At 36.3% G+C, this 57671-nt stretch carries 52 protein-coding genes and 1 pseudogene (1 of these 53 running past the window's edge); 43 read left to right on the top strand and 10 right to left on the bottom strand.

Going from position 1 to position 57671, the window contains the following annotated elements; genetic code table 11:
* From FFX44_RS09535 to FFX44_RS09525, 3 genes are all read right to left on the bottom strand, one after another.
* On the bottom strand, positions 1 to 160 hold the start of the coding sequence (locus FFX44_RS09535; protein WP_289980383.1) for a polysaccharide deacetylase family protein. The gene continues 716 nt to the left of window position 1, outside the view; only the first 160 of its 876 coding nucleotides appear in the window; the start codon lies at positions 158 to 160; its stop codon lies beyond the left edge, outside the window.
* 321 nt (positions 161 to 481) lie between these two features.
* Positions 482 to 1870, bottom strand: a complete 1389-nt coding sequence (gene argH, locus FFX44_RS09530; RefSeq protein WP_289980382.1) for an argininosuccinate lyase — start codon at positions 1868 to 1870, stop codon at positions 482 to 484.
* A gap of 2 nt (positions 1871 to 1872) precedes the next feature.
* On the bottom strand, positions 1873 to 3108 hold the full coding sequence (locus FFX44_RS09525) for an argininosuccinate synthase (RefSeq protein WP_289980380.1): 1236 nt from the start codon (positions 3106 to 3108) through the stop codon (positions 1873 to 1875).
* Between the two features lie 602 nt (positions 3109 to 3710).
* Between FFX44_RS09525 and FFX44_RS09520 the strand changes: the two genes are divergently transcribed.
* The 6 genes from FFX44_RS09520 (at position 3711) to FFX44_RS09495 (ending at position 10848) form a co-directional block, all read left to right on the top strand.
* Positions 3711 to 4889, top strand: a complete 1179-nt coding sequence (locus FFX44_RS09520) for an aminotransferase class I/II-fold pyridoxal phosphate-dependent enzyme (RefSeq protein ID WP_289980379.1) — start codon at positions 3711 to 3713, stop codon at positions 4887 to 4889.
* 2 nt (positions 4890 to 4891) lie between these two features.
* Positions 4892 to 5878, top strand: coding sequence for a D-2-hydroxyacid dehydrogenase (locus FFX44_RS09515; protein WP_289980378.1), 987 nt, complete (start codon positions 4892 to 4894; stop codon positions 5876 to 5878).
* 23 nt (positions 5879 to 5901) lie between these two features.
* Positions 5902 to 6948: a PTS sugar transporter subunit IIC gene (locus tag FFX44_RS09510; protein WP_289980377.1), complete on the top strand. Its 1047-nt coding sequence runs from the start codon at positions 5902 to 5904 to the stop codon at positions 6946 to 6948.
* Positions 6949 to 7339: 391 nt separating this feature from the next.
* The gene (purR, locus tag FFX44_RS09505; protein WP_289980375.1) at positions 7340 to 8179 is read left to right on the top strand and encodes a pur operon repressor; all 840 of its coding nucleotides are present in this window, start codon (positions 7340 to 7342) and stop codon (positions 8177 to 8179) included.
* 198 nt (positions 8180 to 8377) lie between these two features.
* Positions 8378 to 9781, top strand: a complete 1404-nt coding sequence (gene glmU, locus FFX44_RS09500) for a bifunctional UDP-N-acetylglucosamine diphosphorylase/glucosamine-1-phosphate N-acetyltransferase GlmU (protein WP_289980372.1) — start codon at positions 8378 to 8380, stop codon at positions 9779 to 9781.
* A gap of 92 nt (positions 9782 to 9873) precedes the next feature.
* Positions 9874 to 10848 (top strand): ribose-phosphate diphosphokinase, encoded by a 975-nt coding sequence (locus FFX44_RS09495; RefSeq protein ID WP_289980371.1) that lies wholly within the window; start codon positions 9874 to 9876, stop codon positions 10846 to 10848.
* A gap of 337 nt (positions 10849 to 11185) precedes the next feature.
* Here FFX44_RS09495 and FFX44_RS09490 read toward each other — a convergent pair whose 3' ends face one another.
* Entirely contained in the window at positions 11186 to 12145 is a 960-nt protein-coding gene (locus tag FFX44_RS09490; RefSeq protein WP_289980368.1) for an aldo/keto reductase, read from the bottom strand.
* Positions 12146 to 12213: 68 nt separating this feature from the next.
* Positions 12214 to 12801, bottom strand: coding sequence for a GNAT family N-acetyltransferase (locus FFX44_RS09485; protein ID WP_289980366.1), 588 nt, complete (start codon positions 12799 to 12801; stop codon positions 12214 to 12216).
* A 163-nt stretch (positions 12802 to 12964) separates the two neighbouring features.
* On the opposite strand from FFX44_RS09485, the gene FFX44_RS09480 reads away from it, so the two are divergent.
* Together FFX44_RS09480 and FFX44_RS09475 are read left to right on the top strand one after the other, a co-directional pair.
* Positions 12965 to 13645, top strand: coding sequence for a hypothetical protein (locus FFX44_RS09480; RefSeq protein WP_289980363.1), 681 nt, complete (start codon positions 12965 to 12967; stop codon positions 13643 to 13645).
* A gap of 335 nt (positions 13646 to 13980) precedes the next feature.
* Positions 13981 to 14688, top strand: a complete 708-nt coding sequence (locus FFX44_RS09475) for a glucosamine-6-phosphate deaminase (protein WP_289980361.1) — start codon at positions 13981 to 13983, stop codon at positions 14686 to 14688.
* Between the two features lie 238 nt (positions 14689 to 14926).
* Here FFX44_RS09475 and FFX44_RS09470 read toward each other — a convergent pair whose 3' ends face one another.
* Entirely contained in the window at positions 14927 to 15895 is a 969-nt protein-coding gene (locus FFX44_RS09470; RefSeq protein ID WP_289980358.1) for a biotin--[acetyl-CoA-carboxylase] ligase, read from the bottom strand.
* A gap of 161 nt (positions 15896 to 16056) precedes the next feature.
* On the opposite strand from FFX44_RS09470, the gene FFX44_RS09465 reads away from it, so the two are divergent.
* The 6 genes from FFX44_RS09465 to FFX44_RS09440 all read left to right on the top strand — a co-directional run bounded on the left by FFX44_RS09465 (position 16057) and on the right by FFX44_RS09440 (position 20260).
* Positions 16057 to 17151 carry a YibE/F family protein gene (locus FFX44_RS09465; RefSeq protein WP_289980357.1) on the top strand — a complete coding sequence of 365 codons (1095 nt, stop codon included), beginning with the start codon at positions 16057 to 16059 and terminating at the stop codon, positions 17149 to 17151.
* Entirely contained in the window at positions 17148 to 17915 is a 768-nt protein-coding gene (locus FFX44_RS09460) for a YibE/F family protein (RefSeq protein WP_289980356.1), read from the top strand. Before FFX44_RS09465 ends, FFX44_RS09460 begins: the two co-directional genes overlap by 4 nt.
* A gap of 81 nt (positions 17916 to 17996) precedes the next feature.
* Entirely contained in the window at positions 17997 to 18971 is a 975-nt protein-coding gene (locus tag FFX44_RS09455) for a tetratricopeptide repeat protein (protein WP_289980355.1), read from the top strand.
* A gap of 15 nt (positions 18972 to 18986) precedes the next feature.
* The gene (locus FFX44_RS09450; RefSeq protein ID WP_289980354.1) at positions 18987 to 19352 is read left to right on the top strand and encodes a DUF3899 domain-containing protein; all 366 of its coding nucleotides are present in this window, start codon (positions 18987 to 18989) and stop codon (positions 19350 to 19352) included.
* 172 nt (positions 19353 to 19524) lie between these two features.
* Positions 19525 to 19923, top strand: a complete 399-nt coding sequence (locus FFX44_RS09445; protein ID WP_289980353.1) for a hypothetical protein — start codon at positions 19525 to 19527, stop codon at positions 19921 to 19923.
* 43 nt (positions 19924 to 19966) lie between these two features.
* Positions 19967 to 20260, top strand: a complete 294-nt coding sequence (locus FFX44_RS09440) for a hypothetical protein (protein ID WP_289980352.1) — start codon at positions 19967 to 19969, stop codon at positions 20258 to 20260.
* A gap of 299 nt (positions 20261 to 20559) precedes the next feature.
* On the opposite strand, the gene FFX44_RS09435 is transcribed toward FFX44_RS09440, so the two are convergent.
* The gene (locus FFX44_RS09435) at positions 20560 to 21924 is read right to left on the bottom strand and encodes an HD domain-containing protein (protein WP_289980410.1); all 1365 of its coding nucleotides are present in this window, start codon (positions 21922 to 21924) and stop codon (positions 20560 to 20562) included.
* A 149-nt stretch (positions 21925 to 22073) separates the two neighbouring features.
* Here FFX44_RS09435 and FFX44_RS09430 point away from each other — a divergent pair, with 149 nt between their 5' ends.
* From FFX44_RS09430 to FFX44_RS09400, 7 genes and pseudogenes are all read left to right on the top strand, one after another.
* The gene (locus tag FFX44_RS09430; RefSeq protein ID WP_289980351.1) at positions 22074 to 22502 is read left to right on the top strand and encodes a DUF1934 domain-containing protein; all 429 of its coding nucleotides are present in this window, start codon (positions 22074 to 22076) and stop codon (positions 22500 to 22502) included.
* A gap of 43 nt (positions 22503 to 22545) precedes the next feature.
* Positions 22546 to 23115 carry a DNA-directed RNA polymerase subunit delta gene (rpoE, locus tag FFX44_RS09425; protein ID WP_289980349.1) on the top strand — a complete coding sequence of 190 codons (570 nt, stop codon included), beginning with the start codon at positions 22546 to 22548 and terminating at the stop codon, positions 23113 to 23115.
* Between the two features lie 191 nt (positions 23116 to 23306).
* Positions 23307 to 24902, top strand: a complete 1596-nt coding sequence (locus FFX44_RS09420; protein ID WP_289980348.1) for a CTP synthase — start codon at positions 23307 to 23309, stop codon at positions 24900 to 24902.
* 362 nt (positions 24903 to 25264) lie between these two features.
* Positions 25265 to 26527, top strand: a complete 1263-nt coding sequence (locus FFX44_RS09415; RefSeq protein ID WP_289980347.1) for a UDP-N-acetylglucosamine 1-carboxyvinyltransferase — start codon at positions 25265 to 25267, stop codon at positions 26525 to 26527.
* Between the two features lie 57 nt (positions 26528 to 26584).
* A pseudogene (rho, locus tag FFX44_RS09410) lies at positions 26585 to 27847 on the top strand (transcription termination factor Rho); the annotation flags it as partial.
* Between the two features lie 223 nt (positions 27848 to 28070).
* Positions 28071 to 28328 (top strand): type B 50S ribosomal protein L31, encoded by a 258-nt coding sequence (locus FFX44_RS09405; RefSeq protein ID WP_289980345.1) that lies wholly within the window; start codon positions 28071 to 28073, stop codon positions 28326 to 28328.
* 556 nt (positions 28329 to 28884) lie between these two features.
* The gene (locus tag FFX44_RS09400) at positions 28885 to 30192 is read left to right on the top strand and encodes an NCS2 family permease (protein WP_289980344.1); all 1308 of its coding nucleotides are present in this window, start codon (positions 28885 to 28887) and stop codon (positions 30190 to 30192) included.
* 422 nt (positions 30193 to 30614) lie between these two features.
* Here FFX44_RS09400 and FFX44_RS09395 read toward each other — a convergent pair whose 3' ends face one another.
* Complete coding sequence (locus FFX44_RS09395) at positions 30615 to 30752, bottom strand: hypothetical protein (RefSeq protein ID WP_289980343.1); 138 nt, start codon at positions 30750 to 30752, stop codon at positions 30615 to 30617.
* Between the two features lie 191 nt (positions 30753 to 30943).
* Here FFX44_RS09395 and FFX44_RS09390 point away from each other — a divergent pair, with 191 nt between their 5' ends.
* The 10 genes from FFX44_RS09390 to FFX44_RS09345 all read left to right on the top strand — a co-directional run bounded on the left by FFX44_RS09390 (position 30944) and on the right by FFX44_RS09345 (position 40097).
* The gene (locus FFX44_RS09390) at positions 30944 to 31375 is read left to right on the top strand and encodes a GNAT family N-acetyltransferase (protein ID WP_289980342.1); all 432 of its coding nucleotides are present in this window, start codon (positions 30944 to 30946) and stop codon (positions 31373 to 31375) included.
* Between the two features lie 702 nt (positions 31376 to 32077).
* Positions 32078 to 32635 (top strand): LemA family protein, encoded by a 558-nt coding sequence (locus tag FFX44_RS09385; RefSeq protein ID WP_289980341.1) that lies wholly within the window; start codon positions 32078 to 32080, stop codon positions 32633 to 32635.
* Positions 32636 to 32659: 24 nt separating this feature from the next.
* Complete coding sequence (gene htpX / locus FFX44_RS09380; protein WP_289980339.1) at positions 32660 to 33544, top strand: zinc metalloprotease HtpX; 885 nt, start codon at positions 32660 to 32662, stop codon at positions 33542 to 33544.
* 31 nt (positions 33545 to 33575) lie between these two features.
* A complete protein-coding gene (locus FFX44_RS09375; protein WP_289980337.1) occupies positions 33576 to 34358 on the top strand; it encodes a hypothetical protein in 783 nt (260 codons plus the stop codon).
* A 259-nt stretch (positions 34359 to 34617) separates the two neighbouring features.
* Positions 34618 to 36000 (top strand): UDP-N-acetylmuramoyl-tripeptide--D-alanyl-D-alanine ligase, encoded by a 1383-nt coding sequence (gene murF / locus FFX44_RS09370; protein ID WP_289980336.1) that lies wholly within the window; start codon positions 34618 to 34620, stop codon positions 35998 to 36000.
* A gap of 21 nt (positions 36001 to 36021) precedes the next feature.
* A complete protein-coding gene (locus tag FFX44_RS09365) occupies positions 36022 to 37539 on the top strand; it encodes a DEAD/DEAH box helicase (RefSeq protein ID WP_289980335.1) in 1518 nt (505 codons plus the stop codon).
* Positions 37540 to 37877: 338 nt separating this feature from the next.
* Entirely contained in the window at positions 37878 to 38240 is a 363-nt protein-coding gene (acpS, locus tag FFX44_RS09360) for a holo-ACP synthase (protein WP_289980333.1), read from the top strand.
* Positions 38241 to 38260: 20 nt separating this feature from the next.
* Positions 38261 to 39382, top strand: coding sequence for an alanine racemase (gene alr, locus FFX44_RS09355; RefSeq protein WP_289980331.1), 1122 nt, complete (start codon positions 38261 to 38263; stop codon positions 39380 to 39382).
* Positions 39383 to 39462: 80 nt separating this feature from the next.
* Entirely contained in the window at positions 39463 to 39732 is a 270-nt protein-coding gene (locus FFX44_RS09350; RefSeq protein ID WP_289980330.1) for a hypothetical protein, read from the top strand.
* Positions 39729 to 40097, top strand: coding sequence for a type II toxin-antitoxin system PemK/MazF family toxin (locus FFX44_RS09345; RefSeq protein ID WP_289980328.1), 369 nt, complete (start codon positions 39729 to 39731; stop codon positions 40095 to 40097). Before FFX44_RS09350 ends, FFX44_RS09345 begins: the two co-directional genes overlap by 4 nt.
* Before the next feature lie 171 nt (positions 40098 to 40268).
* On the opposite strand, the gene cbpA is transcribed toward FFX44_RS09345, so the two are convergent.
* Entirely contained in the window at positions 40269 to 40904 is a 636-nt protein-coding gene (gene cbpA, locus FFX44_RS09340; RefSeq protein WP_289980327.1) for a cyclic di-AMP binding protein CbpA, read from the bottom strand.
* Between the two features lie 239 nt (positions 40905 to 41143).
* Entirely contained in the window at positions 41144 to 42106 is a 963-nt protein-coding gene (locus FFX44_RS09335) for an L-lactate dehydrogenase (protein ID WP_289980326.1), read from the bottom strand.
* 259 nt (positions 42107 to 42365) lie between these two features.
* Between FFX44_RS09335 and pth the strand changes: the two genes are divergently transcribed.
* The 12 genes from pth (at position 42366) to FFX44_RS09275 (ending at position 57410) form a co-directional block, all read left to right on the top strand.
* Positions 42366 to 42929, top strand: coding sequence for an aminoacyl-tRNA hydrolase (pth, locus tag FFX44_RS09330; RefSeq protein ID WP_289980324.1), 564 nt, complete (start codon positions 42366 to 42368; stop codon positions 42927 to 42929).
* A 24-nt stretch (positions 42930 to 42953) separates the two neighbouring features.
* Entirely contained in the window at positions 42954 to 46502 is a 3549-nt protein-coding gene (gene mfd, locus FFX44_RS09325) for a transcription-repair coupling factor (RefSeq protein ID WP_289980323.1), read from the top strand.
* Entirely contained in the window at positions 46483 to 48057 is a 1575-nt protein-coding gene (locus tag FFX44_RS09320) for a polysaccharide biosynthesis protein (RefSeq protein WP_289980321.1), read from the top strand. Before mfd ends, FFX44_RS09320 begins: the two co-directional genes overlap by 20 nt.
* Complete coding sequence (locus tag FFX44_RS09315) at positions 48057 to 48326, top strand: RNA-binding S4 domain-containing protein (RefSeq protein WP_289980320.1); 270 nt, start codon at positions 48057 to 48059, stop codon at positions 48324 to 48326. The genes FFX44_RS09320 and FFX44_RS09315 overlap by 1 nt, the downstream gene beginning before the upstream one ends.
* A gap of 73 nt (positions 48327 to 48399) precedes the next feature.
* Complete coding sequence (locus FFX44_RS09310; RefSeq protein WP_289980318.1) at positions 48400 to 48789, top strand: septum formation initiator family protein; 390 nt, start codon at positions 48400 to 48402, stop codon at positions 48787 to 48789.
* 82 nt (positions 48790 to 48871) lie between these two features.
* The gene (locus FFX44_RS09305) at positions 48872 to 49366 is read left to right on the top strand and encodes a S1 domain-containing RNA-binding protein (protein WP_289980316.1); all 495 of its coding nucleotides are present in this window, start codon (positions 48872 to 48874) and stop codon (positions 49364 to 49366) included.
* A gap of 58 nt (positions 49367 to 49424) precedes the next feature.
* Positions 49425 to 50777, top strand: coding sequence for a tRNA lysidine(34) synthetase TilS (tilS, locus tag FFX44_RS09300; RefSeq protein ID WP_289980313.1), 1353 nt, complete (start codon positions 49425 to 49427; stop codon positions 50775 to 50777).
* A gap of 14 nt (positions 50778 to 50791) precedes the next feature.
* Positions 50792 to 51334 (top strand): hypoxanthine phosphoribosyltransferase, encoded by a 543-nt coding sequence (hpt, locus tag FFX44_RS09295; RefSeq protein WP_289980311.1) that lies wholly within the window; start codon positions 50792 to 50794, stop codon positions 51332 to 51334.
* A gap of 84 nt (positions 51335 to 51418) precedes the next feature.
* The gene (ftsH, locus tag FFX44_RS09290; protein ID WP_289980308.1) at positions 51419 to 53476 is read left to right on the top strand and encodes an ATP-dependent zinc metalloprotease FtsH; all 2058 of its coding nucleotides are present in this window, start codon (positions 51419 to 51421) and stop codon (positions 53474 to 53476) included.
* Positions 53477 to 53581: 105 nt separating this feature from the next.
* Positions 53582 to 54460: an Hsp33 family molecular chaperone HslO gene (hslO, locus tag FFX44_RS09285; RefSeq protein ID WP_289980306.1), complete on the top strand. Its 879-nt coding sequence runs from the start codon at positions 53582 to 53584 to the stop codon at positions 54458 to 54460.
* 65 nt (positions 54461 to 54525) lie between these two features.
* A complete protein-coding gene (lysS, locus tag FFX44_RS09280; RefSeq protein ID WP_289980409.1) occupies positions 54526 to 56025 on the top strand; it encodes a lysine--tRNA ligase in 1500 nt (499 codons plus the stop codon).
* Between the two features lie 131 nt (positions 56026 to 56156).
* Positions 56157 to 57410, top strand: coding sequence for an MFS transporter (locus FFX44_RS09275; protein WP_289980304.1), 1254 nt, complete (start codon positions 56157 to 56159; stop codon positions 57408 to 57410).
* Positions 57411 to 57671 lie beyond the last annotated feature (261 nt).

Here is a 57671-nt window from a genome sequence, read left to right as displayed (position 1 = left end):
ATTTAGCTTTTTTCCTAGTAGTAACTAGTTGCTTAGCTGATGCAGTATGTTTAGTTACTACGTTTTTTTGACATGAATCTTTTTTCTGAACGATTGGTGCTACGAACACTGCAATTAACAGGATGACAAGTGGTAATATGAACCAAATCTTTTTTTTCATTTTAGATACTCCCCCAAATCAATACACTCTAATTATACATAGTTGTTTAACAAATTAAAATATTTAGTAAAAATATGTGCAAAAGCAAATAAGGTGTGTGCCATAAGTCGGGAAAATTTGAGTACTAATTCGAGGTTAGACGGAGAGTTTTGACTTATAAAACATATTTGTACGAAATAAATAGAGGAACTGAGTCAAAAGTTAAATTTTGATTCAGTTTCTCTATTTTGCTTTTATTATAACATAGTCAAAATTTTTACTTAAATGTAGGAAGAGAAAACGGGATAAGCTGATAAAATTCCAGTCTACTGTCGACAGTATCTAAAGAGTGATATTCAGCTTTTCAGCAGCAAGTGCAACCTGTTCTTTTACTTGTGCAAAACCTGTTCCGCCAAATGAATTTCTCCGAGAAACCGCCTGTTTTGAAGTTAACTTATCGTAGAGATCTTTTTCAATTAATGGCGAAATCTGTTTGAGTTTTGCAAACGGAATCTCCTGTAAAGTTCTATTAGATTGAATTCCTGCTAAGACTAATTCGCCAACAATTCCATGTGCTTGGCGGAAAGGCATCCCTTTGCTAGCAAGATAGTCTGCAAGTTCCGTTGCATTTGAAAAATCTCTTTCTGTTGCGTGCAGCATTTTATCTTGCTTGATTTTAAGCGTTTCAATCATTCCAGTGAATATTTTAATACTTGGAATAAGTGTCTTGACAGTATCAAAAACACCTTCTTTATCTTCTTGCATATCTTTGTTGTAAGCAAGAGGAATGCCCTTCATTGTTGTTAGAAGAGATTGAAGATGGCCAAAGACACGCCCACTTTTTCCACGAATAAGTTCTGCCATATCGGGATTCTTCTTCTGTGGCATGATTGAGCTACCAGTAGAGTAACTATCGTCTAGTTCTAGATAGCCAAATTCATAACTGCACCAGAGAATGATTTCTTCGCAAAAGCGTGACAGATGAACCATTAGGATTGAAGCGTTACTTAGGAATTCTAAAACAAAGTCTCGGTCGGAAACGGCATCAAGTGAATTCGAATAAGGTACACTAAAATCCAAAAGTTCAGTAGTATAAGCACGATCGATTGGGAAGGTAGTCCCTGCTAAAGCGGCTGCACCAAGCGGATTAATATCAGTATGCTTGATATTAAATTCAAAACGTTCGATATCACGCTGCAACATCTCATAATAAGCAAGCAAATAATGAGCATAAGAGATGGGTTGTGCATGTTGAAGGTGCGTATATCCAGGCATAATTGTTTCAACATTTGCAGCAGCTTTTTTTACCAAAACGACTTGCAAGTCATGGAGCACGGCGATAATCTCTGGCAGCCGGTTTTTTAAGTAGAGATGCAAGTCAGTGGCAACTTGGTCGTTACGACTTCTGGCGGTATGCAACTTACCAGCAACTGGACCAATCTTTGCTGTCAAAATAGTCTCAATATTCATATGAATATCTTCCAAAGAGGTCTTGAATTCAAGCTGATTATTTTGCAAATCTGCTTGAAGATCCTGCAGACCAGCTATTATTTTAGCAGCATCTTCTGCAGGGATGATCCCGGTTTTCTTGAGCATCTGCGCATGCGCGATAGAGCCTGCAAGATCTTCATGTGCCATTTCTTGATCAAAGCTGATTGAAGCTCCAAATTCATCTATCCAAGCAGCACTTTGATTTGAAAAACGTCCACCCCAAAGTTTACCGTTTGCCATAATTACTTAACCTCGCTAGGAATTGCTGATATTTCAGTTTCTTCATTTTTTTGCTGTACTTGTGCATATACTTGAGAGGGTAGTCCCCATAATTTGATGAAACCAGCAGCAGCAGCTTGATCAAATTCATCAGCAGAAGTATATGTTGCAAGATTTTTATCATAAAGGGAATTTGGTGATTTACGCCCCATGCAAATTGCATTTCCTTTGAATAATTTAACTCGAACCGTGCCTGAAACATTTTTTTGTGATTCTTTTAGGAAAGCAGTTAGAGCAGGCATAATCGGCGAGAACCATAACCCATTATAGATAATTTCACTCAATTTTTGTTCAATAACTGGTTTAAAATGGGCAAGATCACGCTCTGAAGTCAAGTCTTCTAGGTCCTTATGAGCTTTCAGCAAGACTGTCGCAGCTGGGCATTCATAAACTTCACGAGACTTGATACCTACCAGACGATTTTCAATATGATCGATTCTTCCAATTCCGTGTGCTCCAGCAATCTTATCTAGATTCATGATTAATTCTGAAAGTGGATAGAATTTACCATCTAGTTCTGTGGGAACACCATTTTCAAACGTAATTTCAATCGTGGTTGCAGTATCTGGAGCATCTTCTAAAGCAACTGTCCGGTCGTAAGCATCTTCTGGTGCACTAGCCCAAGGATCTTCTAATATTCCACACTCATTTGCTCTGCCCCATAAGTTTTCATCAATCGAATAGGGACTTTTTTTATTAATAGGAACAGGGATCTTATTATCTTCAGCATACTGAATTTCTTCTTCACGAGACCAGTGCCATTCTCTAATTGGATCTTCGATTTTCATTTCTGGTGCAAGTGCATGGATTCCAACCTCAAAACGGACTTGGTCGTTACCTTTACCAGTGCAACCATGAGCAATTGCAGTTGCCCCATATTCTTTAGCAACAGATACTAGTTTTTTAACAATCAGAGGACGAGAAAGTGCGGATATTAATGGATACTTGTTCTCATAATAGGTATGTCCTTGAAGTGCAATTAAGGCATATTCTTGTGCAAATTCTTCTTTTGCATCAATTGTGATTGACTCGATTGCGCCGACTTCGAATCCCTTTTGCTTAATTTTAACTAAATCCTTGCCTTCACCGACATCAATACAGCAAGCGATGACATCATAGCCTTTGTCTTTCAACCATGCAATTGCGACGGAAGTATCAAGGCCACCTGAATATGCTAAAACAACTTTTTCTTTATCCATTTTATAGTCCTCCTGATTTTTGATTATCTTTGATTGATTAAACTTTAACACCAATATACTTAAAATGCAATAATATTTAAAAAAAAGCTCAAAAAAGCCATTTTATGAATATATATGCTTTTAAAAACGAATATATTCATAAAAAACAAAAAGTATATTGTTATTAAAACTAAAATCCGAAAATATAAATTAAAATAATATTTGAAAATCATGTAAAATGGTTGACAGTAATTGTTAAGTAAGCTATATTTTACTTATTCAATTTTAAGGGGATTTTAATTATGATTAATTCTAATAAGCTTGTACAATTGAATACTTACTATTACTTTTATTTTTTTCACGAGTGTTTGTAACTGATTAATAGATCGGGTGCAGACACGTAGGTAAAGTGTTATGCACCTGTGAGGAAGATAAGAGTTATTTTGCTAGTAGTTTTTAGCAAAGCCACACAGATGTCAATTAAAGAGTCTGTCTGGCCTGAAGCAAGAAAAAGGATAATGCCTAAAACCCAAGCCTGCAGACTTATGAATTGAGTCTGCAGGCTTTTAACGTTGTTTACAAATATTTTAGAAGACCAGTCACATAGAAAGGATGTTTTTAATATGGAACCACTTGTAAAAAGCATGAAGAAGGAACTTGCATTGTTACAGCCATCAGATATACGTTCATTTGATGAGTTTGCTTCAAAAATTCCAGGAATAATCAAATTCACAATGGGGGAACCGGATTTTGCTACACCAGAACATATTAAGCAAGCTGCAATCAAGAGTATTGAAGCTAATCAAAGCCATTATGCACCCTCTAACGGAATACCAGAGCTGTTGGAGGCAACAGCGCATTTTCTTTCTGCAAAGTATGATCAGCACTACGATCCTGCAAGTGAAATTATTGTGACAAATGGAGCAACAGAAGCAATTTATACTGCTCTCACATCAATTCTTAATCCAGGCGACAAAGTAATTATTCCAACACCAATTTTTCCATTATATATTGCAATTACAATCTTGAATCAAGCAACACCAATTTTTGTAAATACATCTAAGACTGGTTTCAAATTAACACCAGCAGATTTAGAGGCAGCACTCAAGAAAAACGGAACTGCCGTTAAGGCAGTTGTATTGAATTATCCCTCTAATCCAACCGGGGTTACATATACACAAGAAGAACTTGATGGATTGGCTGAGGTCTTGAGAAATAAACCGATTTTTGCAATTTGTGATGAGATTTACAGTGAGATTAACTACAAAGGCAAACATGCATCGCTAGTTCACAGCTTGCGCGAACAAACAATTCTCCTCAATGGAGTCTCTAAGTCCCATGCGATGACAGGTTGGAGAATTGGTGTAATGTGTGCCCCAAAAGAGATTACAGCAGAATTGGGTAAAGTACATCAATTTACGATTACTACGACGGCAACGATGACACAAAAGGCGGCAGCCGAAGCATTTGCAAATGGTTTCGATGATGGCCCGATAATGAAAAAGAAATATCAAAAACGCAGAGATTACCTCTTTGACAAATTAACGGAACTTGGATTTGAATGTGCACAGCCGGATGGAGCATTTTATCTATTCGCTAAGATTCCAGAAGGTTTGATTCAAGATGATAAGAAGTTTATTTATGACCTAGCTGAAAAAGGAAAGGTAGCTGTTATTAGTGGCAGCAGCTTCGGACCTGGCGGTGAGGGTTATATTAGAATCAGTTATGCAGCAAGCATGGAAGACATTATAGAAGCAATGGAACGCTTGGCAGTATATGTCAAGGAAAATAAGGAGGACTAAGTTTGAAAATTTTGATGATGAGCGTTAGAGATGATGAAGAAGCCGCTATTAAAAGTTGGTCGGAAAGAAACAACATTAAAGTTGATACCGTTGATTGGGAACTTCATCCAGACCGTGTCTCTGAATTAGATGGTTATGACGGAATTGTTATTCAGCAACGAAGCAAAGTCGAGGACGAAGTTTATCCAGCACTAAAAGCAGCTGGAATAAAACAAATTACGACAAGAACAGCCGGCTTTGATGTAATTGATCTTGCAGCAGCTAAGAAAAATGGTCTTACGATTACCAATGTGCCAGCCTATTCCCCACGATCAGTAGCAGAATTAGCACTAGCACATACGATGAGATTAATTCGTAAATTGGAGTTCTTTGATGAAAGGGCGGCGAGACAAGATTTTAGATGGGCAGGATTGCAGGCAACTGAAATTCATTCACTTACAGTAGGAATTATCGGTGCTGGGCGAATTGGCGGAACAACGGCCAAGATATTTGCTGCCTTGGGAGCCAAAGTGATTGCACATGACTTAGTTGAACGAGAAGAACTGAAACCCTTTGTCACTTATACGAGTAAAGAAGAAGTTTTGCAAAATGCTGATGTAATTTGCTTACATGTCGACTTAAATACTTCAACAGTAAAACTAATAGGTAAAGATGAGTTAGCATTGATGAAGCAAACAGCATATTTAGTAAACGAATGTCGTGGGCCTGTTGTGGACACAGATGCGCTAATAGAGGCACTTGAGCAAAAAGAAATAGCGGGAGCTGCACTCGACACACTGACAGGTGAAGAGAACTTCTTTAATTTCAATCTGCAAGATAAAGAGCTGCCAAGTCAGCAACTTATTAAATTACGCGAGATGAAAAATGTAATTTTGACTCCGCATGTCGGTTTCTTTACAAATATTGCAGTCAAAAATATGGTAGATATTAGTTTAGATGATGTAGTAGCAATTCTTAAAGGTGAGAGAAGTGAACACCTAGTATCTTAAAAACAGAGGGTGAGTGGATAGAAATGGAAGCAAGAATTTCTGGTAAAGAGTACACAATGAATATTTTAAATGGGATTAGTCTAGGGGTCGTAGTTGCCCTGATTCCATCGGCATTAGTAGGACAGTTAATGACGGCTATCAAGGGCTTTTTCCCCTACGCAACCACAATTATTATGATGACAAGCTTTGCAATGAGTCTGCTTCCTATCATTACAGGTGTCTGTGTGTCCTTATACTTTAAACTCAATCCTATTCAGATTTCTGCGGTCGCAATTGCAGCAATGGTCGGTTCAGGGGTAATGCAGGCAGGTAATGGAACTTTCATCTTAAAGGGGACGGGGGATATTATCAACACTGGATTAACAATTGCACTTGCTGTTTGGATTGCATTATTGATTGGTGATCGTTTAAAGGACTTTACCATGCTATTACTGCCTTTACTGGTGATTGTAATCGCTGGAGGAATTGGAATGGCCATTTTACCGTATGTTAAAATGATTGCAACGACAATCGGGTTAATGATTAGCCATATAACCAGTCTACAACCGTTACTAATGGGAACATTAATGGGAATTTGTTTTGCAGTCTTAATTGTATCGCCAATTAGTTCTGTTGGAATTGCAACTGCAATTGGACTAGCTGGGATTGGTTCAGGATCGGCCAACTTGGGAATTACAGCTGGGAGCTTTATGTTGGCTGTTTATGGAAGTTCTGTGAATCCGATTGGAACAAGTTTTGCACACTTTATTGGATCACCCAAGATTCAGATGGGCAATATGTTAAAGAAACCATTGTTATTTTTGCCAGTCTGCATCAATGCAGGTATTATGGGCTTTATTGGAGCAATTTTACACATTGGTGGTAATTCGATGAGTGCAGGCTTTGGCTTCAGTGGATTAATTGGACCAATGGCAGCATATGCGGGAATGAATAAAAACATAATGAGTATTATTATCTTAGTGCTGATTTTTGTAATCTTACCTGTACTATTGGCTTATATTTCACGTCATATTTTCGTTGAAAAATTGAGGTGGATTAGACCAGAAGATGTGTTGTTGGATATTAAATAGTTGGAAAGAAAATTAGAAAACTGCATATCAGAAACGTATATGTATGAAATTAAAAAAAGTTGGGTCAAAATTTTGACTTAGCTTTTTTATTTATACATCAATGCGCATTCCAGGGTGTAAGATTTTCTATCTAGCATAATATCTCTTTATTCTTTTGAAGCAGATACTTGATGTGTCAAAAGATAAGGAACACTAAAGCCGAATGTTAGAAAATAATGAATAGTAACTAATTATAGTTGGCATAATAATTAAAATTTGACATTAAATGCGAACAATTTTGATAAAAATAACAAAAAAACTATTCAAATCACGTAAAATGATTTATAATGTTGAATAGATTATTTTTTAGGACACAGCTCTTAAGGAAGAGCATAAATAGGGGGAAAAAAGAGTGAAGACAAGAAGAAGCGATCGCTTAATCGATATGACTCGTTTTTTGCTTGAACGACCGCATACACTAATTTCTTTAACATATTTTGCTGAACGCTATGAATCTGCCAAATCATCAATCAGTGAAGATTTGGCAATTGTGAAACGAACATTTAAGAGTCGCGGAATTGGTATTCTGGAAACAATTCCTGGAGCCGCAGGGGGTGCGAGATTTATTCCATCTATCAGTGAAGAAGAATGCCGCGAGTTTATTGGATCTATGACAACCGAAATGTCAGAGCAAGATCGTCTTTTGCCTGGAGGATATGTATATCTTTCTGACTTGCTAGGCAGGCCGGATGTTTTACGTCAAGTTGGGCGTGTAATTGCTCGTCAGTATCTTGACAAGCAGATTGACGCTGTTATGACGGTTGCAACTAAGGGTGTTCCAATTGCGCAAAGTGTTTCGAGTTACTTGAATGTTCCATTTGTAATCTTACGGCGCGATTCGAAAATTACAGAGGGTTCAACCGTTTCTGTTAATTATGTGTCGGGGTCAAGTGAACGCATTGAAAAGATGGAATTATCCAAGCGAAGTTTGAAGAGAGGTTCTCATGTCTTAGTTGTTGACGACTTCATGAAGGGCGGCGGGACCGTTAATGGAATGAAGAGCATGATTGAAGAGTTCGAATCTGAATTAGTAGGGATTACAGTATTTGCTGAAGCCACCTTCGAAGGACACAGAATGATTGATGAATATACATCATTACTGAAAGTCGATAAAGTGAATACACTGGACAAGACGATTCATGTTAGTGCAGGTAACTATCTTGAAAAAGTTTTTGATAACGCAGCAAAATAAATTGATTAGTGCTTAATAATTCAAAGCTTAGTTTTGGTAGAAATTAGTGAAAGCTGATTCTTCCAGAACTTTTTTATTATAAAAGAACGCACAAGATGCAAGCATTAATGATTTAATGGGTAAGAGTAGTTGCACGCTTTATGTCACTTAGGTTATGATTATAGAGAAAATTTGGTTTAATTTAGAGGAGATTTTAAGATGACTTCAAAGTTTGCAGTGATTCTTGCTGCGGGGCAAGGAACAAGAATGAAATCTAAGTTGTACAAGGTGTTACATCCAGTTTGCGGTAAAGCAATGGTTGAGCATGTGTTGACGCAGGTTGAAGAAAATAAGATGGATGAAATTGTTACAATTATTGGGCATGGAGCAAAGGATGTAAAGAAAAAATTGGGGAAACGGACTGAATATGCGCTTCAGGCCGATCAATTGGGAACAGGACATGCAGTATTGCAAGCCGAGGAATTATTAAAGGATAAAGATGGAGTTACATTAATTGTATGTGGTGATACGCCATTGTTTACAGCACAAACATTTTCTGAGTTATTTGAATACCATGAACAAAAAGGTGCTGTCGCAACTGTTTTGACAGCTGAAGCACCAAATCCATTTGGCTATGGGAGAATTGTACGCAATGAGCTGGGAATTGTAGAGAAGATCGTTGAACAAAAGGATGCAAACGAAAAAGAAACTGCAATTACAGAGATCAATACTGGAGTGTACTGCTTTGACAATAGGCAATTATTTGCAGCCTTGCACAAGATAAAAAATGATAATGTTCAGGGAGAGTATTACTTGACAGATGTTATGGAAATCTTCAAGAATGCTGGTAAAGTAGTAGCTGCTTATAAGATGAAAAACTTTGATGAATCGATGGGTGTTAATGATCGAGTTGCTCTTGCCCAGGCAAATAAGTTGTTGAGACAGCGTATTAATGAAACACATATGAAAAATGGAGTGACACTAGTTGATCCACAAACAACATATATTGATGTTGATGTAAAAATTGGTAGAGATACAGTAATCGAACCAGGGGTTATTTTGAAGGGAAAAACAGTTATTGGAGAAGATTGTTTTATTGGAGCACATTCCGAAATTCGGGATACAGTGATTAGCAATAATGTAACCGTGACTGCTTCATTGTTAGAAGAAGCATCAATGTCGGAGGGTAGCAACATTGGACCATATAGTCATCTCAGGCCCGCTGCTGAGATCGGCAAGAATGTTCACATTGGCAACTTTGTTGAAGTTAAGAAGGCACAGATCGGTGAGAACACAAAGGTTGGACATTTGACCTATGTGGGGGATGCTACTTTAGGAAAAAATATAAATGTTGGCTGCGAGACGGTTTTTGTAAATTATGATGGAATCAATAAGCACCATACTAATGTGGGAGATTATTCTTTCATCGGAAGTGGTTCTAATCTGATTGCACCACTTGAAATCGCTGATCATGCGTATGTTGCTGCTGGTTCGACAATTACAAATGACGTTTCCTCACACGATATGGCAATTGCTCGTGGAAGACAAGTGAACAAAAAGGGTTATTTTGATCGTTATCCAGTTGCGAATGCCGCTGAAAAGGCTGAAAGTGAGGATGCATAAAAATAATTGATGATAAATCCATTAATTAATCTTGATTTTATTGCAAGAAATGAATAGTATTGTTATAGAGAAATAGAAAAATGGAGGCTATCATGTCTGAACAATATGCTGATCCGAAGCTTAAAATATTTGCTTTGAATTCTAACAAGCCCTTAGCAGAAAAAATTGCTGCTGCTGTTGGTGTAACTTTAGGTAAAACATCTGTTGACCGTTTTAGTGACGGTGAGATTCGCATTAATATTGAAGAAAGTATTCGCGGTGATGAGGTCTTTATAATTCAATCGACTTCAGCCCCAGTCAACGATAACTTGATGGAATTGTTAATCATGATTGATGCACTTAAACGTGCTAGTGCGTCTGTGATTAATGTTGTAATCCCTTATTATGGTTACGCAAGACAAGATCGTAAGGCAAGGCCGCGCGAACCAATTACTGCCAAGTTAGTTGCTGATATGTTAGTTAAGGCAGGTGCTACGCGTGTTGTTGCACTAGACTTACATGCAGCTCAAATTCAGGGATTCTTTGATATTCCTGTGGACCATCTAATGGGAGCTCCATTATTAGCAGATTATTTTTTGACGAATGGTCTTGAAAAAGATGCCGTCGTCGTTTCGCCTGATCATGGTGGTGTTTCAAGGGCACGTAAGCTAGCCGAATTCCTAAAAGCACCAATTGCCATCATTGATAAGCGTCGGCCTAGAGCTAATGTGGCTGAGATTATGAACATTATTGGATCAGTTGATGGTAAGAAATGTATTTTGATTGATGATATGATTGATACCGCTGGAACAATTACTTTAGCCGCCCAAGCTCTGAAGGACGCTGGAGCAACTGAGGTGTACGCATGTGCCACACACCCAGTGCTTTCAGGCCCAGCTATCGAACGAATTGAGAACTCACCTATTAAGAAGTTGGTAGTTACTGATTCAATTAAGTTGCCTGAAGAAAAACATATTGATAAGTTGATTCAGGTTTCTGTTGGAGCCTTGATTGGGGATGCGATTACACGAATCCATGAGAATAGATCGGTAAGCCCACTATTCAAAAATCGGTACCATAATATTTAGAATTATTATAATAATTTCATACGTAATCGAGAAAAGAGCCAAATTAAAAGAAGTGCCTCATAATTATTAGACAAAGAATCTAATGATTGTGAGACACTTTTTGTGTATGGTTCAGTACAGTTTTATAGGCAGTACAAAGTCGGAAAATTTGAAGCCCAACTAGAAATTACGAATATAGTTGCTATGAGTGATTCGAAGTTAGACGGAGAATTTTGACTTATGAAACCCGTTTACTCGTAATAATGTCGAGAGACTAGATCAAAATTTAACTTTTGACCCAGTCCCAGTTCCAAGGTGACAAGAAAATATCAATTGCATAAACATTGATATTTTAATCTTAAAACTCCTGATATACAGCAGGATCTTGGTTGTTTGTCCGTCCATTAGGTTTATCAAGTGCCGATATTGAAGAAACTTCTTCAGTAGATAATTCAAAATTAAAGAGATCCAGATTCTCAAATTGCCGCTTTGACGAACTTGATTTTGGAATGATACCTACACCAAGTTGAAGTTCCCAACGCAGAATAATTTGTGCGATTGATTTATTATGAATCTGAGCAATTTTTTGAATAGTTCCATCCTGTAAAACAGTATTTGCCCGTCCGAGTGGGCTCCAGGCTTGAGTGAAGATACCATGATCTTTATCGAATTTGCGCTGTTCAGGTTGAGACCAATAAGGATGGAGTTCAATTTGATTTACCACTGGTAATACACCAGTCTCTTTTTCAAGCTTTTCTAAATGTTCTGGAAGAAAGTTGGAAACACCAATTGAACGAATGAGCCCCATCTTTTGTGCCTTAATTAAAGCTTGCCATGCTTCCACGTAATGGTCTTCAAGTGGATTTGGCCAATGAATTAGGTAGAGATCGAAATAATCGAGATGCATTCTAAATAAAGATTCCTGAATAGTTGTGATTGCCTCATCAAATTTTTGATGACGCCCTGGTAACTTGGAAGTTATGAATAAATCTTCACGATTTAAACTAGTTCTACGAATAACTTCTCCAACAGCGCCTTCATTTTCATAATTAACAGCCGAGTCAAGTGCACGATAGCCAGTTGATAAGGCCTGCATCATTATATTGACACCAGCTCCACCAGTCAATGTATATGTTCCAAAACCAATCAATGGAATTTCATTTCCATCACTTAATGTAATTATTTCTGGTTGATTAGCGGATGGTGCAGGTCCGTTACTGTCCTTTTTCTTAAAAAGCTCTGCTGAAAGATATGCTTTGCTAAAATCATATTTACTTGAAATTATTTGTCCCTGATTAAATAAAACGTTTTCACTCATTAGATAACCTCCCTGCTTTATTATATTTTTATTGTAGCACTTGCAAGGTAATTTGTAATAATTAAGTATTAAGCGAAGAAGTCTTTCTTAATTTGGGGATAGGGAATAAAGGGGGTCATGGGTGATGGATGAATATTGTTGCTTTTTTCCATCCAGATCATATCAAACCAAGTATTGAATTTGTATCCGACATCGTGGAAGTGAGCAACTTTCTTAAAACCATTTTTTTTATGGAAATAAATACTTGACATGGGGAGATGTGTATCGGTAGTTTTGGGTAAACTTATGCAGGCATTAATATTTAAAATATTTTGTGCAGCGGCTATTTTTTCAAGTTCATTGTATAGTAGGGTGCCAATTCCATGATGTTGTACATCATGAGACAGATAAATTGAGATTTCAGCGGACCAAATATATGCAGCACGCGGATGGAATGAGCTTAGATATGCAAAACCTAGTATTTTATTATCTGCATAGGCTACTAGATAAGGATATCCAAGAGAGATATTACGTATTCGCTTTTCAAATTCTTCGATAGTAGGAGTATCATATTCGAATGTAATTGCAGTTTGCTGAACATAGTACTGATAAATATGTAAAAGTGCAGGTGCATCTGCCAACGTTACTAATCTAATCTTTATATCAGGAGTATTCATCTTGTCACAATCTTTCTTTTTTCAATCATTTTAAACGCGTTATTAATAATAAACAAGAATAGATATTTACTTCTTGCTAGAAGGGATTGAAGTATGGGAGAGGATAAAGTAAGATACTTTGTGGATACAAACATAATATTAGTGAGGTAATTACACAGTAATCATGGAAAAACAATCAATTATACATGCTTATCATCGGGACACTCCTTTGATGATTGGATATTTTATTTTTTCAATTGTCTTAAATAGTTTTGGGAATGCATTAACAGTTTCATTAAATCTAGGGAGTGCATTATGGACTGCAGCAGCAGTTAATATTGCACACGCGACTTTAATTCCATTAAGTATTGTTCTTGTATTGGAAGGCTTTTTTGCCGTTATTGTAAATTTGATTCTAGTTGGGAAAATTTCATTCAGTCGGATTACAGGATATCTGATCTTTATGTTTTCTTTTGCATATCTTGTGGGACTGTTATCACAAGGGCTTATCTTACTAGGAATTGGGAATTTACCATTAACAATTAGAGTTGTGCTAGATTGTGCAGGTATAGTCTGTGTTGCTACTGCAATTTCAATTTATCAGAGAGTGAATTTAATATTGCATCCCTGTGATGATATGATGCAGATTATTCGTTTTAAATTTTTCAAAGGGAATTCAGTTATCGCACAGTTGGTATCTTTTTTTATCCCGATTTTTGCCATTATTATCACGGCAATTAATGATAAGGAGCTTTTTGCCGTTAATGTTGGTACGATATTTTCACTTTTGTTTCAAGGATATTTTATTGGATTGGCTGATCGAAAGGTACTGCCATCGTTGAAACATCGCAAATTGGATATTTGATTAGTGAAGTAGTTCTGATTTAAGGCAGAACAAAGTCGGGAAAATTTGAGCACTAACTTGAAACTATGAATGTAATGAGTACTTTGTTATGAGTAATTTGAAGCTAGAGGGAGACTTTTGAACCAGCCTCTCAATTAGAGGTTTTGCGCTTAATAAAAGAAAAAAAATATCTTTTTTACAGTCAAATGCTTAAAATGACTTATAAACATTTACAAGCGCTTACAGATATGTTAAGATTACAAAGTAAATAAGGTTAACTTACTTTTTTTAGTTGCTTGCTTTTTTGGTATAGCCCAATTATAATGGGGCTATACCATTAAATGGAGGTAAGTTAAATGAATATTATTGTTGTTAAAGATAGTATAGCAGGCGGGAAGAAAGCAAGCGAACTCTTTTGTGATGCATGTGCAAGTGGTGCAAAAGTATTTGGATTAGCAACTGGAAGCACACCTGTGACGACCTATCAGTATCTCGTAAAAAGCAAGATTGATTTTTCGAATTGTATTTCCGTTAATCTTGATGAGTATGTCGGTTTGAAACCAACAGATGAGCAAAGTTACCGTTATTATATGGAAAAAAACTTATTTGAGTTTAAGCCATTCAAAAAGTCCTATTTACCAGAAGGCAGTGCGGTAGATCCTGAGGAAGAAGTTAAGCGATATGATCAAGTGATTGCTGCTAATCCGATTGATTTGCAGTTGTTGGGAATTGGACGCAATGGTCATATTGGATTCAATGAACCAGGTTCAAGTTTTGATTTGACAACCCATAAAGTTGCTTTAACTCCTTCGACAATTGAGGCAAACGCGCGTTTCTTTGAGAATGAAAAAGATGTACCTAAGTACGCATATTCGATGGGAATTGGGTCAATAATGAAATCCAAGAGCATAATATTAGAGGCTTTTGGAGAAAATAAAGCTGTGGCAGTCGCCAAAATGATTGAAGGACCTGTGACTGAAGAATGTCCTGCAAGTGTCTTGCAGAGGCATGCAAATGTGACTGTGATTGTTGATGAAGCAGCTGCAGCAAAGTTAAAAAAATAGTTAATTAACGATATGGGCTATAAGCCAGTAGCTTGTGTTCAAATACTAAAGGGCAACACATTCTCCGCCCCTAAAGTCAAAGAGCATAAGTATACTGCCTTATGGCCCATATTTACACAAGGCAAAGATGTTAAGAGAGCAACATGAATAGTTTGATAATAAAAAAGTATCCCAAGATTGGCCGTCGTCATTCACTATAAATTGGTGGATGACGATTTTCAATTTTTGAGATACTTTTTTAAGCTAATCGTACTTTTGTAACCTCACCAGAGTAAAGGGTGGTTCCATCTTGTAAAATAAGCCGCCCTGCTTTATCAATATCGGCAGCAATCCCATTAATTTTTTCTTGTCCCTGAGTAATGGTGACTTTTTTTCCAATGAGATATGATTTTTCTTTATACTCCTCTATAAAGTCACCTGTTTGATAATCTGAATATAATGAGAAAAATTCGGATAATAGCTGTGCAATGAAATAGTTACGAGATACGTGATTACGTTCAGCGTATTCTTGCAAAGTACCGACGCGTTTTTGAATCTCAGCGGGGAAAATAGAAATATCAGAGAGGTAGTTGATTCCAATACCAATAATTACTTGGTTGATAGATCCACTTTCAATATCACTAACTGCTTCGGTCAGTATTCCGACAACTTTCTTTTGCTTAACTAATACATCGTTTACCCATTTTATTTGAGTATTAACTCCCAGTTTTTTTTCAATTGTGCGTGCTACGGCTAGTGCAGTGGCTGTTGTCAATAATCCGGGGTTTAGTTTTTCTGATTGGGTCTTTAGCAAAATACTCATATAAATTCCAGTTTTACTAGGCGAGGTAAAGGAGCGGCCATAGCGACCATAACCACTAGTCTGCTGATCACTGATGATTACCAAAGGTTGTTCAGTAGTTTGATTTACACTGATTTCCTTTGCTCTGCTATTAGTTGAATTAAGAGAATCGTGAAGTTCAAAAGTCACCGTTTTAAGATAAGCGGGTAAGCTTTTCTTGATAATAAATTCATTAAGTTGATTATTGTCTTCATAGTAATAACCAGAATGCATCTTGCTTTTGATTGGATAACCCAGGTCTTGCAGATTTTTAACAATTTTCCAGACTGCTGTCCGTGAGATACCAACTGCACTTGCGATTTTTTCACCGGAAAGGTAATCAGATGAATCTGACAGAAGTTTTAAAACTTTTTTTGTGTTATTCATAAAATATGTGCCATCCTCATGGGTTATTTAATGTAAATTATAGCGAGTAAAAGCAAAGTTTTCAAATTGTCTTTTTTCTTTTAAGAAAATAGATTGTTTCTTTTAAAAAATTGGGATGAATGGTATCTTTTATCCAAAGCGATAAGAAAAGAGAGTATAAAATGAAGAAAAAGCTTTTTTTTGAATGTATTATTTTGCTTTTGGGAGCAATCGTAATTTTTTTTATATCAACCCATGATGCTTTCTTGTACAAGCAGTCAATTTTACAAGTTACCCGGGTTGAACAAGGAAAAACAAAAAAATCCTCAGACGAATATGGAAATCATGATAAAAAAACTGACCAGACAGTGTATGGCATACTTCTGAATAGCAAGAAAAAAGGAGAAAAAGTTAGTTTTCAGAATACATATGCAGCATCTGGGGGATTAAGTCAAAATTATCAAAAAGGGCAACAGCTTTTTGTCACGCTTAATTATGATAATAAAAAACTTGAAGTAACTCCGACAAATTACAAACGAGATACTTATTTGTTTATGATGTGTTGGATAATGGTATGTCTGCTATTTATTATTATGAAGATTGACGGGCTGAGAACAATTATAAGTGTTTTGGTTAATTTTGTACTGTTCTTGATAATTGTGCAACTTGATGTTTCATGGAATATTACAAATTTTTTTATAATTTTTGCAGTCAGCGCAATTATTTTCACAGCAATTACATTAGCGATAATTATCGGGCTTAATAGGCAATTTACGGTTACATTTGCAGCAATTGTCAGCGGAACAGCAATTGCATTGCTTATTTCTGTAGGCATAATGTGGTTAACAAAGGATAGCGGGATGCATTATGAAGCACTAGATTTTGCAACACAACAACCGAAGCAATTATTTTTATCTGCAACTCTGATTGGGTTGTTAGGAACAGTTATGGATGCGGCAACAGATATTGTGGCAACCCTGTTTGAATTAAAACGCAGCCGACCAGAAGTTTCATTTCAACAGCTCTACCAATCTGGGAGAGAAGTCGGTAAAGATATTATGGGCCCGCTGGTTAATGTGTTGTTGCTAATCTTTTTTGCCGAGACTTTTACAATGGCAGTTCTATATTTTAGAACCGGCAATACAATTGGCTATACTTTTTCATGGACGATGTCGTTAGGCTTAGTACAAGCTGTAATTAGCGGAATAGGAATAGCATTAGTAATTCCGGCCGCGAGCTTATTCGCCGCTTGGTCACTGGAAAGGAGCAAAGAATGAATACAATCATCGTTTTAATAGTTGTTTTGGCTGTGCTGCTGATTTTGAGCGGTGGAAGAAGAGGTTTAGCGGCTTTTTTTACGTTAATTATTAATTTTGGGTTACTCTTTTTGACGGTCATCTTGATAGCTGGTGGGTTTCCACCTATTTTTGTAATGATGTTTACAGGGGTATCAATTCTTGCAATTATTATCTATGTTGGAAATAATAATGAGTCACAGACCAATACGGCTTTTTTATCAACATTACTTGTTTTAGCAGTAATGTTGTTGCTAATTATTCCGATGAATTATTTGATGCAGATATATGGATTCAGCAATGAACAGTCAGAAGAAATCGAGGCTTTCAATCTTGCGATTGGTGTTAATTTTGCTTCGATTGCGATTGCAACGACAATCTTGAGTACACTTGGTGCGATTGCGGAGGCTGCAATTGCCGTCGCAAGTGGAATGGAGGAAATAATTGAACAGGGAGGTGGCAAAACAGCGCAAGAATTACGAACAAGTGGTAGAAATATTGGATTGCAAATTATGGGAATGACATTTAATACTTTATTCTTTGGTATGTTTGGAGGTAATCTTGCACTATTCATCTTGATTTCAAAATTAGATGCAAGTTTTGGCTATTACGCAAATTCAAAGATTTTTGCAAGCGAAACAATGTTGGTAGTCTATGCAGCAATTTCAGTTGTGTTAGTCATCTGGGTCACAATTGAAATGACAGTTTTTAAAACAAATAAAATAAATAATCCAAAGAAATCATAGACTAGTTGGATACTAAACGATACATGCCATGTTATAATTTTGTGAAGGGAATAATTAATATTTAGTAGGGAGGCAGCAATTATGAAGACACGATTGAAAAAGACCTTTTGGGGAGTATCATTGACTTTGTTAGCAATTGTAGCAGTTGGATGTTCTGCAGGTAACAGCAATAATAGCAGCAGTAGTTCTTCAATGACAACAAAGCAGGTCAAGTCTCACTATACGGAGGCGTTGAAGTATCTTGATAAGGGAACGCCGCAACAGGCATATAGTGAGTTAGAAAAAGTAATTGCAAAGAACGCCGAGAACAAAAAAATTAAGGTACTATATAATAATCTTGGTAGGTTACTGTCTGCCAAGAGAGCAGTAACTGAGAATAAATTAGCAAAGGCAAAGAAAAAGTTACAGCAGCTAGCTAAAGTTAAAGAGCCAGACAAACTAGTTAAACAAATTGATGTTGTACAGCGTGAGTATCAAGCCGTTAAACTTGCTAAAATTTATTATAATGAAACAGTAGCATATTACAATGCTGGAAAGTATTCTGAAGCTGGGGGAAGCTACCAAACATTAATGGCATTGTCTAGTAAGTACCAAGCTGTGGCTTCCTATCAGGAGAAAGCAAAGAGTTATCAGCAAAAAATAGCAGCTGCACAGAACCAAAGTACAGCATCTCAAGCTGAATCAACTAGTCAGGCAACAACGACAAGTGGCTATACCAATGCACGCAGCTCCAAGATTGTTAGTTCAACTTATGCCAGTCAGACTGGAAGTTCGATTAGTAGTGCAACAAACAGCCAGGTTTCATCAGTAGTAGCGGGATTGTCTGATTCGCAAATTTTAACCAAGTTTCGGGCAGTAACTGGACTTCCACAAGAGGCAGGGGATCAATATTATGTTATGAAATTAGACGATGACACATACCAGATTGAAATCAGACACACTAGTCCGGACAATGTAGATGTTTCTAATCTAAAGGGCATGTACAAGTACAATTATACAACTGGGAAAGTTCAAAAAGCTGATGAAATCACGGGTGAATATACAAATATTAATTAGGTGGATGGAAACAGGATGGAGCGAATCAAGCAAAAATATTATTTTAAAAGTGTTACAGCTATTCAGATAGTTGGAATTATGTTAGTAATTGCAAACATTATTGGTATAGACAGGGTTTTGATTTCCAACATTTTATTTTTGGTAGGATTGATTGCTATTTGCCTAATGATTATAGATATTTTGTTAGGTGCACATTTATTGGCTGGCTGGTTTAAACATAAGAAAAAAGGCGAGACTGATGACGAGTACCAGCAAGCAAAAATAAATGTACGTGAAGTTGGGAGTATTAAGAACCAACCGATACGTTTTAGCAAATTTGGCAAAAGCGCTTTAATTATCGGAGTCACATATATAGTATTATCTATTATCATTACCGTATAAGTATTAAACAATAAAAAAGAAGCTGTATTGAAATTTGTGTTAACTGCATATATTTCATAGACGGTTTCTTTTTTTTGCTTTTGTAGAAAAAATAAAAACCCCTTGTTTTCAAGATAATAGTACACTTTTATATGTAATAAATTACTTGATTTTGAGGAGAGCGTTATTGAAAATGAGTGATATAAGAAATGAAGAACAAGCTTTTGAACGACATTACGGGAACTATACCATAAAATTATGGCATTATCTTGAACTCTTTGATTTACTTGAAAATTGTCAAGATCCAGAAAACTTTAAAACAATCTCCTCTACTTTAAATATTAAATTTGCATTGATGAGATATCAAAAAATACTAAATTATATTCTCCGCTCGGAATCAATCACGAGTGAACTTGACAGCTTGAAAAAGAAACGAAAAATTAAAGAACAAGTATTACAGTTAGAGAAAATGATTGCTGTATTAAAAATTTTCGAAAAAAAAATAAATGAAGAACCAGACATGTGCAGGCAAATAAAAATTAAGAAGGCCAATATTTTAAACATTGATAAATGTTATCTTTTTAAAGTATAGATAGCCAATGGCTTATAAACATATATTACGAGGAGGAAGAATATTGATAGACTATGGATTTGTGGTTGATTTCTTAGAATTCTTGGCGACTTTTGCTAGAGTTGGGGGGGAGCTCAAAGAATATCAGGTGATTGACTTTGCAGTTTTAAATGGCATTGGAATACAGGAGTTAGCAACCATTGAGCTACTACTTTTTACAGCGAAGATAATTACGAAAAGTCCTAGAAGGGTTGGAGATAGTTTTGTGAACTTAGCTCCTGGAGCTCTAACTAAGGATGGCCTGAAATTAGTGAAGCAGCTTAAAGGACAAGAAAATAATAATTTTATGATATTATAATAAATAAGAAAGTGTCCAGACTTTGTAAAAAAGTTCAAAGATGGCAAAGAGTTAGTATTAATAAGAAATTATGAACTTAGCGAGTGTTTTGCTATGAGTAAGTCGGAGTTAAATGGAGAATTTTGACCCATGAAACACGTTTATTCGTAATAAACAAGGAGCTGGGCTAAAAGTTAACTTTTAGCCCAGCTCCTTGTTCTTCATTATAATCTGCTCTTTTTTCTGACTATATATAAGTTTTTCTAAGCACTAAAATTCCCTGCTTGATTCGGATTTCGCCAACACAGATTACTTTCATTCTAGTAGTTATTCTTTTTCTCAATTAACCAGCCATTTTTTAGATATCCTTGAAATTGCTCATAAATTGGTGCAAACAAATCAATTTGTTTTGAAGATGTCAGCATTTCTTTTGGAAAGAAGAAACGCTCATCACCAGAAAACTCTCCGGTAATTGCAGCAACGAGCTTGCTAACTTCTGAAAGCTCAATTAGTGAGCCATCATCTTGATATAATTCGATCTGTGTTATTTTTTTACTTTGATGAGGTGCGTACACATCATAAGGCAAATCAAAGCTATCATTGGTTGCAGTATAATAAGTTGAATTATACCCTGCAGCAGTAACCAGTTCGCGCAACTTAGGAAGCTGGTGGCTAGTAACAGTAGAAAAACGTGCAGACTTTAATGGCTTGCGGTTCAAGAAGCGACTAGCCAAATCGCTTAGTATTTTGTCGGTACTCATAGACCATTGGATAAAATAAGTGTTTAAAACTCCATCATCCAGACGAATGTAATCTTCAACAGAAAAATTATTTTCAAAAAAAGGCAGCAGCAGTTGCGGCGGATTTTCTTGCAATAACTGGTTGTTTTCAAATAGAAACTTTGCCCGTTGCAACAATCTATTCAAAATTACTTCCATGGAGCGTGAGACCGGATGAAAATAAACCTGTTGGTACATCTGAAAGCGACTTACGATGTAATCTTCGACTGCATGCATTCCGCTGATATGAAATGTAATACCATTCTTGTACGGGCGCATGACACGCAAGATTCTGCGCAAATCAAAGGTACCATAATTAGTACCTGTATAATACGAGTCCCTGAGAAGATAGTCCATCCGATCGGCGTCAATTTGACTTGAAATCATCTGAACAACTTGCGGGTTAGGATAGGTTTTTTGAATTACACTCGCGACTTTTTCCGGGAAATCAGGGGCAACTTCTCGTAAAACTTTGTTAACTTCAGTAGAAGACGAGGTTAGAATATCAACGGTAACATCTTCATGATTAGTTCCAAAAATATGTTCAAAAGTATGCGAATACGGACCGTGACCAATATCGTGGAGCAACGCGGCACACAAAGCAACTAAGCGCTCATCATCGTTCCAAAGACCATCACTTGGGTTTTTTGAAGGATAGTTTCGCTGGAAGTTATCGCAGATTTGGCGGGTAATTTCGTATACACCAACTGAATGAGTAAAGCGGGAATGTTCTGCACCGTGGAAAGTACTGCTTGCGGTTCCTAATTGACGAATTCTGCGTAACCGCTGAAATTCACGTGTGTTGATAAGGTCCAAAATTACTTGGTGCTGGACATAGATGTAACTGTGAATTGGATCGCGCAAAACTTTTTCTCTCTTTAATTTCTTACTTGTATAAACAGTGATAACTAATCAACTCCTATATTGATATGCACTGATAAATCAATTATATTAATTATAACTTATTATAATATTTCTTGCCCATTACACAATGGTAAGTTTATGATGGATGACTTAGAAAAATGATATAATACGATGACAAAAGGGATGATTTTTTGAGTAATGGGACAGCTATTTTAATAACACTCCAAACTTTCACCAAGCAAGAGGGCACAGTCAGTAAATATAATCGTAAATTTGAGGGTCGCTTATTTCAGATGGGGAATTCAATTTATCTGCGGTACACTGAAGACGATAACAATGAGACTGCGGTTGTGACCTTTAAGATCAATAATGATGGTAGTATTCAATTGACACGTAAAAGTAAGACAATGCGGACGCAGCTCTTTTTTGAAGATAATAAAAGAATATCGGCTACTTATCGAACACCATATGGTGAGATTCCGATTGAAACGGTCACACCATCATTAAATGTCAATATTAGTGATCTGCCTTTGGCGGGAGCAGTACGCGTTGACTACCTGCTGTACAGTGGTAGCAAACTTCTTGGAGAGTACAAAATAAGATTGCAATTTACTGGATAAGAATGTATGATAATATTTAGACTGTAGAAGGGACGTGTACCGTTTGGAGCTAGAAAAATTCAAGGATGCTAACAGAAGCGAACTATCATTGATTGAAGTTGCACATACGATTTTAAGTCAACGAGGGGATGTTACTCCTTTTGCCGATTTGGTGAATGCTGTGCAAGAATATCTTGGCAAGAGCGATGAAGAAATCAGAGAAAGACTCTCACAATTTTACACTGACTTAAATGTAGATGGTAGCTTTATTTCTTTGGGTGACAATCTTTGGGGCTTGCGTTCATGGTATCCGTATGATTCTATTGACGAGGCAGTTGTTCATACTGAAGATGAAGAGACTGACAAGCCAAAGAGTAAAAAACGCAAGAAGGTCAATGCGTTTATGGCTGATGCAAGTGAAGATGATGACGTCATCGATTATAATGATGATCCAGAAGATGACGATTTGGATACTGATTATACGAACGAGGACGATAATACTGAACTTAAAGAATATAGCAAAGATTTGAATGATATTGATGATGCGGATGAGGATGAAGAGGACTTGCCTGATGGAATTGAAGGTCAGTTAACCGAGATGTCAGATGATATTGAAGACGATGACGAATTATAGTTACTAGGTCTTGACTAGTTAATTATTTTTGGGTACAATCTTTGTTGGGCACTTCATACTTTTGTGTGGAGTCATTGGACGGTAATTATACAAGCTCCCTATTCATCAGAATAGGGAGCTTGTTATTTTATTTTTTATAGGTGCATCAATTGCGTGTCTACCCTGAAAAAATATTTAAAGGAGAATTTTTAATGACCAAATATATTTTTGTGACAGGTGGCGTTGTGTCATCATTAGGAAAAGGAATTGTTGCTGCATCTCTTGGAAGGCTGCTTAAAAACAGGGGATTGAAAGTCATGATTCAAAAATTCGATCCCTACATCAACGTCGATCCTGGAACGATGAGTCCTTACCAGCATGGAGAGGTTTTTGTAACAGATGATGGTACTGAGGCGGACTTGGATTTGGGACATTATGAACGGTTTATTGATATTAATTTGAACAAATATTCAAATGTTACGACGGGTAAGATTTATTCAGAGGTTATCCGTAAGGAACGCCGGGGTGATTATTTGGGAGCAACTGTCCAGGTAATTCCACATATTACCAATATGATTAAAGAGAAAATCATGCGTGCAGGAACTACCACTAATGCTGATGTTGTCATTACAGAAGTTGGAGGAACGGTGGGTGACATTGAATCTCTGCCATTTTTAGAAGCACTGCGTCAAATGAAGGCCGAGGTTGGCAGTGAGAATGTTGTCTATATTCACACAACTTTAGTACCATATCTTAGAGCAGCTGGGGAAATGAAGACAAAGCCAACACAACACAGTGTTAAAGAACTTCGTGGTCTAGGAATTCAACCAAATATTTTGGTGGTGAGAACTGAACAACATATTTCTGAGAGTATGCGTAATAAAATTGCAAGTTTTTGTGATGTTGAACCTGAAGCTGTGATTGAGTCGATGGATGTTGAAACTTTATATGAGGTTCCATTGAATTTGAAGGCACAGCATATGGATGATTTTGTTTGCAAGTTGCTTCACATTGAATCTCCAGAGTCAGATATGTGTAAATGGGAAGAACTAACCAATAAAGTTAAACATCTTGATCGTTCAGTGAAAATTGCTATAGTCGGAAAATATGTAAAACTACCTGATGCTTATATTTCAGTTGCTGAAGCTTTGAAACATGCTGGGTATACAATAAATGCAGATGTTGAAGTGGTACTATTTGATTCAGAAAAATTGAATGCTGAAAACGTTATAACAGAATTAAGCCCATATGACGGTATTGTTGTACCCGGTGGATTCGGAGATCGAGGGCTTGAGGGGATGATTGAGTCAATCAAGTATGCTCGTGAAAATAATGTGCCATTCTTAGGAATATGTTTAGGAATGCAAATGGCTTGTATCGAATTTGCTCGTAATATTGTGGGACTTGCAGATGCAAACACGACAGAAGTTGACCCTAAGTGTTCGAATAAAATTATTGACTTAATGGCTGATCAAGAAGACGTTGAAGAAATGGGGGGCACTCAACGGCTAGGGCTGTATCCATGTAAGCTAAAACAGGGTTCAGTTGCTGCTGCAGCTTATGGCAATCAAGAAGTAATTCAAGAACGCCATCGTCATCGCTATGAATTTAACAATGAATATCGAAAGTCATTTACTGAAAATGGATTGACATTTGCGGGGACTTCCCCTGACAATCATTTGGTTGAAGTTGTTGAGTTAAGTGAGCACAAGTTCTTTGTGGCTGCACAGTACCATCCTGAATTTCTTTCACGGCCCCAAAGACCTGAAGGACTATTTCAGGCTTTTGTAGTTGCAAGTGCTAAATAAAAATTTTAGTAATTAAAATAGTGTAAGACAAGTGATTATCGTAGAGTTGTTATTTAAGGTAATCACTTGTTTTTTTGCAATATGTGAAAATAATTATATGACTTCTGAAATTAAATTTTTATGTAATTAAGATAGTCAAAGAAACAAGTACGATGTGTAAAATGAGAACTAATTATTTTTTTCGAAGGATAGGAAAATAAATTTCTTAAATTAAGCCTTTTTTAATTGAAACCTGTCTGCCTATCTTGTAATATGAAAAGAGATGCTTTTTGTGCCAAATATTGTAGTACCAAAAATACGGAGGCATCTAATTGCGTATTATATTATATTGACTTGATAATCGAGTGGAGATTTTAAAAAAAATGAAAAAAATGATTATTAGAGGAGGGCAAAAACTGTCAGGCAAGGTCACAATCGGCGGAGCAAAAAATAGTACAGTTGCCCTCATACCGGCTGCAATTTTAGCAGATACACCGGTTAAATTTGATTCAGTCCCAGATATTTTAGATGTTCATAATTTGATGTTAATCCTAGAATCAATGAATGTTAAATCGGTATTTGATAAAGGTGAATTAGAAATAGACCCTACACAAATAAAAAGTGTACCATTACCAGGTGGGGCGATTAAGAGTTTACGTGCTTCCTATTATTTTATGGGCGCGCTCCTAGGCAAGTTTGGTGAGGCAATTGTTGGTTTTCCTGGTGGAGACAATATTGGGCCAAGACCAATTGATCAGCATATTAAAGGATTTAAGGCGCTTGGGGCACAAGTGGTTGAAGAAAATGATGCAGTAAGAATTAAAACTGGAGAAAATGGATTACAAGGTGCACGAATATTTTTTGATATCGTTTCTGTTGGTGCAACGATTAATGTTCTTTTGGCTGCAGTTAGAGCAAGCGGTACAACTATTATTGAGAATGCGGCAAAAGAACCTGAAATAGTGGATTTAGCGACTTTCTTAAATAATATGGGTGCTCAAATTCGCGGGGCAGGAACCGATGTTATCCGAATAAAAGGTGTTTCGAGTCTAAAAGCTACAAATACACATACGATTATCCCAGATAGGATTGAAGCGGGGACTTATTTGGCATTTGCTGCTGCAAATGGAGATGGTGTACTGGTAAAGAACGTTATTACTGAACATTTAGAACCCTTTATTGCTAAACTTGTTGAAATGGGGATTTACTTAGAAGTTAATGAAGATAGTATCTACGTAAAAGGCGGCGATAATTTAAGCCCGGTAACTGTTAAAACCTCACCTTTTCCTGGATTTGCAACAGATTTGCAACAACCAATAACACCATTGCTGATGAGAGCAAATGGAGAAAGTAAAATCATTGATACGTTATATCCTGAACGTATTAAACACATTGCTGAAATGCAAAAAATGGGAGCTGCAATATCAAGCCGTGATGGAATAATTACTGTTGGACATTCTGATAATTTACGTGGTGCAACCGTCAAAGCGAGTGAGATTAGAGCAGGTGTCTCGTTGGTGGGATTGGCGCTGATGTCCAAGGGTGTCACGACTATCACACACGCGGATAATATTTTGCGAGGCTATGAACGTATTATTGAGAAGCTAAGAGATTTGGATGTTGAAATTAAAATAATTGACGAATAAGCGAAGCATAATAACAAGCAAATTAGTGATAATTGAGGAGAAAAGACTACGAAGAATCTAACATTAGTTGATTTAAAAATTAAAAATTTAAAAGAAATTTACTCATATGCTCGTGATTTTAAAATTCCTTATTACAGTCAGATGAATAAAAAAGAACTGTCTTTGGCAATTATCAGGGCGCAGGCACAGGAACAAGGCTTCTATTACATGTCAGGCGTTCTGGATATAACAACTCAGCAAGATGGTTTTGGTTTTTTGCGTCCTATTAACTATGGCTCATCTCAAGAAGATATTTACATCTCCTCATCACAAATTAGACGCTTTGGTTTACGCAATGGTGATTTAGTTGCGGGGAAAGTTAGACAACCAAAACCAAATGAACGTTATTACGGAATGATGCATGTTGACAGTGTTAATGGAAAGCATCCTGAAGAGGCAAAAGAAAGACCCCATTTTCCTGCATTGACGGCCTTGTATCCAACCAGACAATTGAAGCTTGAAACGACGCAAGGAGTCTTGTCTACCAGAATTTTAGATTTATTTGCACCAATTGGTTTTGGTCAGCGTGGCCTGATTGTTGCACCCCCAAAAGCTGGGAAGACAAGTTTGTTGAAGGCAATTGCTAATGGAATTACACAAAACTTTCCGGAAGTTAAGCTGATTGTATTATTAATCGATGAGCGCCCCGAAGAAGTTACAGATCTTGAAAGGACAGTAGATGGCGAGATTGTTTATTCAACTTTTGATCAGAAACCGGAAAATCATGTAAGAGTTTCAGAACTTGTTTTAGAGCGTGCCATGAGATTAGTGGAGGATAAACAAGATGTTGTCATTTTGTTGGATTCATTAACAAGATTAGCTAGAGCATATAATTTAGTAGTTCCTCCAAGTGGACGAACGCTCTCAGGTGGAATTGATCCGGCAGCTTTATTCAAACCTAAGAAATTTTTTGGAGCTGCTCGAAATATCGAAGAAGGCGGCAGTTTAACAATTTTAGCAACTTCACTTGTTGATACTGGCAGCAGGATGGATGATGTCATATATGAAGAGTTTAAAGGAACAGGCAACCAGGAAATTCAATTGGCCAGAGATTTAGCAGAAAGACGTATTTTCCCAGCTGTCGATTTAAAAAAATCGGGAACGCGCAAGGAAGAGCTACTGCTTTCTGAGGAAAAAATGAATTTTATGTGGAAATTACGCAAGGATTTGAATGGTGATATTGCTAAGCAGACTGAACATGTTATTGTGGCTTTAAAGAAGACAAAAGATAATGAGACCTTTATTAACGAAATAAATAGCAATTTACCACAAAAAAAATAGACAGTACAAAATTAGCAAAATTTGAGAACCAACTCGAAACTATGAGTAATGTGAAGTTAATGGAGAATTTTGACATATGCAGCATGTTTATCCTAACTAAATATAGACTGGAGCAAAATATAACTTTTGACCTCTTCTTGTATTCATGTTAGAATACTTGGTGTTGTACGTAAAAAGATTAACTCTGACACAGCAAATGGGTCAGGGCAAAGGAGAGTATAAAATGAGACCAGGAATCCATCCAGATTATCATAAAGTTGTTTTCTTAGATTCATCTACAGGATATAAGTTTACTTCGGGTTCAACTAAGAATTCAGCAGAAACGATTGAATGGGAAGATGGAAACACATACCCATTAATTCGTGTTGAAATTTCAAGTGATTCACATCCATTCTACACGGGACGTCAGAAGTTTACACAAGCAGACGGACGTGTGGATCGTTTCAACAAAAAATATGGTTTTGCAAATAAAGAAGACTAATTTTTTATAGTTTTAAGTCTAAGAAAACTTAGTAATTTACTGCTAAGATGAATTAGATGGTATATAATCAAATAAAGTATGAATAGCGAAAACCAAGCTAGAATATACTTACTAGATTGGAATTAAGAGCTAGAACTAAAATATAAAGCAACACAATGGTTTGGGCTAAACCTTAGTAAAATAGAGTAAACTGCTGTCTAATACTGAAATGTATGAGATAAGTTATGCTTGTTCCTAGAAGCTCGGTACTTTAGTGCCGACGTAAGTCACTATGAAATAAGCAAGGAAGATGTCGTAATCTCGTGGGAGGTTAGGGCTCTTTTTTTGTCTCTATATTTTATTCAGTATTTTCTGTTGTGCCAGATAATCGTGGCCCATAAAATAAAGTTAGAATTCAAAAATTTCAGTCGTTTATTAACACGACCTTTTGAGTGGAACACGAACATTATGGTTGGATGATATTCGTATTTACATTTTTTTTACATTGTAGTATATTAATAAGCGGGTTTTATATTAAAATACGAATTTCAATGTTCGTAAAAAAGGAGTAAGTATTTTGAAAGAGAAAATCGAATCTTATTTTCAAATTAATGAATTAGGGTCGACTATTGGGCGTGAATTATTGGCCGGATTTACAACATTTATTTCAATGGCGTATATTCTTTTTGTTAATCCTAGTGTTTTAGGCGATTCAGGAATGGATAAGGGTGCTGTTTTTACAGCAACCGCCATCGCAAGTGCAATTGGATGTATTTTAATGGGGTTATATGCAAAATATCCGATTGCTACGGCTCCCGCACTTGGAATTAATGCTTTTTTCACTTATTCAGTTTGTATTGGAATGAAAGTACCTTGGCAAACAGCCTTGGCTGGAGTTTTGATAGCTTCAATTATCTTTTTATTAATTACAATTTTCAAATTACGCGAATTAATTATTGATGCAATTCCTGCTAACTTGAAATATGCAATTTCAGCGGGGATTGGTTTGTTTATTGCATTTATTGGTTTGGAAGATGGTGGAATTATTGTTGCAGATAAATCTACATTAGTTGCTTTAGGAAGTTTTTCTGGGACAACTTGGTTAACCATTTTTGGACTTATGGTGACCGCAATTTTATTGGTACGTCGTGTTCCAGGCAATATCTTTATCGGGATGGCCGCAACTGCTATTTTAGGTATGATTACAGGGATGATTAAATTACCAAGCTCTGTAGTTTCTGGTGCTCCAAGTTTGAAACCAACTTTTTTAGTAGCCGTACAACATATTGGAAGTATTAATTCACTGCAGCTAGTCGTAGTTGTATTAACTTTCTTATTAGTTACCTTCTTCGATACAGCAGGTACTTTGGTGGGATTAGCACAACAGGCTGGTTTCATGAAAGAAAATAAGATGCCAAGAGTGGGTAAGGCTTTATTGTCTGACTCAACCGCGATGACTGCTGGAGCATTGTTAGGAACATCGCCTGTAGGAGCTTACGTAGAATCATCAGCAGGGATTGCTGTTGGAGGCCGTTCTGGACTAACAGCTGTCGTTACAGGAATCTTATTCATTTTTGGAATGTTCTTTTCACCACTTTTGAGTGTTGTTACAAATCAAGTAACTGCACCTGCTTTGATTATTGTAGGTGTATTAATGGCGCAAAACATGAAGAAAGTTGAATGGGACAAAATGGAAATTGCAATTCCGTCGTTTTTAATCTTATTAGGGATGCCATTGACGTACAGCATTTCAGATGGATTAGCACTTGGCGTGATTGCATATCCGATTACGATGATAGCTGCTAAACGGGGAAAAGAAGTTCATCCAATCATGTATGCTTTATTCTTTGTATTCTTGCTCTTCTTCTGGATTTTGAATAATTAAGAATTAGCAAATAATTTTATAGTTTTAAGTCTAAGGAAACTTAATAATTTATTGCTAAAATTAATTAGATTGTATATAATTAAATAAAGTATGAATAGCGAAAACCAAGCTAGAATATACTTACTAGATTGGAATTAAGAGCTAGAACTAAAATATAAAGCAACACAATGGTTTGGGCTAAACCTTAGTAAAATAGAGTAAACCGCTGTCTAATACTGAAATGTATGAGATAAGTTATGCTTGTTCCTAGAAGCTCGGTACTTTAGTGCCGACGTAAGTCACTAGAAAAGGTGTGCTAAAGATTATTGACTACTGATATATAATTATTAACAAAAAGGGGACTGCAAAACGATTATTGCGGTTCCCTTTTTGTTTTATTATTCTAATTGACGATAAAAAACAGTTTAAAAGATTATAACAGGTTACCTTTCAAACTTCTTTGCATCAGCATCAAGTCGTGCAAAACCGGAGCCTTCCTTTTTTGCAGGATGCTTTGCGCGGTCCTCTAGAGCTTTGCGAGCCAATGCTTTCTTTTCTTCTTTACTCAACTTCTTTGACATTGTAATCGCCTCTTTTTGTTGGAATCCACACATGGAATTCATTCCACAATTACATTTTAGTTCAATCATGAACAAAATTCAAAAAAAGATAAAAAAATTCGAGTAACATTGTAATTAATTAATATCTTTTCTTGCAGAGATTATTCATGTAAAATGATTATTAATGAGATATAAAGGAGACTGTGAAATAAATGATTGCCTTTTATAGGACCAATGATTTAACATCTAAAGTTTATCAAGATGCACTAGCAATTCGTAAAGAAGTGTTTGTGTCAGAACAAGGAGTACCTGAAAAACTAGAGGTTGATGCTGAAGGAAGTGCTATGCATTATGTTGGATACATAGAAAGCCAAGCTGTAGTGACTGCTAGAACTATTGTGGAAGATGATGGGGCATGGCATATCCAGAGGGTGGCTACTTTGAATAATCAGCGTCATAAGGGATATGCAAAGGAAATAATGAAGTGTATTGAGGAAATCGCAGTGGATGACAAAATTCCTTATTTAACATTAGGAGCTCAAGACCAAGCACAGGAATTTTATTCTAAATTAGGATTCAATGTTGTCGGAGATGGTTTTTTGGATGCAGGAATTCCACATCATAGAATGAACAAAAAACTATAGTTGACTTATTTAGGATAAGAGAGTATAGTTTACTTCATGCGATGAGTCGAAGTAATCAGACGAATTTATTCGTTCCGCTGCGGCGGCTAGTGATTTTTTTCGAAAGGGACACAAATACTGGCGGATTTCCAGTGTGTCTGTAGGTGTTCATTGTGGAATGACCCTACTATCATTTAATTAATGGTACCTGTTAGTAAGCTATAACAATTTTGTTATGGCTTACTTTTTTATTCAGAATAAATATGTTTCATAATTCTTTAACGACTTTCAGCTTAACGCTGTAGGTATAATTACGTGTCAAAAAAGTACCTCCAAAACTTGACTTGCATATTCAAGTTTTATAAGGCACCTCACTTACATCACACTCTTTTTTCTGAAAAATAATAATAAGATTCAGCATGCATTTAGTTACGGTTTGGTAGTTGTAATTATTGAAAGACATTCTAGAATAATGATTAGCAATCTGAAACTAAATTTTAATAATTTTCAAATTATAATGTAATCGGCTTTATAATAGCAATTAAATTTGCTATGATTGACTTAAGATATCTTATTGGGAGTTTTGTTTGCGGCTATTGAGTTGAAGTGTCTTGTATTAGTGAACTTTTTTCATGATAAGTAGAGGAAAAGTATAGTTACTAGTTCAATAATTTTTATGTAGCTTATCCTTATTCTCAATAATAAACAGTGGAGGAATTTATAATGGCTTGGATTATAATTATCATAATTGTTGCTTTAGTTGTCTTTGGGTATGTTGCTCTTTATAATGGGCTACAGACTGCAAAAGTTTATACAGAGGAATCTTGGAGTCAAATTGATGTTCAGCTCAAGCGTAGAAACGACCTGATTCCAAATCTTGTTGAAACTACCAAAGGTTATGCCAAACATGAACGTGAGACATTTGCAAAGGTTGTTGAGTTACGTAATCAAATGGTACAATTACCAGCTGATGCACATGAGGAAAAAATGGAGCTGTCAAATCAGCTTTCTAGTTCTTTAAAGTCAATTTTTGCATTAGCTGAGAGTTATCCAGATTTGAAAGCTAACCAAGAATTTGCGAAATTGATGGAAGAATTAAGTAATACTGAGAACAAGATAGCATATTCGCGTCAGTTGTTTAATTCATCCGCTGCTTCATTCAATCAAAAATTAATGACTTTTCCATCTAACTTTGTTGCAAGGATACATGGGTTAACAAAAGTTGATTATTTGGAAGTTCCATCTGAAGAAAAAAATGCACCAAAAGTATCTTTTGAATAAAACTTTGTTGAAGGGGTTTTGAAGATGTTATTTCAGCAAATAGCACGCAATAAAAGGCGAACAGTTTATGTCATGATCGCCTTTTTCTTATTAGTAATTCTTATTGGAGCAGCAATTGGTTATGTTTTTTTCAATAGTTCAGTCGCAGGTGTTTTAATGGCTGCTGTCATTGGGGTCTTTTACATGTTTTCGATGTTGGCACGATCGACTGATATAGTGATGGGAATGAATAATGCGGTTGAGATCAAGCAGGAAAGTGACTTTCCAGAACTTTGGCACATAATTGAAGATATGGCACTTGTAGGCAAAATTCCAATGCCGCGAGTATTTACTATTAATGACGAGAGTCCTAATGCATTTGCAACGGGACGAGACCCTGAGCATTCTGCAGTTGCGGTAACTCAAGGGCTACTAACTCGTTTGAATCGCGAGGAGCTTGAGGGGGTTGTTGCCCATGAAGTATCTCATATTCGTAATTATGATATTCGTTTGCAGACGACAGCGTTGGCGCTTGTATCCGTGATTTCAATCTTGGTTAATATTGGATATAATTCATTTTGGTGGGGTGGAGGTCGTAAGCGTGACAACGAAAGTAATGGTGGTTGGCTTGTTTTGGTTTTATCAATTGTCATTTTGGTACTAGGTCCTTTAGCTGCATCGCTGGCGCAGATGGCCTTGTCGCGTAATCGCGAATTTCTTGCTGATGCTTCTGGAGTTGAATTAACACGTAATCCTCAAGGGCTGATAAGTGCATTAGAGAAGATTTCAAATAGTGAACCAATGCAATCAGCTGATCCTAGTAGTTCATCGCTATACATTTCTAATCCATTCAAAGACAGTTCTTGGACACATTTATTTGATACGCATCCTTCAACCGAAGAGCGGATTAAACGATTGAAAAAAATGTGATAATTATTTTAAATAGAATAGAGGATTGATGATGCGTAATAACCTTATATATGTGCACATTGAAAAGGTATCGCATTTAACATTAACATATGGGATTTCAAATTTAGATTTTTTTAGAGGCGTAAAGACTAAGCCACAGAATTTGTTATCACTAGGGAATGTAGACCCTAATCAAGAGATAGATATTTATTCGGGATTTAACATGTATCTCGAAGAAGATAACGCACAGAAATTTCTGTTGCAAAATTCGAATCCTAATATTGACTGGATAGATTTTGATGAAGTTAATGATCTGGAATCGTTAACACCACATGAAGTCGCCGAATTATTATATTTGGGGCATGCGTATACGCATCTTAAGTCTCCTTTTTATTATAAATTACAAAATAATTATGTATATTTAACTTTACCCAATGGTGCAAAAAAGTTATACTATCGATATCTGCCACGTTTCTATCAAATCTTAGCGGTGTGTCTAACTAATAAGTTGGCAAGTACCTATCGTGAAAGAAAGCCCTTTTTAAGATCACGTCATCGTTTTCAAACGCTTGAGACTGCAATTATCAAAGAGATTGATTCTTTATTGGTATGTGGAACAGTATTTGATTTTGGCGAAATTCAAATAAAAGGACAAGAATTGACAGTTCCTTTTTTTCTAGCACCGGATTCCGTGTATCAATTAAAGTGGCATGAGCCCACAATGCTGATTGAAAAATCAAAACTTGTTGGTGAATTAAAATACTACTTGAACACTGCAGAGTGGAAATTAAAAATTTTGGCACCAGAGCTACTTGAAGATAGCTTGAATTTATAATCATTTATCGTTTAACGAAGTTCTTTAATACTAGGAAGACAGAAATATTTTGTTGGCAGAGTAGTGAAAAAGTACTCAGATGATGAGAGTATTAGAAACCAATAAATAATTTCTGTCTTGTTTTGTGTTTAATTTAAGATATTTTAGTTTTTGTGATACAATAGCATAGGACAATTTTAATGGAGATGCTGTGTATATTAGTGAGATGAAGCTGAGAGATTGGCTTTCAGACAGCATGTCATGAAGGGAAGAAATTTACATGAAGATGCGATTAGCGGAAATTGCGAAAGCTCTACAGGTTGAACCGAAAGAAGAATGGGAAGAGATAGTTGTCACAAGTGTCTCTTTTGATACTCGCTCGCTTGAACAAGGTGCGCTATTTATACCACTAGTTGCGGAACATGATGGGCATGATTATATCGAAAATGCAATTAATAGCGGAGCCGTTGCAACATTATGGCAAGAAGGTCATGATGAGAGCATAGTTTCAATTCCTAAATTGGTTGTTTCTGATAGCTTGCAAGCACTGCAAAAAATTGCGCATTATTATCTTCAGAAAATAAATCCCAAAGTTGTCGCTATTACTGGGAGTAATGGTAAGACTACGACTAAGGATATGGTAGCTGCTATCCTTGGAAGAAGGTTTAATGTACAAAAAACACATGACAATTTCAATAATTTTATTGGAGTTCCAATGACAGTGTTATCAATGGAACCAAATACTGAAGCTTTGGTTATTGAGATGGGTATGGACCACTTTGGCGAACTGGATAAACTTAGTCGCCTTGTTGAACCTGATATTGCAGTTATTACCATGATTGGTGAGGCACACATTGAGTTTTTTGGAACAAGAGACAAGATTGCTGATGCAAAAATGGAGATAACCCATGGCTTAAAAGAAGATGGGGTGCTTATCTATAATGGTGATGAACCTTTACTTGTCCAGAGAACTAAGGAGATAGGGCAGGAAACGACTACTTTTGGAACTTCAGATAATGTTAATTTACGTGCACTTAATGTCGTAAGCAATGATAAAGAGACGAGTTTTAGGGTAGCACAGTGGGAGAATGAGAATTTTGTAATTCCAATGATTGGATCATATAACGCAACGAATGCTCTAGCAGCACTGAGTGTAGGGGAATTTTTCAGAATACCTGTTGAGGAGATGAAAAAAGCACTCAGGTCTTTTGATTTGACCAAAAATAGAACTCAGTGGTTACAAGGGGCAAAGGGTGAGCGGATTTTAAGTGATGTGTATAATTCCAACCCATCAGCTGCAAAGTTGGTTATAATAGCCTTCTCAAATTCGGCAACAGATGGGAAAAGGATTGCAGTAATCGGTGACATGTTGCAACTCGGAGACAATTCAAAGGAAATGCATGAAAACTTAGCTGAAGTTATTGATCCAGATAAAATTGATAGTGTGTATCTCTGTGGGGAAGAAGTAGGATATTTGGCTACAAAACTAGCATCAAAATTTGACGAAGAACATCTTCGCTTGTATAAGGCAACCGACAAGCAAAATTTGGTTGCAGCTTTACAAAGTAAAATTTCGGCCGGTGACTCAGTATTGTTAAAGGGCAGTCATGGAGTTCACTTGGAGAATGTATTAGAGAAGTTAATGTTGAAGAATAGTTTTTAATAAAACAGGAGGAAATAATTTTTGAAATTTACAGAACTTGGCCTTTCAGAAAACATCTTAAAGGCAATAAACCGTAGCGGGTTTGAGGAAGCAACACCTATCCAGGCAGAAACAATTCCATTGGTTTTAAAGGGTGGGGATGTTATTGGACAAGCTCAGACAGGTACAGGGAAAACTGCTGCTTTTGGATTGCCAATTTTAAATAAAATTGATACAAAGAAAAATGAAATACAGGCAGTAATTGTGTCGCCTACTCGTGAGTTGGCAATTCAAACACAAGAAGAGCTATATCGTCTAGGTCGTGATGAACATGCAAAGGTTCAAGTTGTATACGGTGGTGCGGATATTCGTCGCCAGATTAATTCATTAAAGAAGGCACCACAGATTTTGGTGGGAACACCTGGGCGTTTGTTGGATCATATTAGAAGAAGAACTGTCAAGCTTGACTCTGTCAATATGATGGTGCTTGATGAAGCCGATGAAATGCTTGATATGGGATTTGTAGAAGATATTGAGAGTATTATTAAGGCAATTCCTGAAAAACGTCAGACATTGCTATTTTCTGCAACTATGCCCACTGCAATCTTAAAAATTGGTGAAAGGTTTATGCAAAAGCCAAGTATTGTTAAGATTAAGGGCAAAGAATTAACTACTGACTTAGTAGATCAATATTATGTCCGTGCACGTGATTTTGAAAAGTTCGATGTAATGACGAAAATTTTTGATGTCCAAGCACCAGAGCTGACAATTGTGTTTGGTAGAACTAAGAGACGTGTTGATGAACTTTCAAAGGGATTGGAAGCTCGTGGCTACAATGCTAAGGGAATTCACGGAGACTTGTCACAACAACGTCGTATGAGTATTCTTAAGCAGTTCAAGGCAGGTAAGCTTGATATCCTAGTTGCTACTGATGTGGCAGCACGAGGTCTTGATATTTCTGGTGTTACTCATGTCTATAATTATGATATTCCACAAGACCCAGAGAGTTATGTCCATCGAATTGGCCGTACTGGTCGAGCAGGACATCATGGTGTTTCAGTTACTTTTGTCACACCAAATGAAATGGACTATTTACGCGTTATCGAGAATTTGACAAAGAAACGCATGGGAAACCTGAAGCCACCTACGGATCAAGAAGCATTCAATGGACAAATTACTTCGGCAATTGATGACATTGATGAACTTGTTAAGAAGACCGATGCAAAGAAGTTTGAAAAACAAATCAATGAGTTGTTAGCAAAATATGACACTCAAGATTTAGTTGCTGCATTGTTGAATGAAATGACAAAGGATGCTGCAGTTGAGGTTCCAGTTAAGATTACTCCTGAGCGACCATTACCAAGGCATAAGAAAGCATCTTCTAACCATTATGATCGTAATCGGAGAAGTGGTAAGGGCGGTTATCAAAGAAGAGAAAATAAATCAGGTAACCATAAGAGTAATAATGGGCGTAAACCAAAAAAAGATCAAAATCGAGATAAATTCAATCGAGATAGTAAAAAGAAAAGAAAATTTACTATTAGAACTAAGGAAGGCTAAGTAGTTCTTAGTTATAGTAGCCGTAATTATAGGGGAGTGTGCCATAAGTCGGGAAAATTTCTAGTTAGACGGAGAATTTTGACTTATGGAACACGTTTATCCGTAATAAATAGAGGGACTGGATCAAAAGTTAAATTTTGATCCAGCCCTTTTTTGTGTTCTTTGTAACTAATTTTGATTCAAATAGTTCATGCATAATTTATAGTAGTAAAATAAGATATAGTTCGAGGTGCATTAAGTAGATGTCTTCTTTTGTGCATCAAGAAGTTGTGGTAAGATAATTGACATAAAAAGCGGAAGAAGTAGGCTGTACAAAGATTGATAAAAGGATGAGTGGAGTGATTCAAGGAATTGGAATAGACATAACTGAGATTACTCGTATTCAGAAAGCTCAGGCGCGCCACCAAGGTTTTGCTGCCAAGATTTTGACTGCCGCAGAGCTCGAATGTTTTGAGAAGATGAGTAACCAGAGGAAAAATGAATATTTAGCTGGACGTTTTTCTGCTAAGGAGTCATATAGTAAGGCCTATGGAACAGGAATAGGGAAAAAAGTAGGATTCCAAGAAGTAGAAATTTTGAACGATCAAAAAAGTGGCAGACCAGTTGTTACAAAGCAGCCGTTAAGAAATGGGAAGGCACATATATCGATTTCACATACTGATAAGTTGGTAATGACAGAGGTTATTTTAGAAAGCAATTAATTGTAAGGGAAGTTATAAAAATGGTTGTAGGTATTCATCGAAAGACTTATGCAAAAGTTGATTTGAGTGCGATTAAACATAATATAGTGGTTGAAAAAAAGCAGTTAGCAAATAAACAAAATATTTTTGCTGTTGTTAAAGCAAATGCATATGGACACGGAATTATTGAAGTTGCGAAGGCTGCACATGAAGTTGGTGTTGCTGGGTATTGTGTTGCAATAATTGATGAAGCCTTGGCGTTGCGGAAAGCAGGCCTTAATGAACTGATTTTGGTACTCGGAGTTAATCCGTTTGAATACGCGTCGTTAATGGCGAAAAATAATATTTCAGCAACAGTCGGGGATATTGATTTTTTGAAGAAAGCGCAGGTTGTATTAAGCACTGAAAAGCAGCAATTATCTGTTCATCTAGCATTAGATACAGGGATGGGAAGAATTGGCTTTCGGACACAGAAAGAATTAAGGGAAGCAGCTGATTTTATAAAGCAACACTCTACAGAATTTAATTTTGAAGGTATCTTCACACACTTTTCAACGGCCGATTCTGGTGAAAAAGTGGCAGTTGATTATTATGAAAAGCAGATTGCTGAGTTCAATGAGCTTATTTCTTGTTTAGAGGAGCTGCCTGAATATGTGCATGTAGCGAATTCAGCAGCGTCAATCTGGCATAAGGAGTGTGGGGGTAATACAATTCGGTTTGGGATAACAATGTATGGTTTGAATCCTTCAAGCGATGAATTAAGTATTCCTTCTGAATTTAAACCAGCGATTAGTCTTTTGAGCGAGGTTGCGGCTATTAAGAAAATTAAGAAGAATGACTCGGTCGGATATGGTAAGACATATACTGCAAAAGAAGATGAATGGATTGCAACAATTCCGATTGGTTACGCAGATGGTTGGTTAAGAAAAATGCAAGGATTTAAAATATTGATTGCTGATCATTTTTGTGAAATTGTTGGTAGGGTTTGTATGGATCAAATCATGGTTAAAGTTCCTTGGAAAATGGCAGTGGGAACAACTGTAATTTTGATAGGAAAAAAAGGCCAAAAAGAAATCAGGGTACAAGACGTCGCAGATCAAGTTGGAACAATCCATTATGAGGTAACTTGTTTAATTTCGGAACGTGTTCCAAGAATATATTAAGAATAAACTAAGGTTTTAATGTTACATTAATATGAATTTGTGTTATTATTAATGGATAAAATATAGCTGGGGGTCACAAAATGGCATATCGATTTGAAAGTATGGCTGAGGAATTAAGTAGTGATAATAGTGAGCGAATTTCTGTTTATTGTGATTATTATTCCATTAATAGGAGAGACTTAGAAGAGGATACTGTTGTTGCCGAATATGTAGAGGCACATCGCTATATTTTAGATGAATTGATTAGTGGCTATAAGGAAATGGGACCGTTGAACAAGAAGATTTGTGACGAATTTATTGGATGTGATTGTGAAACGAAATACGAGAATAAAGATCGAGGGGTCATATGACAACTGACGAAGTTAAACGTGGTGATATTTTTTACGCGGATTTATCACCAGTGGTTGGTTCTGAGCAAGGTGGAATGCGTCCGGTTCTGATTGTTCAAAATAATATTGGTAATCGTTACAGCCCAACTGTCATTGTTGCTGCGATTACAGCAAAGATTCAAAAGCCCAAAATGCCAACACATGTAGGGCTAATTGCTGCTGAGGTTGGTATTGAAAAAGACTCAGTGGTGTTGTTGGAACAAATTAGAACAATCGATAAGCAGCGCTTGAAAGATAAAATCGCACATATTAGTGAAATAGAAATGAATGAGATTAATCTTGCACTAGATGTCAGTTTAGGACTGACAGACATACATAATAGGTAGCGTAGTAATTGTTCTTTATCTTTACTGATTAGGTAAGGAAGTTATAACATTGTATAAATAAAAAGAGGGCTAAGTCAAAAGTTAATTTTTGACTTACACCCTCTTTTTCTATAGTTAAAATTATTCGATTTAATTATGGTTACGGGTTATCCTCATACTAAGACTTATCTCTTAAGCCTGTAAATCTTCAATTTCCGAAACTTTAAAGCTTTTTCTTTCAAGGTTGGATATTATTTTTTCAAGTTTTGTAGGTGTTATACCAGCGGGCAAGGTAAATAATGTGCGGTGTACTAAGCCCTTATCTTCAACATCTAGAGTTATACAACTTGCAATCGCAGTATACTTTGTAATTATTTTAGACATTTCAACAAGATCACCACGTTCATCCGAAGAAATAACAGTCAATACATAACTTCCAATATTGATATTCCAAGATTGTGAGAGCATATTTAGTAAACTCGAATGGGTTAAAATGCCATAAAAAAGATTCTGTTCATCAAGAACGGTAATGTAAGGTAAATCTTTGATTGAGAAGAAAATATTAAAAAAAGCTGAGTCGAGTGTTACGAACTTTGTAGCATTTTTTAATAAATAAGTGACTGGGAGGCTCATATCGCCACCACGTGACTTGTGGCGATAGATGTGCATCTTATAAATATTTCCACGAAAAATTTGGCCTGTTTCGTCTAGAATTGGGACGCAACGATATCCTGAATTTTCCAAGATGTCTAAGGCCTGTTCTAGAGTAACATCTTCACGCACAGTTGTTAGATCTTTTTTTTGGTGTACCAAAGACTTAAATAGCATACAATAATTCCTCCATCGATTAAAAACTTCTAATCTATATTATCATAAAATGATATTGAAAGGAGAATTAAAGTGAAACTTTTTACAATTTATTCAGAATTATAATAATTAAAAGGTATTATTGAAGAGTAATAGAGAAAACTAAAAAGGTTAGGTAGGTGTAGGTAAAAAAAGATTGAAATCAAAACGAATGTTTTAATTCCAACCTTTACTAATATTAACTTTTAAATTATAAGTAATTACGCTTCAATTGTTTTAAGACCGTCTGTCAGAACTTTCTTAAGAGTTGTTGCTGAATCAGTCATCTTCTTGCTTTCTTCTTTATTAAGAGGAACTTCAAGAATCTTCGCAACGCCAAGTCCGTTGATGACAGCTGGTGTACCAATATAGATATCATTCAAGCCATATTGTCCATCCATGTATACTGAAACGGGAAGAACAGCATCTTCATCACGCAAGATAGCCTTAGAGATACGAGCCAACGCAGTAGCAACACCATAGAAGGTAGCACCCTTTTTGCTAATAATTGTGTATGCCTTATTACGAACATCATCTTCAATTTTAGCTAAGTCTTCTGCGGTTACTTTATTATTTTCAGCCCAATCTAGAACTGGAAGTCCACCGATTGTTGCTGCTGAGTAAGCTGCAAATTCAGAATCGCCATGTTCACCCATGATGTATGCATGAATTGAACGTGGGTCATTAACTTCAAATAATCCACCAAGAGCAACACGTAAACGAGAAGTATCAAGAGAAGTACCTGAACCAATTACCTTGTTTTTAGGGAAACCAGATAACTTCCAAGTAGCATATGTTAGGATATCAACTGGATTAGCAGCAACAAGGAAAATGCCATCAAAACCGGATTCAACGATTGGTTTAACAATGCTTGAAAGAATACGTAAGTTCTTATTAACCAAATCTAAACGGGTTTCACCTGGTTTTTGAGGAGCACCAGCTGTGATAACAACTAAATCAGCATCTTTACAATCTGAATATTCAGCAGAATAGATTTTCTTTGGATATGACAATGCTGTTGCATCAGCCAAATCAAGAGCATCACCTTCTGTACGTTCTTTCACAACATCAACAATACCGAATTCTTCGGCAACTCCTTGAAGAGCCATTGCGTAAGCATAGCTAGAACCAACGGCGCCGTCTCCGACTAAAATAACTTTTTGATGATTTTTATTTTCTGACACTATAATGCATTCCCTTCATTAGTGAAATTAGTAACACAACCATAGTATAGCACGTTTTTCTGAAAAATGTGAAGAGACTTTCAAACTTTTTTCAGAAGAACTTTATCAAATTATGGTATACTTTTAGGCGTAGCAGAATACTAAAACTAGCGGAACTGGCTGAGGTTCCGATTTTTTGATATTCTTGAAAATCAAGATAAGATTATTGAGAGTGCTTACAAAAAAATTTTCAAAAAAAATGATATGGAGTGTTTTTATAATGAAATTGATAGTTGGGTTAGGAAATGTTGGCAAAGAATATGATGGTACAAGACATAATGTGGGATTTATAGTTTTGGATGAATTAGCTAAAAGAGAAAAAATTTCTTTTAATAAAATCAAGAATGAGGCAAGTGTAACTTCTTTTGTGTCCAATAGTGAAAAAATAATTTTGGCGAAACCACTTACCTACATGAATGAGTCGGGTAGAAGTGTGCGACCTTTGATGGATTTTTACAAAATTCCAGTGGAAGATGTAGTTGTTATACATGATGATCTGGATTTACCAGTAGGACACTTGAGATTGCGCCAAACCGGTTCTGCTGGTGGACATAATGGAATCAAAAGCTTGATTTCACATCTAGGCACGCAGAAATTCAAACGTATGAGAATAGGAATTGATCATCCACAACGGATGAGTGTTGTCGATTGGGTTCTATCAAGATTTACCAAAGAGCAGCAGCTGCAATTAGAGAATGGAGTTGACCAAGCACTTGATGCTCTGGATAATTGGATTAACACTGATGACTTTATGGGAACAATGAATAAGTATAATCATAGGTAAACAATTTTTGGGGGTTTTAAAAAAATGAAGTTACAAGAAATATTTACGGAGATTCCTGAATTAGATATCTTTTTGAAGAATCTAGATGAGGGAAAAGGGCAAAGAAACCTTTTGACAGGTTTAATTGCATCCGCAAAGCCTTTATTTCTGGCAGAATTATTAAAAAAGAGAGGGGAAAATATACTTTTTGTGACTGATTCCTTGCACCACGCACAACAATTAGAAAGGGAGTTGTTGGGCTACGTAGACAAAGAGCAAGTCTTTTTATTTGCAGTGGACGAGGCAATGGCAGCTGAGGTCGCGATTAGCTCACCCGAATATCGTAGCGAAAGAATCAAAGCTTTGACAGCACTACAGGAACATGAGCTACCCAAAATTGTTATTACTTCGACAAGAGGTTTAAAAAGTATTGTACCACTACCAAGTGTGTGGAAAAATGCAAAGGTCAATCTAACAATTGGTAATGATATTGAACAGAGACGTTTAATTGATAACTTAGCTGAATTAGGTTATCAACGAACTAAGTTAATTGAAAAGATCGGTGATTTTGCAGTTAGAGGATCAATTGTTGATGTCTTCCCAGCAAATATTGTTAATCCTATTCGAATCGACTTATTTGACACTGAAATCGATTCTTTGCGTGAATTTGATATGAATACGCAAAGAAGCATTGAGAATATAAAACATGTTGAGATTTTACCCGCTACAGATGTGCTAATTTCAAAAGAACAAATAAAAAAAGCAACTGAAAATATAAGTACGGCTTTGAACGGCGAAAAAAAAATATTGAAGAATAAAGATAGTTACAGCAAGCTGTCCGAAACGATTGAAGATCTGCTCAAAAGAATTAAGGAGAGAAAGCTTTTATCTAGTGATGCTGCATTTTTAGACAAAATAACAAATGGAAAAACAAATATTACAGATTATTTGGCAGAAGATGACTTGCTCATCATGGATGATTACCCAAGACTACTGGATACTGAGAAGATACTGGAAGACGATGATGCAAATTGGAAGTTATCTCAAGTAGAAATGGGTAAAATCTTTTCAGATGAGTATCTCGGTGAATCAATCAGAAAAATTGTAAAAAAAATTAAGCAGAAAAGCTTATTTTTATCGATTTTTGAAAAAGGAATGGGTCAGCTTCTTTTTAATCAGAAGCTTGATTTAAAAGTTAGAGGAATGCAAAACTTTTTTGGACAGATGCCGCTTCTTAAAACAGAAATTGATAGATGGTCTAGCCAAAAACAAACAGTTGTAATTTCAATCTCAGACAAGGAAAGACTTGACAAGATAGCAGCAACGCTAGAAAATTTTGAGATAAGAGCATTAATTGTGTCAGATGGCAAAATAAAAAGCGGACAAACGCAGCTGATATTAGCTAATTTAGCTACAGGTTTCGAATTGCCACAAGAACACCTAGTTGTAATCACGGAAAATGAGCTATTTAATAAGTTACCTAAAAGAAGAGTTTCTAAACGGCAGACGATGGAGAATTCTGAAAGATTAAAGAGTTACACAGAACTAAAAGAAGGTGACTATGTTGTTCATATTAACCATGGAATTGGTAAATATATTGGTATGAGAACAATGGAGGTAGAAAAAAAACATCAGGATTATTTGACAATAGTGTACCGAGATGATGCTAAATTATTTCTCCCAGTCACTCAAATTGATAGAATTCAAAAGTATGTTTCAGGAGAATCTAAAGCCCCACACATCAATAAATTAGGTGGCTCAGAATGGAAAAAAACGAAAAGCAGTGTTGCCTCTAAGATAGAGGATATTGCTGATGAGTTAGTTGAGCTATACGCAAAAAGGGAAATGGAACAGGGATTTGCTTTTTCAGCGGATAATGAATATCAAAAGGAATTTGAGGATGGATTTTCATATTCAGAGACGCCAGATCAATTACGAAGCAGTGCAGAGATTAAACGTGATATGGAAAGAAAGGTACCGATGGATCGTTTGTTGATTGGAGATGTTGGCTATGGGAAAACCGAGGTGGCACTCAGAGCGGCTTTTAAAGCAATTCAGGACCAGAAACAGGTTGCTTTTTTGGCACCTACAACGGTACTTGCACAGCAACATTATGAAACAATGGTGAATCGTTTTGGTGATTTTCCAGTGCAAAGTGCTGTTTTATCACGTTTTCAAACAAGAAAACAGGTAAAGCAGACAATTAGTGATTTAAAGCATGGGGTGATTGATATTGTAGTTGGGACCCATAGGTTACTGTCTAATGATATCAAATTTGCTGATTTGGGACTCCTGATTATTGATGAAGAACAACGCTTTGGAGTCAAACACAAGGAAAAATTGAAACAATTGCGTTCGCAAGTTGATGTTTTAACGCTGACGGCAACACCTATTCCGAGAACCTTGAACATGTCAATGCTTGGTGTTAGGGATTTATCTGTAATTGAAACTGCACCGATGAATAGATATCCAATTCAGACTTATGTAATGGAACAAAATTACGGAACTGTAGCGGATGCCATTTCCCGGGAAATGGCTAGAGGAGGTCAAACCTTTTATCTGCACAATCGAGTTGCCGATATTGAAAAAACTGTGGCTGAGATTAAAGCCTTTGTTCCAGAAGCGCAAGTCGCCTATATTCATGGGCAAATGACTGAACTGCAGTTGGAACGGATACTGGTTGACTTTATTGCTGGAGAATATGATGTATTGGTAACTACGACAATTATCGAAACTGGAGTTGATATTCCTAATGTGAACACTCTGATTGTAGAAAATGCGGATAAGATGGGGCTTTCGCAGTTATATCAACTTCGTGGGCGAGTTGGACGAAGCAATCGAGTTGCGTACGCGTATTTTATGTATCAAGAGAATAAAGTACTTACTGAAATTAGTGAAAAAAGATTAGAAGCAATTAAAAACTTTACCGAATTGGGCTCAGGTTTTAAAATTGCAATGCGTGATTTATCAATTAGGGGCGCAGGAAATCTTCTGGGTAAGCAACAACATGGCTTTATAGATTCGGTAGGGTATGATTTGTATACTCAAATGCTGAAAGAAGCAGTTGCTCGGAAAAGAGGGGTTGGCGAAATTAAAAAGACAGATGCCGAACTTAAAATCGGTATTGAAGCATATTTGCCATCAAGTTATGTTGAAGATCAGCGACAAAAAATAGAATTATATAAGCGAATCAGACAAATCGAAAATGAGGAACAATTCTTTGAAATTCAAGAAGATTTGCTTGATCGTTTTGGTGAATATCCGAGTGAAGTCGATAATTTGTTACAATTAGGGCTGTTGAAGATGTATGCTGATATGGCACTTGTTGAGGTAATTGATTATGAGAAAAAGAAAATTAATGTGATCTTTAGTGAGGATGCCTTTGAATTTTATAGCGCTGAAGATTATCTAGAAATTATTGCTAAAATTAATTTGAAAGCGATCTTAAAATCTGAGCAGAAAAGAATGAAAATTAGCATAGCATTGCAACCTGCAAGTAAATTTGCAAAGAATATTGCAGATATGACAGAAATGTTTAAAAAACTAAGTAAAAAAATAAAAAAGGTAAAAGAACATGAAAAACAAAACAGCTAATTTCGCACTTAAAGGTGCAACCACACTGACAGTGGCTGCCTTGGTTGGTAAAATATTAAGTGCAATCTATCGTGTTCCTTTTCAAAACTTGGTCGGAAACAAGGGGTTTTATATTTACCAGCAAATCTATCCAATATATGGAATTGCTATGACAATCGGTCTTACCGGATTTCCAGTCTATATTTCTAAGATAATTGCAAGAGAAACGGAGCAAGTTAAGAAAAAACAGCAAGCAGTTATTCTGTTAGATATACTCTTCTTTTTTGGAATAGTAATTTTTGCATTTCTTTATATAGGAGCAGCTGAAATTGCCTATTTGATGGGAGACAACAGGCTAGTTGAATTAATAAAAGGTGTATCATGGCTGTATTTGCTGGTACCATTGCTTGCCGTTGCAAGAGGCTACAATCAAGGAATGCAGGAGATGACACCAACCGCACTTTCACAATTGGTTGAGCAAGTGGCCCGAATATGTATAATCATCGTAGTTGCACTTTTTGGGACTTCACATAGTTGGTCACTTTATCGGATTGGAAGTTATGCTTTTTTAGGTTCCATAATAGGAGCAGTCTGTGCTTTGTGTTTTTTTATCAGCTTTTTTAAAAAAATTATAAAGTTCCAGCGTAAGCAAAATTTTGCGTTAATCATCCCAACCTTAAAAGGATTGTTTTCGGAGGGATTAATAATTTGTTTTTTTGCAGGAATTCTAGTATTGCTACAGTTGATTGACTCTTTCACGTTAAAAAAAGCTTTACAGGTTGCTGGATATTCGGTGCAGAATGCTGAAAATCTGAAAGGTGTCTATGATCGCTCACAAACATTTCTTCAACTGGGATTAGTTGTTTCAACCAGTTTTTCGGCTAGTTTATTGCCAATGTTAATTAAGAATCAGGTGGAAAAAGATAAATTGAAATTTGAACAAAATACACGGTTGATTTATCGAATTTGTATCTGGATGTCAATGGCTGTGACTTGGGGACTGATAATTTTGATGCCAAGTCTCAACAAGGCACTTTTTTCCTCTGTACAAGGCAGTGTTGCAATAAGTATTAGTATGTTGACGATTATTTTTGCAGGCGTTATTTTATTAGATAATTCAATATTGCAAAGTACAAATAACTATAAAAAAAATATTGGTGTGTTAGTATCAATAATAGTAATTAAATTTTTAACGAATTATCAATTTACGCTGTATTTAGGAATTGTTGGAGCTGCACTTTCTAGTGTGTTGAGTATGGCAATTGGAACATTTTTATCTGAGATGTCATTGAAGAAAATTGGTCTTAGCCGAAAATTGAGCAGACGTTTTGTGAAGAAAATCGTTGTGTGCTCCGTAATAATGGTCAGCGTAGTCTTTTGCATACTCAGGGTGACTAATTCGCTTGAAACTTCGCGAATAGGTAGTTTTATCCAGTGTATTATTGGAGTTCCAGTAGGAGCAGTTTTTTATGTGGGCTCGGCTAGATATGGCAACTTATTCAGCGATAAGGAATGGAAAAGCATTCCTGGTGGAGAATATGTTTTGAAAATTTTCAAAAAAAGGATGGATAAATAATGAGATTAGACAAGTTTTTAAAAGTTTCACGTATTATAAAAAGGAGAACTGTGGCGAAAGAAATTGCAGATAAAGGCAGAATTACAATTGACGGTAAAGTAGCTAAGTCCTCAACGGATGTAGCTGTCGGGAACAAGTTGGTTATTTCTTTTGGCAATAAGACATTGAGTGTGTTGGTAACCTCTTTGAAAGAAACAGTGAAAAAGGATGAAGCAACAGAGCTATACGAAATTATTGCGGAAGACTTTAAAGAAAACTTCAATAAGTAAATTAATAGACTTTGAGGAATTAAAATTGCTATAATAATGAAGTAGTAATGCTAGGAAAGGGGTAGCTTTTGAGATGGCAGCAGGTCAAAAAATCAGAACATTAAATAATTCTTTTTATCGTGCTAACGAGGAAAAACAAAGAAAAAGTGATTATCAAAAACGGGTCAGGCGAGTTCATAAAAAGCGGTTCATTATAGCTACCCTAGCATTCTTTTTAATAGTCGCTTTTTTTGGCTATCAGATTGTAAATACAAAATTATTAACAAGTAATTTATACCAGCAAATCAATACATCACAAAAAAAACTCAATAGTGTCAAAAATCAAAGGGCAGATCTGAAAGAAAAGGTAAAACAGCTAAATAGCGAAGATTACCTTGAAAAGATAATCAGGGAGAAATATTATTATTCAAAAGATGGTGAAACGATTTATAGTTTACCAAATAGCAGCTTGGGACAAAAATAATTTGATAGTCTTTAATCTATTGCATACCAGCTTTTGCATGTTATACTAAGATGTATATAGTTTAAGGAGGAGCAGCATTTTTATGTCAATTGAAGTGGGAGCTAAAGTTACAGGCAAGGTTTCAGGGATAACGAATTTCGGTGCATTTGTTGATTTGGGCGACAAAAAGAATGGGTTAGTCCATATCAGTGAAGTATCTGACGGATATGTCAAGGACATTCACGATGTTTTGAGCATCGGTGATGAGGTTACAGTCAAAGTTTTGTCAATTGCTGAAGATGGAAAGATCAGTCTCTCAATTCGAAAAGCAGTTGCTCCTCATCGAGAGAATACACATACTAATCGAACAGAACGTGGAAATAATTATCATTCCGGTGGAACAGATGTGAAGACGCATAATCATAGCGGGCAACGGCAAGGTTATAAAAAAACAGAATATAAAAAAGTAAATGAAGCTAAGAAGACGGATTTTGATTCATTACTATCAGGTTTTTTGAAGGATAGCGAAGTTCGCTTGACATCATTAAAACGAAATACAGAAGGTAAGCGTGGTGGTCGTGGTGGCCGTCGCAGTTAAATCAAATAAATTCGATTGTTGTCGTAAGCAGCAGTCGTTTTTTTGGTAGGTCGGGGATATGGAAAATTTAGCACAAAGTTTTTTTTATAACTTTAGAAAATATTGTTCTAATCAAAGAGTGCTGGTAGCTGTATCAACAGGTGTTGATTCAATGGTATTGCTTGATTTATTAAGTGGACTACCAGAAAGTGTTAGACCTGTTATCGAAGTAGCTTATGTAGATCACAAGTTAAGACAAGAAAGCCAAGCTGAGACAAGCTTTATCAGAAATTTTTGCAAGAAACGGCATATTAAGCTTCATTGCAGGGAATGGGAGACCGAAATACATCCTAATGTTGGGATAGAGTCAGCTGCAAGGACCTTCAGGTATAAATTTTTTGCAGATATCATGGAGAAAACAGGAATTAAAACCTTATTAACGGCGCATCATGCAGATGATCAGGCAGAAACTTTTCTGATGAAGCTTGTAAGAGGAGGCAATATTCAGCAATTACAAGGAATTAGAGTCACTAGAAGATTTGCAGATGGATATTTGGTCAGGCTTTTATTGAATTATTCAAAAGATGAAATTCGTGAATATGCACGAAAAAGAGACCTTATTTACTTCGAAGATGCAACCAATCGTTCAAATGATTATTTAAGAAATAGAGTTAGACATTTGCTTGTTCCTAAAATGAAAGATGAAAATTCCAAGTTTTTAGAACATGTACAATCCTATGAGCATCAGCTTTCGCTTTTATTGTGTGCAACTGAAGAACAGGTAGATAATTATTTAGTAGAGATGCAGATAAATGAAACTGCTTTTTCAGTTGATTTCTGGTTGTCATTGAGCAAGAGTTGGAGAACTTTGGTAATAAGGAAGTTGCTTGAAAAATATTCAAGAAAACTGAATGAAGACAGCTTGAACCAAATTGAAAGCTTCCTAGGTAATTCTCAAAAGCCACAAGGGTCAATTAAAATTGGGATGCATGAGTTTTTAATAAAAAAATACAATTTATTTTATTTTGATAATAAATATCAAATTAAAGATGAAATTCAGAACAAATATAGGTTAAAATTAGATACGTGGGTATTTCTTAACGAAAAAGAAGAGATAGGAGTTTTTTTTAATAAGAAACCAGAAATTCTAGCAACTGATCAAGTCTTTTATTTTTCAGATTCACAATTACTTCCTTTAACAATTAGACATCGTAATCAGGGAGATCGAATTCATACTAAGGTCGGAACACAGAAACTAAAAAAAATCTTGATTGATGACAAAATTCCGCAAGATATTCGTGCAAAAATATGGATAGTTGTTACTACAGAAAATTTGGTCTTGTGGTTGCCGAGTGTTAAAAGATCAGATTTGTCAGAAAGTCCTGTAAATGATAAAATGCAATACATGATAATTTTTAGGAATAAAGTCTAGGAATGAGGTTGAATATGAACGAGGATATCAGAGAGATTCTCTACAGTAAGGAGCAAATAGAAGAGATCTCAAAGAGCATTGGAGCACAATTGACTATCGATTATGCAGATAAGAAACCTTTAGTTATTTGCGTACTGAAGGGTGCTATTTTGTTTATGGCAGATATCATTAGAAAAATTGATACATACGCCGAAATTGATTTTATGGATGTTTCAAGTTATGGTGATGCAACTGTTTCGTCAGGAGAAGTCAAAATAATTAAGGATTTAGATGTTCCAGTTGAAGGCCGAGATATTTTGATTATTGAAGACATCATTGATACTGGGAAGACCTTACAACGCATAGTTAGTCTTTTAAAACACCGCAAAGCACAATCTGTAAAAATTTGCACACTGTTGGATAAACCTGAACGAAGAGTAGAAGGCGTTGTTCCAGATTATGTGGGTTTTCAAGTGCCAAATGAGTTCGTGGTCGGGTATGGACTTGATTACCAAGGAATGTATCGTAACCTTCCATATGTTGGTATTTTAAAAACAGAAATTTATGAGAATAATTAATGGTCAATAATAGTCAAGTGTGTTATGATTTATGCGCTACCTGTTTGACCGTAGCAATCTGTGTAGTAAACGAGGAGGAAGCAGATGAACAATAACAAGAATGGGCTCTTTAGAAATAGTCTATTTTATATTGTGATTTTCCTTGGGGTAATGGGAATGTTGTACTACTTTTTTGGTGGTAAAACAAGTTCTCAATCTCAACAAATCCAATCAAGCCAATTTATTAGTGAGTTAAAGAAGGATAATGTTAAAGATTTCACAACGCAACCTTCTGGAAGTACTTATAAAATTACAGGGGACTATAAAAAGTCACGTAAAGTTAAAGAATCAACAGGTCTAGGAAGTTTTACTTCTGGAAGTAGTAAGGTGACTTCATTTTCAACTAATGTGCTGACTAATGATGTTGCTGTCAAACAGATTCAACAGTATGCTGAAAAAAATAACGTGAAGAATGGTACTAAAGAAGAAGAGTCTAGTAGTCTATGGTTACAATTACTGATTTACTTGTTACCAGTGGTCTTCTTTGTGTTCTTTTTCTACATGATGATGGGGCAAGCAGGACAGGGCGGCGGTAATGGTCGTGTCATGAATTTTGGTAAATCAAAGGCTAAACCAGTAGACAAGAAGGCTAACAAAGTACGTTTTTCCGATGTTGCTGGTGCGGAAGAGGAGAAACAGGAACTTGTTGAAGTTGTTGAATTCTTAAGAGATCCTCATAAGTTTCTCTCGTTAGGGGCTAGGATCCCTTCAGGGGTTCTACTTGAAGGACCTCCTGGAACAGGTAAGACATTACTTGCAAAGGCTGTTGCCGGTGAAGCTGGCGTGCCATTTTTCTCTATCTCAGGTTCTGATTTCGTAGAGATGTTTGTTGGTGTCGGGGCAAGTCGTGTTCGTGATTTATTTGAAAACGCGAAAAAGAATGCACCATCAATCATTTTTATTGATGAAATTGATGCTGTTGGTCGTCAACGTGGCAGTGGTATGGGCGGCGGACATGACGAACGTGAACAAACGCTTAATCAATTATTGGTTGAGATGGATGGTTTTGAAGACGATGAGAGTGTAATTGTTATGGCAGCAACAAACCGTTCAGATGTTTTGGATCCTGCGCTATTAAGACCAGGTCGTTTTGATCGTAAGATTTTAGTCGGTCGTCCTGATGTTAAGGAACGTGAAGCTATCTTGAAGGTGCATGCTAAGAATAAGCCGTTAGCAAATGATGTTGACTTAAAGATGGTCTCTAAGCAGACACCTGGATTTGTTGGTGCTGATTTAGAGAACTTGCTTAATGAAGCAGCTCTTTTGGCTGCTCGCCGTGATAAAAAGCAAATCGATGCATCAGATATTGATGAGGCAGAAGACCGTGTTATTGCTGGCCCTGCTAAGAGAGATCGTGTAGTTAGCAAGAAGGAAAGAGAAACAGTTGCTTATCATGAAGCAGGGCATACTGTCGTTGGCCTAGTTCTCAATGAAGCACGAGTCGTTCATAAAGTTACAATCGTACCTCGTGGTCGTGCTGGTGGATATGCAATTATGCTTCCAAAAGAAGACCAAATGTTGCTTTCAAAGCACGATATGAAGGAGCAAATTGCTGGTTTAATGGGAGGCCGTGCTGCTGAAGAAACCGTTTATGGTGAGCAGTCATCCGGTGCTTCAAACGATTTCCAGCAGGCAACGCAGCTTGCTAGAGCCATGGTTACCGAATATGGGATGAGTGAGAAACTTGGTCCTGTCCAATATGAGGGACAAAGTAATGTATTTGCTGGTGGCGGAATGGCTGGACAACCAAGCTATTCTGGACAAACAGCCAATTTGATTGATGATGAGGTTAAAGCTTTACTGAATGAGGGAATGACTTCAGCCAAGCAGATTATTGGAGAACATCGTGGGCAGCATAAGATAATTGCTGAAGCTTTGCTTGAATATGAGACACTTGATGAGAAACAAATTCTAAGCTTATTTGAGACGGGTGAGATGCCATTTAAGAAGAATACAGAATTTCCTAGTGAAAAAGCTGCAACTTTTGAAGAATCAAAAGAGGCTCTGAAACGAAAAGAAGAAGAAAAACAGCGGGAAAATGAAAGAACGGGCGCTGAAGATTTAACCAAGACTATAACATTTTACCCAAAGGATAAATCTTAATAATAGAAACAGTTTTTTATGTAAGAACGGATGATTTTATATTGAAATCATCTGTTTTTTATTGCTATTATGGAGTTAACATATTAGTTTGAGGAGAAAAAAAGAATGACTGATTATTTGATAAAAGCATTGGCTTACAATGGTCAATTAAGAGTTTATGCTATTGACACAACAGAAACTGTTAGAAAAGCACAGAGAATACATGACACATGGAGTGCTGCTACAGCTGCATTTGGCAGGGCAATTACAGCTACTAGCTTACTTAGTCAATCGTTATTAAAAGGCGGTAATAAAATGACTGTGAAAATTATGGGAAATGGACCAACAGGAACAATTGTGATTGATGGTACGGCAAGTGGTGATGTGAAGGGGTATTTGAAGGAACCTCATGTTCATTTACCGTTGAATAAACAACAAAAGATTGATGTTAAGGGAGCAGTTGGGAGCAGCGGTTTATTAGAAATTACGAAGGATCTCGGACTTAAAATGCCTTTTACTGGACAGGTTCCGCTTGTTTCTGGAGAATTAGGTGAAGATTTTACCTACTATATGGCAAAGTCTGAACAAATTCCTTCTTCAATTGGAGTCTCAGTCTTTGTTAATAATGATAATTCAGTTAGAACTGCTGGAGGTTTTATGGTTCAGGCAATGCCTGATGCCGATGAAGCAGTTTTAGCAGAAGTTGAGCAGAATATCGCCAATTTACCAGCAATTTCAGTGATGATGGCGAAAAAAACTATACCAGAGGAAATAATTTATCGAATTTGTGGACAAAAAAATACACAAATTTTGGATAAAGTTGAAATTAGTTATAGATGTGATTGTTCGAAAGAACGGTTTGCAAAATCACTTGCAAGTATTTCACCAGCTGATTTAAAATTAATAATTGAAGAAGATCATGGTGCTGAAGTAATCTGCCATTTCTGCAAAAAAAAATATGTTTTTACAGAAGCTGAGTTAGAGAGACTGGTAAAAGATATTTAAAATTAGATTTGCTTTTTATGCCATAATTGGGCAATATATAAGGTGAGTAATTTTTTGGAGGGATAATCTTGGTTAAGGAACAAAATATGAACGATCAGCTGAAGGTTCGGCGTGAAAAGATGGATGAATTACGTGCGGAGGGAATTGATCCATTTGGTCATCGTTTTGAGCGAACAGCAATGACTATGGAACTACATGATCAATATGATGCAAAAACAAAAGAAGAGTTGGATGGTTTAGGAATTGAGGCAACGATTGCGGGAAGAATGGTTGCAAAGCGAGGAAAAGGTAAAGTTGGCTTTGCTGATATTCAAGATAAAGATGGTCGCTTGCAATTATATGTTCGTAAAGATGTTGTTGGCGAAGAAAAGTATCATATTTTCAAGCGATCTGATTTAGGAGATCATTTAGGTCTTACTGGAGAAGTAATTAAGACAGATATGGGGGAATTAACACTAAAAGTTACCGATATCACTTTTTTATCAAAAGCGCTTCGACCATTACCAGACAAGTTTCATGGCTTACAAAATGTTGAACAAATTTATCGTCAACGTTATTTAGATTTGATTTCAAATCGCGATAGTTTTGAGCGCTTTATGAAGAGAAGCAAGATTATCACGGCAATTAGGCGCTACCTTGACGATAATAATTTTACTGAAGTTGAAACACCGGTTTTGCATAATCAAGCTGGCGGTGCTGCTGCACGTCCGTTTATTACACATCATAATGCATTAGATATTTCACTTTATCTTAGGATTGCACTTGAGTTGCATCTAAAACGATTGATTGTTGGTGGAATGGAACGTGTTTATGAAATAGGTCGTGTATTTAGAAATGAAGGAATTGATACAAAACATAATCCTGAATTTACGATGTTAGAATCATATGCTGCTTACTTTGACTTTACAGATGTTATGGATGAAACTGAAGGAATATTTAAAGCTGCGGCAAAAGTAGTGACAAATGATGGGGTTGTTGAATATCAGGGGGAAAAAGTTGATTTTAACAAACCGTTTAAGCGTGTTCACATGGTGGACGCAATCAAAGAGAAAACTGGTGTTGATTTCTGGCAAGAAATGTCAATTGAGCAAGCTAGACAGATTGCCAATGAAAAAGGAGTCCACTATGAAATGTATTGGAAAGTTGGACATATTATTAATGAATTCTTCGAGACTTTTTGTGAAGATAAAATAGTTGACCCTACTTTTATATATGGTCACCCAGTTGAGGTTTCACCACTAGCTAAAAAGAATGCAAAGGATGCTAGATTTACGGACCGTTTTGAGATGTTCATTCTTGGAAATGAGTATGCAAATGCTTTTACTGAATTAAACGATCCTATAGACCAAAGAAGCCGTTTTGAAGCTCAGGTTAAAGAACGCGAGGCTGGCAACGATGAGGCTGAGGGAATTGATGAAGATTATGTTGAAGCATTAGAATATGGGATGCCGCCAACCGGAGGATTAGGGGTAGGTATTGATCGATTGGTAATGTTGATGACAGATGCGCCTTCCATTCGTGATGTCTTGCTTTTCCCAACTCTAAGAATGGATGAAAGTAAATAATAACTAGCTAATAGTCAACCTGATGAATTTAACAAAGTTACTATAATATTAAAGAAAAAGGTCGAATAAAACTTCGGCTTTTTTGTTACTTCTGAATTTAAAATCTAAATGAAACATGATCGAAAGCTGGCGTGCACATGAATGTTTTACGTAGTACTTTTTCATCACTTCAAAATAGAAACTTTCGTTACTTCTGGTTTGGTCAATGTATTTCCGTCATGGGAACCTGGATTCAGCGAACGGCACAAACGTGGTTGGTCTACCAAATGACAGGCTCGGCATTTCTCGTGGGCATTCTGACGGCTTGTCAATTCGTACCGATTCTTCTGTTGACATTGATAGCGGGAACTGTCATCGATCGTTGCCCAAAGAAACGAATCTTACTGTTGACTCAGTTTGGTTTTTTATTACTCGGGTTAGCTATGACGATTCTTGTTTATACCAGACTTGTTCAATACTGGGAAGTTCTGGTAATCGCAATTTTGTATGGAATTCTCCAAAGCTTTGATACTCCAACCCGTCAGTCCTACGTTGTTGAACTCGTTGGTCAAAAGGACTTAATGAATGGAATATCCTTGAATTCAACGTTGTTCAACATAGCTAAGATTGTTGGCCCTTCCCTTGCTGGAATTCTTATGGCACAATTCAGTGTGGCGTTTTGCTTTCTTGTTAATACTATCAGCTATTTGGCTGTGCTACTTGGGTTATTCTTGATTCACCAGAATAATATACTGATAACTGACTCTCAACGAAGAATTTGGTCAGATATTAAGTATGGTTTGAGTTACATTGGGCACCAACCTAATATTCGTTTGAGCGCTGAATTGATGTTGGTGGTTTCTACGCTAAACTTTAACAACAACGTGATTATCCCAATTTTTGCTAGAACAGTGTTGCACTCTGGTGCACAGGTTTACGCAAATTTGCTTTCCGCAAGCGGAATCGGCTCACTGATTGCAGCATTTTTGATGAGTTACCTATCGCGCTTTGGTCTACAACGTAATATCTATCTATTTGTGACAGCTGGAACTGTTATTTTGCAAACACTGATGTTGTTTGTGCATGTATACTGGCTTGCCATGTTGGCTATGATTGGTGTTGGTTTCTGTAATATGATCTTCTTGAATCAATCTAATGCTTCATTTCAATATAGTATCCCAGACAATCTGCGTGGACGGGTTATGAGTGTCTATGTTTTACTTAATCAAGGAACAACGCCAATCGGCAGTGTTTTCGCCGGTGGTGTCATGGACGTTGCAGGTGGAATCTGGGGTTTTCCAGCCTGTGGTATTTTAGCCGTTATGCTACTTATTCCAGTGGCTTTTAGTCAGCGAAAATTGATTGGTGAGTGGATACATGGAGCATCAGAGGAAGAAAAAATTTAGCTTTTCATGATCTATTTGAATTATTTTTGGGATATTGTATGCGTTGTTTAAAACTATGCGGAATTCTAAATTGTAATTTTAAAAAAAGGTTTGACAGTTATTGTTAAACATGATATTATTTAAAAGTTGTGTTGAGCAATTATGTAGACCTTTGAAAACTGAACAAAGTTTCGACAAATCAAATGTGTAGGGTCTCTTGTTTAGTACAAGAGCAAACATTTGCGAAGTCAATTCGCTAGTAAATAATTAAGTAAAGAGTCA

The sequence above is a fragment of the Lactobacillus sp. UCMA15818 genome, assembly GCF_030400225.1.
In the GTDB taxonomy this organism is placed as follows: domain Bacteria; phylum Bacillota; class Bacilli; order Lactobacillales; family Lactobacillaceae; genus Liquorilactobacillus.
This window is presented reverse-complemented; position numbering and strand designations above follow the sequence as displayed.

Coding starts and splice junctions, on each gene's coding strand:
- hpt (WP_289980311.1), top strand. CDS start 50,792: ATGAACGAGGATATCAGAGAGATTCTCTACAGTAAGGAGCAAATAGAA.
- murF (WP_289980336.1), top strand. CDS start 34,618: ATGAAGATGCGATTAGCGGAAATTGCGAAAGCTCTACAGGTTGAACCG.
- FFX44_RS09415 (WP_289980347.1), top strand. CDS start 25,265: ATGAAAAAAATGATTATTAGAGGAGGGCAAAAACTGTCAGGCAAGGTC.
- FFX44_RS09350 (WP_289980330.1), top strand. CDS start 39,463: ATGGCATATCGATTTGAAAGTATGGCTGAGGAATTAAGTAGTGATAAT.
- FFX44_RS09375 (WP_289980337.1), top strand. CDS start 33,576: ATGCGTAATAACCTTATATATGTGCACATTGAAAAGGTATCGCATTTA.
- FFX44_RS09395 (WP_289980343.1), bottom strand. CDS start 30,752: ATGTCAAAGAAGTTGAGTAAAGAAGAAAAGAAAGCATTGGCTCGCAAA.
- FFX44_RS09465 (WP_289980357.1), top strand. CDS start 16,057: ATGAAGAAAAAGCTTTTTTTTGAATGTATTATTTTGCTTTTGGGAGCA.
- FFX44_RS09390 (WP_289980342.1), top strand. CDS start 30,944: ATGATTGCCTTTTATAGGACCAATGATTTAACATCTAAAGTTTATCAA.
- FFX44_RS09495 (WP_289980371.1), top strand. CDS start 9,874: ATGTCTGAACAATATGCTGATCCGAAGCTTAAAATATTTGCTTTGAAT.
- FFX44_RS09310 (WP_289980318.1), top strand. CDS start 48,400: ATGGCAGCAGGTCAAAAAATCAGAACATTAAATAATTCTTTTTATCGT.
- FFX44_RS09470 (WP_289980358.1), bottom strand. CDS start 15,895: ATGAATAACACAAAAAAAGTTTTAAAACTTCTGTCAGATTCATCTGAT.
- FFX44_RS09385 (WP_289980341.1), top strand. CDS start 32,078: ATGGCTTGGATTATAATTATCATAATTGTTGCTTTAGTTGTCTTTGGG.
- FFX44_RS09405 (WP_289980345.1), top strand. CDS start 28,071: ATGAGACCAGGAATCCATCCAGATTATCATAAAGTTGTTTTCTTAGAT.
- ftsH (WP_289980308.1), top strand. CDS start 51,419: ATGAACAATAACAAGAATGGGCTCTTTAGAAATAGTCTATTTTATATT.
- FFX44_RS09345 (WP_289980328.1), top strand. CDS start 39,729: ATGACAACTGACGAAGTTAAACGTGGTGATATTTTTTACGCGGATTTA.
- FFX44_RS09445 (WP_289980353.1), top strand. CDS start 19,525: ATGAGTGATATAAGAAATGAAGAACAAGCTTTTGAACGACATTACGGG.
- mfd (WP_289980323.1), top strand. CDS start 42,954: ATGAAGTTACAAGAAATATTTACGGAGATTCCTGAATTAGATATCTTT.
- FFX44_RS09315 (WP_289980320.1), top strand. CDS start 48,057: ATGAGATTAGACAAGTTTTTAAAAGTTTCACGTATTATAAAAAGGAGA.
- FFX44_RS09420 (WP_289980348.1), top strand. CDS start 23,307: ATGACCAAATATATTTTTGTGACAGGTGGCGTTGTGTCATCATTAGGA.
- glmU (WP_289980372.1), top strand. CDS start 8,378: ATGACTTCAAAGTTTGCAGTGATTCTTGCTGCGGGGCAAGGAACAAGA.
- FFX44_RS09480 (WP_289980363.1), top strand. CDS start 12,965: ATGGAAAAACAATCAATTATACATGCTTATCATCGGGACACTCCTTTG.
- FFX44_RS09525 (WP_289980380.1), bottom strand. CDS start 3,108: ATGGATAAAGAAAAAGTTGTTTTAGCATATTCAGGTGGCCTTGATACT.
- FFX44_RS09475 (WP_289980361.1), top strand. CDS start 13,981: ATGAATATTATTGTTGTTAAAGATAGTATAGCAGGCGGGAAGAAAGCA.
- FFX44_RS09460 (WP_289980356.1), top strand. CDS start 17,148: ATGAATACAATCATCGTTTTAATAGTTGTTTTGGCTGTGCTGCTGATT.
- alr (WP_289980331.1), top strand. CDS start 38,261: ATGGTTGTAGGTATTCATCGAAAGACTTATGCAAAAGTTGATTTGAGT.
- FFX44_RS09510 (WP_289980377.1), top strand. CDS start 5,902: ATGGAAGCAAGAATTTCTGGTAAAGAGTACACAATGAATATTTTAAAT.
- tilS (WP_289980313.1), top strand. CDS start 49,425: ATGGAAAATTTAGCACAAAGTTTTTTTTATAACTTTAGAAAATATTGT.
- FFX44_RS09455 (WP_289980355.1), top strand. CDS start 17,997: ATGAAGACACGATTGAAAAAGACCTTTTGGGGAGTATCATTGACTTTG.
- FFX44_RS09490 (WP_289980368.1), bottom strand. CDS start 12,145: ATGAGTGAAAACGTTTTATTTAATCAGGGACAAATAATTTCAAGTAAA.
- FFX44_RS09485 (WP_289980366.1), bottom strand. CDS start 12,801: ATGAATACTCCTGATATAAAGATTAGATTAGTAACGTTGGCAGATGCA.
- pth (WP_289980324.1), top strand. CDS start 42,366: ATGAAATTGATAGTTGGGTTAGGAAATGTTGGCAAAGAATATGATGGT.
- FFX44_RS09305 (WP_289980316.1), top strand. CDS start 48,872: ATGTCAATTGAAGTGGGAGCTAAAGTTACAGGCAAGGTTTCAGGGATA.
- FFX44_RS09320 (WP_289980321.1), top strand. CDS start 46,483: ATGAAAAACAAAACAGCTAATTTCGCACTTAAAGGTGCAACCACACTG.
- argH (WP_289980382.1), bottom strand. CDS start 1,870: ATGGCAAACGGTAAACTTTGGGGTGGACGTTTTTCAAATCAAAGTGCT.
- hslO (WP_289980306.1), top strand. CDS start 53,582: ATGACTGATTATTTGATAAAAGCATTGGCTTACAATGGTCAATTAAGA.
- cbpA (WP_289980327.1), bottom strand. CDS start 40,904: ATGCTATTTAAGTCTTTGGTACACCAAAAAAAAGATCTAACAACTGTG.
- FFX44_RS09520 (WP_289980379.1), top strand. CDS start 3,711: ATGGAACCACTTGTAAAAAGCATGAAGAAGGAACTTGCATTGTTACAG.
- htpX (WP_289980339.1), top strand. CDS start 32,660: ATGTTATTTCAGCAAATAGCACGCAATAAAAGGCGAACAGTTTATGTC.
- FFX44_RS09450 (WP_289980354.1), top strand. CDS start 18,987: ATGGAGCGAATCAAGCAAAAATATTATTTTAAAAGTGTTACAGCTATT.